This window comes from Schumannella luteola (assembly GCF_013408685.1).
In the GTDB taxonomy this organism is placed as follows: domain Bacteria; phylum Actinomycetota; class Actinomycetes; order Actinomycetales; family Microbacteriaceae; genus Schumannella; species Schumannella luteola.
In genome coordinates this window covers 1,708,320-1,765,990 of the sequence record NZ_JACBZY010000001.1, presented here as the reverse complement: position 1 = coordinate 1,765,990, position 57,671 = coordinate 1,708,320, and the positions used below count along the sequence as shown (strand labels likewise).

The 57,671-nt window shown below is 71.3% G+C and carries 41 protein-coding genes, 1 tRNA gene and 1 pseudogene (2 of these 43 cut by a window edge); 14 read left to right on the top strand and 29 right to left on the bottom strand.

Annotated elements, in window-relative coordinates; genetic code table 11:
• A protein-coding gene (locus BJ979_RS07765; RefSeq protein ID WP_179566782.1) for a LysR family transcriptional regulator crosses the window boundary here: on the bottom strand, positions 1-680 show its 5' portion. 262 nt of this gene lie to the left of the window's left edge; the window shows 680 of its 942 coding nt (coding positions 1-680); the start codon lies at positions 678-680; its stop codon lies beyond the left edge, outside the window.
• Between the two features lie 71 nt (positions 681-751).
• Between BJ979_RS07765 and BJ979_RS07760 the strand changes: the two genes are divergently transcribed.
• Both BJ979_RS07760 and BJ979_RS07755 read left to right on the top strand, forming a co-directional pair.
• Positions 752-1,738: a DMT family transporter gene (locus BJ979_RS07760; RefSeq protein WP_179566780.1), complete on the top strand. Its 987-nt coding sequence runs from the start codon at positions 752-754 to the stop codon at positions 1,736-1,738.
• Positions 1,739-1,786: 48 nt separating this feature from the next.
• Positions 1,787-2,986, top strand: coding sequence for a DnaJ domain-containing protein (locus BJ979_RS07755; protein ID WP_179566778.1), 1,200 nt, complete (start codon positions 1,787-1,789; stop codon positions 2,984-2,986).
• A gap of 55 nt (positions 2,987-3,041) precedes the next feature.
• Here BJ979_RS07755 and BJ979_RS07750 read toward each other — a convergent pair whose 3' ends face one another.
• Positions 3,042-4,040 carry a thiamine-phosphate kinase gene (locus BJ979_RS07750; RefSeq protein WP_179566776.1) on the bottom strand — a complete coding sequence of 333 codons (999 nt, stop codon included), beginning with the start codon at positions 4,038-4,040 and terminating at the stop codon, positions 3,042-3,044.
• Between the two features lie 102 nt (positions 4,041-4,142).
• Here BJ979_RS07750 and BJ979_RS07745 point away from each other — a divergent pair, with 102 nt between their 5' ends.
• On the top strand, positions 4,143-4,655 hold the full coding sequence (locus tag BJ979_RS07745; protein ID WP_179566774.1) for a DUF3515 family protein: 513 nt from the start codon (positions 4,143-4,145) through the stop codon (positions 4,653-4,655).
• A 106-nt stretch (positions 4,656-4,761) separates the two neighbouring features.
• Here BJ979_RS07745 and BJ979_RS07740 read toward each other — a convergent pair whose 3' ends face one another.
• Both BJ979_RS07740 and BJ979_RS07735 read right to left on the bottom strand, forming a co-directional pair.
• Positions 4,762-5,844, bottom strand: a complete 1,083-nt coding sequence (locus BJ979_RS07740) for a D-alanine--D-alanine ligase family protein (RefSeq protein ID WP_179566772.1) — start codon at positions 5,842-5,844, stop codon at positions 4,762-4,764.
• Positions 5,753-6,856 (bottom strand): annotated as a pseudogene (locus tag BJ979_RS07735) (NAD(P)H-dependent glycerol-3-phosphate dehydrogenase); the annotation flags it as partial. The gene BJ979_RS07740 and the pseudogene BJ979_RS07735, both read right to left, overlap by 92 nt.
• Before the next feature lie 60 nt (positions 6,857-6,916).
• On the opposite strand from BJ979_RS07735, the gene BJ979_RS07730 reads away from it, so the two are divergent.
• On the top strand, positions 6,917-7,735 hold the full coding sequence (locus BJ979_RS07730; RefSeq protein ID WP_179566768.1) for an EI24 domain-containing protein: 819 nt from the start codon (positions 6,917-6,919) through the stop codon (positions 7,733-7,735).
• Between the two features lie 11 nt (positions 7,736-7,746).
• Here the strand turns inward: BJ979_RS07730 and BJ979_RS07725 are convergent, their stop codons facing one another.
• The 5 genes from BJ979_RS07725 to BJ979_RS07705 all read right to left on the bottom strand — a co-directional run bounded on the left by BJ979_RS07725 (position 7,747) and on the right by BJ979_RS07705 (position 12,875).
• Positions 7,747-8,505: a lysophospholipid acyltransferase family protein gene (locus BJ979_RS07725; protein WP_343046635.1), complete on the bottom strand. Its 759-nt coding sequence runs from the start codon at positions 8,503-8,505 to the stop codon at positions 7,747-7,749.
• A 37-nt stretch (positions 8,506-8,542) separates the two neighbouring features.
• Entirely contained in the window at positions 8,543-9,922 is a 1,380-nt protein-coding gene (gene murA, locus BJ979_RS07720; protein ID WP_179566766.1) for a UDP-N-acetylglucosamine 1-carboxyvinyltransferase, read from the bottom strand.
• Positions 9,923-9,936: 14 nt separating this feature from the next.
• Positions 9,937-10,533, bottom strand: a complete 597-nt coding sequence (gene leuD, locus BJ979_RS07715) for a 3-isopropylmalate dehydratase small subunit (protein ID WP_179566765.1) — start codon at positions 10,531-10,533, stop codon at positions 9,937-9,939.
• Positions 10,533-12,056, bottom strand: coding sequence for a 3-isopropylmalate dehydratase large subunit (gene leuC / locus BJ979_RS07710; protein WP_179566764.1), 1,524 nt, complete (start codon positions 12,054-12,056; stop codon positions 10,533-10,535). Before leuC ends, leuD begins: the two co-directional genes overlap by 1 nt.
• 174 nt (positions 12,057-12,230) lie before the next feature.
• Positions 12,231-12,875, bottom strand: a complete 645-nt coding sequence (locus BJ979_RS07705; protein ID WP_179566763.1) for an FHA domain-containing protein — start codon at positions 12,873-12,875, stop codon at positions 12,231-12,233.
• A gap of 138 nt (positions 12,876-13,013) precedes the next feature.
• On the opposite strand from BJ979_RS07705, the gene BJ979_RS07700 reads away from it, so the two are divergent.
• The 5 genes from BJ979_RS07700 (at position 13,014) to BJ979_RS07680 (ending at position 20,751) form a co-directional block, all read left to right on the top strand.
• Positions 13,014-17,675, top strand: a complete 4,662-nt coding sequence (locus BJ979_RS07700) for a type VII secretion EssC family protein (protein ID WP_179566762.1) — start codon at positions 13,014-13,016, stop codon at positions 17,673-17,675.
• Positions 17,676-17,799: 124 nt separating this feature from the next.
• Positions 17,800-18,153, top strand: a complete 354-nt coding sequence (locus BJ979_RS07695; RefSeq protein ID WP_179566761.1) for a hypothetical protein — start codon at positions 17,800-17,802, stop codon at positions 18,151-18,153.
• Positions 18,154-18,178: 25 nt separating this feature from the next.
• Entirely contained in the window at positions 18,179-19,453 is a 1,275-nt protein-coding gene (locus tag BJ979_RS07690; RefSeq protein ID WP_179566760.1) for a putative T7SS-secreted protein, read from the top strand.
• Positions 19,454-19,483: 30 nt separating this feature from the next.
• Positions 19,484-20,122: a hypothetical protein gene (locus BJ979_RS07685; RefSeq protein ID WP_179566759.1), complete on the top strand. Its 639-nt coding sequence runs from the start codon at positions 19,484-19,486 to the stop codon at positions 20,120-20,122.
• Positions 20,119-20,751, top strand: a complete 633-nt coding sequence (locus BJ979_RS07680; protein ID WP_179566757.1) for a hypothetical protein — start codon at positions 20,119-20,121, stop codon at positions 20,749-20,751. The genes BJ979_RS07685 and BJ979_RS07680 overlap by 4 nt, the downstream gene beginning before the upstream one ends.
• A 12-nt stretch (positions 20,752-20,763) precedes the next feature.
• Here BJ979_RS07680 and BJ979_RS07675 read toward each other — a convergent pair whose 3' ends face one another.
• The 12 genes from BJ979_RS07675 to BJ979_RS07620 all read right to left on the bottom strand — a co-directional run bounded on the left by BJ979_RS07675 (position 20,764) and on the right by BJ979_RS07620 (position 43,796).
• Positions 20,764-21,543: a hypothetical protein gene (locus BJ979_RS07675; protein WP_179566755.1), complete on the bottom strand. Its 780-nt coding sequence runs from the start codon at positions 21,541-21,543 to the stop codon at positions 20,764-20,766.
• 180 nt (positions 21,544-21,723) lie between these two features.
• Complete coding sequence (locus BJ979_RS07670) at positions 21,724-22,020, bottom strand: WXG100 family type VII secretion target (protein ID WP_179566753.1); 297 nt, start codon at positions 22,018-22,020, stop codon at positions 21,724-21,726.
• 126 nt (positions 22,021-22,146) lie between these two features.
• On the bottom strand, positions 22,147-24,555 hold the full coding sequence (locus tag BJ979_RS07665; RefSeq protein ID WP_179566751.1) for a transglutaminase TgpA family protein: 2,409 nt from the start codon (positions 24,553-24,555) through the stop codon (positions 22,147-22,149).
• The gene (locus BJ979_RS07660; protein WP_179566749.1) at positions 24,552-25,934 is read right to left on the bottom strand and encodes a DUF58 domain-containing protein; all 1,383 of its coding nucleotides are present in this window, start codon (positions 25,932-25,934) and stop codon (positions 24,552-24,554) included. The genes BJ979_RS07665 and BJ979_RS07660 overlap by 4 nt, the downstream gene beginning before the upstream one ends.
• A complete protein-coding gene (locus BJ979_RS07655) occupies positions 25,931-26,899 on the bottom strand; it encodes an AAA family ATPase (protein WP_179566747.1) in 969 nt (322 codons plus the stop codon). The genes BJ979_RS07660 and BJ979_RS07655 overlap by 4 nt, the downstream gene beginning before the upstream one ends.
• Positions 26,900-26,918: 19 nt before the next feature.
• A complete protein-coding gene (locus tag BJ979_RS07650; protein WP_179566745.1) occupies positions 26,919-32,489 on the bottom strand; it encodes an Ig-like domain-containing protein in 5,571 nt (1,856 codons plus the stop codon).
• A gap of 79 nt (positions 32,490-32,568) precedes the next feature.
• A complete protein-coding gene (locus BJ979_RS07645) occupies positions 32,569-33,285 on the bottom strand; it encodes an FHA domain-containing protein (RefSeq protein WP_179566743.1) in 717 nt (238 codons plus the stop codon).
• Positions 33,282-34,910 carry a serine/threonine-protein kinase gene (locus tag BJ979_RS07640; protein WP_343046634.1) on the bottom strand — a complete coding sequence of 543 codons (1,629 nt, stop codon included), beginning with the start codon at positions 34,908-34,910 and terminating at the stop codon, positions 33,282-33,284. The genes BJ979_RS07645 and BJ979_RS07640 overlap by 4 nt, the downstream gene beginning before the upstream one ends.
• Before the next feature lie 47 nt (positions 34,911-34,957).
• Entirely contained in the window at positions 34,958-36,493 is a 1,536-nt protein-coding gene (locus tag BJ979_RS18125) for an FHA domain-containing protein (protein WP_179566740.1), read from the bottom strand.
• Between the two features lie 55 nt (positions 36,494-36,548).
• Positions 36,549-37,385, bottom strand: coding sequence for a PP2C family protein-serine/threonine phosphatase (locus tag BJ979_RS07630; RefSeq protein WP_179566739.1), 837 nt, complete (start codon positions 37,383-37,385; stop codon positions 36,549-36,551).
• A gap of 80 nt (positions 37,386-37,465) precedes the next feature.
• On the bottom strand, positions 37,466-42,691 hold the full coding sequence (locus BJ979_RS07625; RefSeq protein ID WP_179566738.1) for an Ig-like domain-containing protein: 5,226 nt from the start codon (positions 42,689-42,691) through the stop codon (positions 37,466-37,468).
• A 97-nt stretch (positions 42,692-42,788) separates the two neighbouring features.
• Positions 42,789-43,796 (bottom strand): TerC/Alx family metal homeostasis membrane protein, encoded by a 1,008-nt coding sequence (locus BJ979_RS07620; RefSeq protein ID WP_179566737.1) that lies wholly within the window; start codon positions 43,794-43,796, stop codon positions 42,789-42,791.
• A gap of 231 nt (positions 43,797-44,027) precedes the next feature.
• On the opposite strand from BJ979_RS07620, the gene BJ979_RS07615 reads away from it, so the two are divergent.
• Entirely contained in the window at positions 44,028-44,810 is a 783-nt protein-coding gene (locus tag BJ979_RS07615; protein ID WP_179566731.1) for a TIGR00645 family protein, read from the top strand.
• A 140-nt stretch (positions 44,811-44,950) separates the two neighbouring features.
• On the opposite strand, the gene BJ979_RS07610 is transcribed toward BJ979_RS07615, so the two are convergent.
• Positions 44,951-45,026 (bottom strand) — tRNA-Glu (locus BJ979_RS07610).
• 227 nt (positions 45,027-45,253) lie between these two features.
• On the opposite strand from BJ979_RS07610, the gene BJ979_RS07605 reads away from it, so the two are divergent.
• Complete coding sequence (locus BJ979_RS07605) at positions 45,254-46,045, top strand: alpha/beta fold hydrolase (RefSeq protein ID WP_179566729.1); 792 nt, start codon at positions 45,254-45,256, stop codon at positions 46,043-46,045.
• Positions 46,046-46,105: 60 nt separating this feature from the next.
• On the opposite strand, the gene BJ979_RS07600 is transcribed toward BJ979_RS07605, so the two are convergent.
• From BJ979_RS07600 to BJ979_RS07585, 4 genes are read right to left on the bottom strand one after another with little or no spacing between them, the layout of a single operon-like run.
• On the bottom strand, positions 46,106-47,164 hold the full coding sequence (locus tag BJ979_RS07600; RefSeq protein WP_218853463.1) for a LacI family DNA-binding transcriptional regulator: 1,059 nt from the start codon (positions 47,162-47,164) through the stop codon (positions 46,106-46,108).
• 38 nt (positions 47,165-47,202) lie between these two features.
• On the bottom strand, positions 47,203-48,114 hold the full coding sequence (locus BJ979_RS07595) for a carbohydrate ABC transporter permease (RefSeq protein WP_179566728.1): 912 nt from the start codon (positions 48,112-48,114) through the stop codon (positions 47,203-47,205).
• Positions 48,111-49,052: a carbohydrate ABC transporter permease gene (locus BJ979_RS07590; protein ID WP_179566727.1), complete on the bottom strand. Its 942-nt coding sequence runs from the start codon at positions 49,050-49,052 to the stop codon at positions 48,111-48,113. Before BJ979_RS07590 ends, BJ979_RS07595 begins: the two co-directional genes overlap by 4 nt.
• Before the next feature lie 57 nt (positions 49,053-49,109).
• On the bottom strand, positions 49,110-50,450 hold the full coding sequence (locus tag BJ979_RS07585; RefSeq protein ID WP_179566726.1) for an ABC transporter substrate-binding protein: 1,341 nt from the start codon (positions 50,448-50,450) through the stop codon (positions 49,110-49,112).
• Positions 50,451-50,641: 191 nt separating this feature from the next.
• Here BJ979_RS07585 and BJ979_RS07580 point away from each other — a divergent pair, with 191 nt between their 5' ends.
• Genes BJ979_RS07580 through BJ979_RS07570 form a run of 3 tightly spaced genes read left to right on the top strand, consistent with a single transcriptional unit; the run spans position 50,642 to position 56,366 of the window.
• Positions 50,642-52,585: an MGH1-like glycoside hydrolase domain-containing protein gene (locus BJ979_RS07580; protein WP_179566725.1), complete on the top strand. Its 1,944-nt coding sequence runs from the start codon at positions 50,642-50,644 to the stop codon at positions 52,583-52,585.
• Positions 52,582-54,522: an MGH1-like glycoside hydrolase domain-containing protein gene (locus BJ979_RS18120; RefSeq protein ID WP_179566724.1), complete on the top strand. Its 1,941-nt coding sequence runs from the start codon at positions 52,582-52,584 to the stop codon at positions 54,520-54,522. The genes BJ979_RS07580 and BJ979_RS18120 overlap by 4 nt, the downstream gene beginning before the upstream one ends.
• Positions 54,519-56,366: a glycoside hydrolase family 35 protein gene (locus tag BJ979_RS07570; RefSeq protein ID WP_179566723.1), complete on the top strand. Its 1,848-nt coding sequence runs from the start codon at positions 54,519-54,521 to the stop codon at positions 56,364-56,366. Before BJ979_RS18120 ends, BJ979_RS07570 begins: the two co-directional genes overlap by 4 nt.
• A gap of 64 nt (positions 56,367-56,430) precedes the next feature.
• Here the strand turns inward: BJ979_RS07570 and BJ979_RS07565 are convergent, their stop codons facing one another.
• From BJ979_RS07565 to BJ979_RS07555, 3 genes are all read right to left on the bottom strand, one after another.
• A complete protein-coding gene (locus BJ979_RS07565) occupies positions 56,431-56,943 on the bottom strand; it encodes a GNAT family N-acetyltransferase (protein ID WP_179566721.1) in 513 nt (170 codons plus the stop codon).
• Entirely contained in the window at positions 56,940-57,212 is a 273-nt protein-coding gene (locus tag BJ979_RS07560) for a type II toxin-antitoxin system TacA family antitoxin (RefSeq protein WP_179566720.1), read from the bottom strand. Before BJ979_RS07560 ends, BJ979_RS07565 begins: the two co-directional genes overlap by 4 nt.
• A gap of 75 nt (positions 57,213-57,287) precedes the next feature.
• A protein-coding gene (locus tag BJ979_RS07555) for a diacylglycerol/lipid kinase family protein (protein ID WP_179566718.1) crosses the window boundary here: on the bottom strand, positions 57,288-57,671 show its 3' end. 543 nt of this gene lie beyond the right edge of the window; 384 of the gene's 927 nt are visible here — the last part of the coding sequence; its start codon lies off the right edge, out of view; the stop codon is at positions 57,288-57,290.

Genomic DNA, 57,671 nt, shown 5'->3' with positions numbered 1-57,671 from the left:
TCGATCGGGCGACCGGTCGTCGCCGCGTGCGCCTGCACCAGCAGCGGTTCGAGCGCGAAGCCCTCGTGGGCGGCGAGCCACGTCGCATCCGCCAGGTCGGCGAGCTGGATGCGGTCCAGGCGGGCGAGCGGATGATCCGCCGCGAGCGCGAGGTCGATCGGCTCGATGAGCAGCGGCGTGGCCGTGACGCGCCGTTCCGGCCACGGCGAGGACGCGAGCGGGCGGTGGGCGATCACGATGTCGTGGTCGGCGACGAGGTCCGGGAACTCGTCGATCGACACGTCCTCGTCGCGGCAGTGCACCGTCGGCGCGGCGGGGTCGGACTCGGCGGCGGCGAGGGTCGCGGCGATCAGCTGCGGGAACCAGGCGAGCCCGACGCTGTGGAACGCGGTCACGCTCACGGTCGCGGCGGGCTCGCTGAGGTACTCCTGCACCGTCTCGCGCGCGCGGGCGAGGGCGCCGAGCACGTCGCCGGCTGCATCTGCCAGCCGGTGACCGGCCGGCGTCAGCACCAGCACGCGCCCCTGCTGGCGGGTGAGCGGCACATCGCCGACGGCCCGCTGCAGCGCCGCGAGCTGCTGCGACACCGCCGAGGCCGACAGGTGCATCGCCTGCGCCACGGCCGTGACCGAGCCGCGATCGCGCAGTTCGCGCAGCGTGCGCAGGTGCACGGGATCCATGAAGCAGAACTTACTCGTACCTGACCACAGAGACCGTTGTTCTTCAGGGAGTCGCTGGCCAGGCTCGACCCATGACCTCCTCCCGTCTCGGATCGGCGCTGCGCAGCCAGGCTCCCGACCTGGTGCTGATCGCGATCGCCGTCGTCTGGGGCGGCAGCTATCTGGCCTCGAAGGATCTCGCCGGAGCCTCGACGGCGGCGGCCGTCATGTGTGCCCGCTTCGTGCCCGCCGCGATGCTCATGCTGGCGCTGTGCGCCGCCCGTCGGGGGCGGGGCCTGCGCGCCTCGCTGCGGCCCGGACTCGCCCTCGGCACGCTGCGCACCGCGACGATCGCGCTCGAGACCGTCGGCGTCACCCTGACGAGCGCCGCGAACGCCGGGCTGATCATCGGCCTCTCGGTGCTGTTCACCCCGCTCATCGAGTCGGTCGTGCGCCGCCGACGCATCTCGCGCTCGCTGCTCGGCAGCATCCTGCTCGCGCTCATCGGCGTCGCGCTGCTCGTCGGCGGCAACGGGATCACTCCCCCGAACCTCGGCGACGCGCTGCTGCTCACGGCGGCCGTCACCCGCGCCGCCCTCGGAGTCGCCGAGGCGCAGACGGCCCGGCGGCCCGGCACCGACGTGATCGCGCTCACGACGATCGAGCTGACCGTCGGCGCCGTCATCTTCGCCGCTGTCGGCGCCGGCCCGCTGCTCTCCGCTGCGGGCGGTTTCGGCCCGGCGCAGTGGGCGGTCATCGCGTACCTGATCGGCGGATGCACGATCGGCGCCTTCCTCGGCCAGCTCTGGACGACCCGACGCACCTCGGCGTCACGGGCGGGGATGCTGCTCGCCACCGAGCCGGTCTGGGCGCTCGGCATCGCGGTCGTGCTCGCCGGCGAGCGGATCGGCCCGGTCGGACTGCTCGGCGCCGCGATCCTCATCGCCGCGACCGCCTGGGGGCGGCGCGCGGAGCGAGCCTGGCGGGAGCGGCACGCTGTCGCGGACCCGGCGGAGGCGAGCGACGCCGCCCGCGTGCACCACGACGCCCCAGCCGCGATCCCTCCCGATCTGGGGTGAGACACGGCCGGTCCACCCCGCTTAGCCTTCCCAGGTGCGAGGGGACGCGTGACGCCGGACGAGGCGGAGGATGTTCTCGGGGTGGCGCCGGGAGCGGCCCTCGAGGAGATCGAGCGCGCCTTCCGCAAGGTCGCCCGCGCGACGCATCCCGACCTGCTGACCGCTGACGCCCACCCCGACGAGGTGCGCGACGCCAGCGAGCGCTTCAACCGCGCCCAGGCCGCCCGCGACCTGCTGCGCGACGAGCTGTCGCGCCCCGCCTTCGCGATCCTCAGCGGTCCCTACGCGGCGGCGAGCGCCGGCCGGAGCGGCGGCGGCAGCGCCGACGGCCGCCCCTTCGCCGACCCCGCCGACGATCTCGGAGCCCCGTCGCGCCCCCGCGCATCGCACAGCCCGGCACCGCGCAGCCGCTTCGCCCCGGCCGAGCCCGACGAGGCCCGCGCCGACGTCGATCTGAGCGACCTGCCCGACGACCCGACCGCGACCCTCGCCGACCTCGCCTCCGACCCCGCGCGCTGGGCGCCGCCCCCGCCGGTCGACGAGCGCGAGGAGGTCGAGCTGAGCCCGCTGCCCGACGCGGCGGCCGAGCCGGTGCGTCCGACGGGCGAGAGCTACTGGATGCCGCCGGCCGCGACGACCGAGGCCGCCGGCGCCGACATCCACTCCGACGCATCCCGGGCAGCGACGTCGGCCGACGACCCCGAGTGGGATCACGCCGCCCCGGCCGTGAGCAGCTGGGTGCCGAACGCCGACGAGAAGCTCTCGACAGGCGAGATCCGAGCCCAGCGGATTCGCCACCGACGTCGCCGCGAGCGGCTCACGATCCTGCTCGGCGCGGCGATCGCCGCGATCGGCATCGTCGTCGGCGTGCTGGTCGGCGTGAACCCGCAGCTGTTCCACTCCGACCCGACGCCGGTGACCTTCCCGGCCGCGATCCCGCAGAAGCCGAGCGACGACGCGAGCGCCGCCAGCCTCGCCTTCGAGTCGACGCCGGCCGACACGAGCACGACCGACGACTGCTCGGTGGCCGGTCAGTGCTGGGCGTGGGCGATCTCGAGCCTCGCCCAGTGCACCGACGGCACGATGGTCGCGACCGTCGCCTTCGGCGACGCCTCCGACACGGTGCCCACTCAGCACCGCAAGTACGAGGTCGAGGGGCTCGCCGACCACGCCAGCGGGCGCCTCGTCGTGCAGCGCTGGCCGGGCAGCCCCGACTTCGCCCAGGTCGAGCGGCTCGACTGCGTCTGACCTGCATCGACGCGGCGCCCGCGCTCTCGGTCGACCCCGCCCGTGAGCGGTCAGTTCAGCCGGCGCCGCCCGCCCACTCGGCGTAGGGATCCCATCCGCCGCGCTCCTGGGCGGGGGCTCCGTCGACGGTGACGCCGGGGTCGGCTCCCTCGGCGACCGAGAGCACGCGGCCGATCACCCGGAACGGCGGCGGCACATCGGCAGAGCCGGGAAAGCAGGCGAGCAGGGCGTGATCCTCGCCGCCGTGCAGCACCTCGGCGACGCCGGTGCCCTCGGTCGCGAGATCGATCGTGACGCCCGAGGCCTGGGCGATGCGCCGCGCATCCAGCAGCAGGCCGTCGCTGACGTCGAGCATCGCGGTCGCCCCCGACAGGGCTGCGACGGGACCGGCGTAGATGGGCGGACGCGGGGCGAGCTGAGCCGAGACCTCCGCCGGGAAGCGGCTGCGCAGGTTGCGGGCGCGTCGCGCCTCGGGCACGCCCTCCTTGTCGACGCCGCGAGCGAAGAGCAGCGCCAGACCCTTCGCGGCGAGGCCGAGCTGACCGGCGACCGCGACGACGTCGCCCGGGCGCGCCCCCGACCGCAGCACCGGATCCCCGCCGACGAGGTCGCCGATCGCCGTCACCGCGATGGTGAAGGTCGGCGAGACGCCGAGGTCGCCGCCGACCACGCCGCAGCCGCGGGCGAGCGCGGCGCAGGCCTCGCGCATCCCGTCGGCGAAGGCCTCGAGGTCGGCGACCGGGGTGTCGGCCGGGATCGTCAGGGCGACGACCAGGGCGGTCGGGGTCGCCCCCATCGCGGCTACGTCGGCGAGATTCGTCGCGGCGGCCTTCCAGCCGAGGTCGTAGGGCGTCGACCACGCGGTGCGGAAGTCGGGGCCGTGCACCATCGTGTCGGTCGTGATGACGATGCGGGCGTCGGGTGCCGCGACCACGGCCGCGTCGTCACCGGGTCCGACGAGCGCCGCATCCGCGTGCGGCAGCCGCGGGAAGATGCGCTGCAGCACGGCCGTCTCGCCGATGTCGCGCAGGGTCTCGGCCGGCTCAGCAGTCACCCGACCACGGTAGCGGGCGGGATGCGCGGCTCGGCCCGAGCGGCCGGGCCACGGCGGTCGGCGCGGGGAAGCGCACAGCCGCTGCGCGATATTCTCGACCCGATGCGCACCCGACCCGTCGCGGCCCTTCTGCTGCTCGCGGCATCCCTCACCGCCGCCCTCGCCGGCTGCTCCCCCATCGTCGCGACGACGGCCGCGGCCGACGCGAACGACCCCGGCTGCGCCGAGGTGATCGTACGGCTGCCCGAGACGACCCAGGGCCTCGCGAAGCGCGAGACGAACGCCCAGGCGACCGCCGCCTACGGCGACCCGGCGGATGTGCTGCTGACCTGCGGCGTCAAGGTGCCCGCCGCCTCCGAGCTGCCGTGCGTGCAGACGAAGAACGTGCTGTGGCTGCGTGACGACTCGCAGGCGCCGCTCTACATCTTCACGAGCTTCGGCCGCGAGCCTGCGATCGACGTCGCGATCCGCTCCGACCAGACGAAGGCCTCGGGTCGCGTCGCCCCCGGCCAGGTGCTCTACGACCTGGCGGATGCCGTCTCCGAGACGAAGAAGAACGGCCTCAGCTGCCAGGACGTCGAGGACTCCCTCGGCGTCGACAAGACCGACGGCTGACGCGCCACCCGGGTCGCCGTGAGAGTACGCAGTCTGCGCCCCTCGAGCCGCCGACGGACGCGCAAAGCGCGTACTTTCGCGGAGAAGGACGGGGCGCGGAGCGCCGTCAGCGGACCGCGGTGCGCCCCAGCTCGATGAGCTCGGTGATCAGCTCGGGATAGCTGAGCCCGGTCGCCTGCCAGCAGGCGGGGAACATCGAGATCGGCGTGAATCCGGGCATCGTGTTGATCTCGTTGATGACGAACTCGGTGCCGGTGAAGAAGAAGTCCACGCGCGCGAGGCCCGAGCCGCCGATCGCGTCGAAGGCCCGCGCGGCGATGCGCTGCATCTCAGCCAGCTCCTGCTCGCCCAGCTCGGCCGGGCAGACCAGGTCGATGCCGGGCGCATCCAGGTACTTCGCCTCGAAGTCGTAGAACTCGCGGCCGGTGATGACGATCTCGCCGGCGACGCTCACCCGGGTCGGTCCGCCGTCGCGGCCCGACAGCACGGCGCACTCGAGCTCACGGCCGACGATGCCCGACTCGACGAGCACGCGGCTGTCTTCGCGGAAGGCGGTCTCGAGCGCCGCATCCAGCTCGGCCCAGTCGGTCACCCGGCTGACGCCGACCGAGGAGCCGGCGCGGGCGGGCTTCACGAAGGCGGGCAGGGCGAGACCGTGCATCCGCCGCTCCCACAGCTCGCGGTCGCGCGCCCACTCGGCCTGCGTCACGGTCACCCACGGAGCCACCTCGACGCCGGCCCCCTGCAGCACCGTCTTGGTGAAGTGCTTGTCCATGCCCAGCGCCGAGGCGAGCACGCCGTTGCCGACATAGGGCACGCCGACGAGCTCGAGGGCGCCCTGCAGAGTGCCGTCCTCGCCGAAGGGGCCGTGCAGCAGCGGGAAGGCGACGTCGATCTCGCCGAGCGACTCGATCGTGCCGTCGGGCCGGGTGACGGTCCACTCGCGGGTGGATGCCGATGCCGGCAGGTGCACGCGCGAGCCGTCGTCGGCGACCTCGGGCAGGTCGGCGAGGCGGAAGCGGGAGGCGTCGTCCGGCTGCAGCGTCCAGGCGCCGTCGCGGGTGATGCCGATCGGCACCACCTCGTAGGCGTCGCGGTCGATCGCGCCGAGCACGCCGCCGGCGGTGGCGCAGCTGATCTGATGCTCGCTCGAGCGTCCGCCGAAGATCAGGGCGATTCGGGTGGTCATCTGCTCACTCTTCCGTCGGCGGCTCGGGGCTGTCGTCGGTCGTCAGGTGCGGGGCGATGTCGCGCGGGTCGAGCGTGCCCGCGAGCACCTCGGCGACCTGCGCCACGATGGGCATCTCGACGCCGTGCGCGGCGGCGAGTTCCAGCACCGGACCCACCGACGACAGGCCCTCGGCCGTCTGGTTCATCTGCTTCACCACGTCGGCGAAGGCGTAGCCCTGGCCGAGCAGGCGCCCGGCGGTGTTGTTGCGCGAGAGGGGCGACTCGCAGGTCGCGATGAGGTCGCCCAGGCCGGCGAGCCCGCTCAGGGTCTCGGGGCGGGCGCCGTGCGCCACCGCGAAGTCGGTCATCTCGACCAGACCGCGCGTGATGATCGACGCCTTCGTGTTCTCGCCGTAGCCGACCCCGTCGACGATGCCGATGGCGACCGCGATGAGGTTCTTCAGCACGCCGCCGAACTCGGTGCCGATCACGTCGTTGTTGATGAAGCAACGGAAGTAGCTGTTCGTCGCCGCCGTCGCGACCGCGGCCGCCGTGTCGGGGTTCTCGGAGGCCACGACGGATGCGGTGGGCTGCTCCTTCGCGATCTCGAGCGCCAGGTTCGGGCCCGATACGACCGCGATGCGGCCCGGATCGCATCCGAGCTCCTGCTGGATCACCTCGCTCATGCGGTAGCGGGTGCCCTTCTCGACGCCCTTCATGAGCGAGACGACGGGCACGTCGGCGGGGATGAGGTCGCGCACGATGCGCAGGTTCTCGCGCAGCGACTGGCTCGGCACCGACAGGTAGACCTGCTCGGCGTCGTCGAGCACGTCGTGCAGGTTCGAGCTCGCCCAGAGACGACGCGGCAGGTTGATGCCGCGCAGGTAGTCGCTGTTGCGCCGCGACTGGCTGATCTCGCGCGCCAGCTCGGGGCGGCGTGCCCAGAGGTTCACCTCGGATCCGCCGTCGGCCAGCACCTTGGCGAAGGTGGTTCCCCACGATCCCGCTCCGAGAACAGCTACCTGTCGCATTCCGCCCAGTCTGCCGCATGAGCATCAGCGCGCCCCGCAGGCCCGCCTAGGGTGGGCGCGATGGATGCCCGCCCCGCCGCCCGCGCCTCGGCCCGCGCCGGCGCCTCCGCCGCCCGGCGCTTCCTCGGCGGCGCGGGGCTGGTGCTGCGCGGCTTCGCGCTCTGGCGCACCCGCCCGGCGCTCATGCTGCTCGGCATGGTGCCGCCGCTCATCGTCTTCACGGCCGGCGTCGCGATGCTCGTCGCGGCGGCGTTCGGGCTCGGCCCGCTCGCGACCTGGGCGACGCCCCTCGCCGACGACTGGGATGCGGGCTGGGCCGCCGCGCTGCGCACGGCCCTCGCGGCGGTCGCCTTCGTCGGCCTCGTGGCGCTCGGCGTCCTCGCCTTCACCGGTCTCACGCTCGCCGTCGGCGATCCCTTCTACGAGCGCATCTGGCGCGAGACGGAGACGCTGCTCGGCGATGCTCCGCACGGCGCGGGTCTGGGCTTCGGGCGGGCGCTGCGGGATGCGCTGCTGCTCGTGCTGGCGGCCATCGGGGTCGGCGCGCTCGTCTTCCTGCTCGGTCTCATCCCGGTCGTCGGCGGCGTGCTCGGGCCGGTGGTCGGCACGGTGCTGTCGGGCCGCATCCTCGCCGCGGAGCTCGTGGCCCGCCCGCTCGAGGCGCGCGGCATCGGCCGCCGTGAGAGCCGTGCGGTGCTGCGCGGCTCGCGCGCCGAGCAGCTCGGATTCGGCGTCGCGACGCAGCTGCTCTTCCTGGTGCCGCTCGGCGCGATCGTGACGGTGCCGGCCGCCGTGTCCGGTGCGACGCTGCTCGCCCGCACGGCCCTGGCCCGCGCCGCGGAGACTCCGGAGCCGGTGTCAGGATCGAGCCGACGCTGACGTCGCGCCGCCTACGGCCGCCCGAACTCGCTCTGGCCGTGCTGCGCCGGATCCCAGCGCTCCACGGGCGGGGTCTCGCCGCGCAGCTCGCCCTGCAGCTCGGCGATGCGGTTCATCAGCAGCGTGGTGACCTCGTCGGCGACACGCCCGGTCACCGGCATCCCGGCCCAGGGTGAGAGGTCGAGCGGCTCGCCGACGACGATCTCGACGACCTGCCGCGGCACGATCTTCAGCTTGCCGCCGTAGGGCGGCAGCACCTTCTGCGCACCCCAGTGCGCGACCGGCACGAGCGGGATGCCGGCGCCGAGCGCCGCCCGCACGGCTCCGGTCTTGCCGCGCATCGGCCACAGCTCCGGGTCGCGGGTGAGGGTGCCCTCGGGGTAGACGACGACACCGCCACCGCGCGCGAACAGCTCGGCGGCCTGCCCGAGCGGGTCGCCGCCGCCGCGCGCCGCGCGCTCGACGGGGATCATCCCGATGCCGCGCAGGATGCGCCCGAAGACGGGGATGCGCAGCAGCGAGGCCTTGAGCAGGAAATGCGGGGCACGCCCCATCCGCGCCACCGCCAGGCCGACCGCGATCGGGTCGACCGTCGTGTAGTGGTTCGCCGCGACGACGAAGGCGCCGACCTGCGGCAGGTTCTGCTCGTCGCGGATGTGCAGGCGCAGCACCCGCGAGGCGAGCGGCAGCACGAAGAAGGCGAACGCCCGCCAGCCGCGGTCCCAGTCGGCTCCGCGGCGCGGCAGGTCGACGTTCGTCGAGCGGCTCACCGCAGACCTGCCGTCACCGTCACGTGCGATCCGACGCTCAGTCGAGCTCGAAGTCGGCGCCGAGCGCCGTGAGCTTGTCGATGATGTGCTCGTAGCCGCGGCTGATGAGGCCGAGGTTGCTGATCGTCGAGGTGCCGTCGGCGGCGAGCGCGGCGATCAGGTAGCTGAAGCCGCCGCGCAGGTCGGGCACACGCACGTCGGCGCCGTGCAGCGGCGTCGGTCCGGTGACGACGGCGGCCTGCTCGAGGCGGCGGCGCGGAACGCGGCGGGTGACCGACTCGAGGCCGTCCTGGTGCACGACGATGTCGGCGCCCATGTCGAGCAGCGCATCCGTGAACCCGAAGCGGTTCTCGTACACCGTCTCGTGCACGGTCGAGACGCCCTCGGCCTGGGTGAGCGCGATGATGAGCGGCTGCTGCCAGTCGGTCATGAACCCGGGGTGCACGTCGGTCTCGACCTGCACCGCCTTGAGGGCGCCGCCCGGGTGGTAGAAGCGGATGCCGTCCTCGGCCACGTCGAAGGCGCCGCCGACCTTGCGGAACACGTTGAGGAAGGTGAGCAGCTCGGGCTGCTTCGCGTTCTCGACGAAGATGTCGCCGCCGGTCGCGAGCGCGGCCGAGGCCCAGCTCGCGGTCTCGTTGCGGTCGGAGATCGCGCGGTGGGTGTAGCCCTCGAGGCGGTCGACGCCCTCGATGAAGATCGTGCGGTTCGGCTCGACCCAGATGATCGCGCCCATCTTCTGCAGGATCGCGATGAGATCGAGGATCTCGGGCTCGATCGCCGCGTTCTTCAGCTCGGTGACGCCCTCGGCGCGCACCGCGGTGAGCAGCACCTGCTCGGTCGCGCCGACGCTCGGGTAGGGGAGCTCGATGTGCGCTCCGTGCAGTCCGTCGGGCGCCGTGATCGTGATGCCCTCGTAGCTCTTGTCGACGATCGCACCGAAGGCCCGCAGGGCATCCATGTGGAAGTCGATCGGGCGATCGCCGATGCGGCATCCGCCGAGGTCGGGGATGAGCGCCTCGCCGAGGCGGTGCAGCAGCGGCCCGCAGAACAGGATCGGGATGCGGCTCGAGCCCGCGAGCGCGTCGATCTTGGCGAAGTGCGCCTTCTCGACGTTCTGCGGGTCGAGCACGAGCGTGCCGTCGTCGGGGCTCGTGACGGCGACGCCGTAGGCCTCGAGCATGCGCGTGACGATGTCGACGTCGCTGATCAGGGGCACGTCCTGCAGCACGCTCGGCGTCTCGCCGAGCAGCGCCGCGACCATCGCCTTGGTGGCGAGGTTCTTCGCGCCGCGCACGCGGATGCGCCCCTGCAGGGGCTTTCCGCCGTGCACCGTGATGCGGTCGGCCGTGAGACCGACGCGCTCACCCGACTGGGATGCGTGCTTCGCGAGCGATGCCGCCTGATCAGCTGCCAACGGGATGCGTCCTCCTAGCGAGCGGGGAGGGTGGTCGGGCGCCAGGCGGCGCGCGTGCCCTCGAACTCGGTGATCTTCTGCTCTTCGCGCAGGGTGAGCGCGATGTCGTCGAGGCCCTCCATGAGGCGCCAGCGCGTGTAGTCGTCGATGTCGAACGGGAAGGTGACGTCGCCGACCGAGACGGTGCGCGCCGCGAGGTCGACGGTCGCGTCGACGCCCGGGTTCGCGTCGATCGCGGCCCAGAGCGCTTCGACCTGGTCTTCGGTGACGGTTCCGGTCAGCAGTCCCTGCTTGCCCGAGTTGCCGCGGAAGATGTCGGCGAAGCGCGGGCTGATGACGGCGCGGAAGCCGAAGTCGCGCAGCGCCCAGACGGCGTGCTCGCGGCTCGAGCCGGTGCCGAAGTCGGGGCCGGCGATGAGCACGGTCGCACCCTGGAACTCGGGTCGGTTGATCACGAACTCGGGGTCCTGACGCCAGCCGTGGAACAGCGCGTCGTCGAAGCCGGTCTTGGTGACCCGCTTGAGGAACACGGCGGGGATGATCTGGTCGGTGTCGACGTTCGAGCGCTTGAGCGGAACGGCGGTGCCGGTGATGACGCTGACCTTCTCCATCAGACCGCCACCTCCTCGGTGCTCGGGGCGACGGGGCTGACGGCATCGCCGCCGTCCTGCGCGAGGTCCCACGGCGACGACAGGGTGCCGCGGATGGCGGTCGCCGCGGCGACGAGCGGCGACACCAGGTGGGTGCGGCCGCCCTTGCCCTGCCGGCCCTCGAAGTTGCGGTTCGAGGTCGAGGCGCAGCGCTCCCCCGGCGCGAGCTGGTCGGGATTCATGCCCAGGCACATCGAGCAGCCGGCGAAGCGCCACTCGGCGCCGAAGGCCTCGACGATCTTGTCGATGCCCTCGGCCTCGGCCTCGAGGCGCACCCGAGCCGAACCGGGCACGACCATGACGCGCACGCCATCCGCCTTCTTCTGCCCCTGGATGATCGACGCGAAAGCGCGCAGATCCTCGATGCGGCTGTTCGTGCACGAGCCCATGAAGACGGCATCCACTCGGATGTCCTTCATCGGGGTGCCGGCCTCGAGGTCCATGTACTCCAGCGCGCGCTCGGCGGCGGCGCGGGCGTTCGGCTCGGCGATCTGCGCCGGATCCGGCACGGGCTCGCTCAGCGAGACGCCCTGGCCGGGGTTGGTGCCCCAGGTGACGAAGGGCTCGAGCTCGTTCGCGTCGAGGAAGACCTCGGCGTCGAAGACGGCGTCGTCGTCGGTCTTCAGCGTCTCCCAGTAGGCGACGGCGTCGTCCCAGTCCTGACCCTCGGGCGCGTGGGCGCGGCCCTTGAGGTAGTCGTAGGTGGTCTGGTCGGGCGCGACCATGCCGGCGCGGGCGCCCGCCTCGATCGACATGTTGCAGATCGTCATGCGGCCGTCCATCGACAGCGAGCGGATCGCGCTGCCGCGGTACTCGAGCACGTAGCCCTGCCCGCCGCCGGTGCCGATCTTGGCGATGACGGCGAGGATGATGTCCTTCGCGGTGACGCCGGGGCGCAGCTCGCCCTCGACCGTGATGGCCATGGTCTTGAAGGGCTTGAGCGGCAGCGTCTGCGTGGCCATGACGTGCTCGACCTCGCTCGTGCCGATGCCGAAGGCCATCGCGCCGAAAGCGCCGTGGGTGGAGGTGTGCGAGTCGCCGCAGACGACAGTGATGCCCGGCATGGTCAGGCCGAGCTGCGGGCCGACGACGTGCACGATGCCCTGCTCGACGTCGCCCAGCGAGTGGATGCGCACGCCGAACTCCTCGGCGTTCTTGCGCAGCGTCTCGATCTGGATGCGGCTGGTCGGGTCGGCGATGGGCCGGTCGATCGCGAGGGTCGGGGTGTTGTGGTCTTCGGTCGCGATGGTCAGGTCGGGGCGACGCAGCTGGCGACCGGCCTGACGCAGGCCGTCGAAGGCCTGCGGGCTGGTGACCTCGTGCACGAGGTGCAGGTCGATGTAGATCAGGTCGGGCTCGCCGTTCTCGCCGTCGACGACGACGTGGTCGGCCCAGACCTTCTCGGCGAGGGTGCGGGGGCCGCGGTCCGCGGTGCCCGCGGTCTCGGCGGCGGAGCGCTCAGCCGAGGGGGTTTCGGTGCTCATGGAGATGTCGGTCCTTCTTCGATCGGTGTCGGCCCGCGACGGACTCCGCGACGAGGGAGGCCGGAAAGACTAGGCCTCGTCGCGGCGACGAAGGAGAAGGAGCCGATCGCGCAGCATCGCGCCAGGCTACCACCGCGATCCGGGCGCGCGCCGCGCTCGAGGGCGGGCCGGCGCTCAGCCGCGCGCGACCCGCAGGTGGAAGCTGCCGAGCTCGATCTCGGCCGGGTCTCCGACCTTCACGCCGTCGGCGCCCGCCACCTTCTCGCGCACGCCGGCCGAGGTGACGGCGACTCCGTTGGTCGAGCCGAGGTCGACGAGACGCAGCGTCGCCCCGACGACGATCAGCAGCGCGTGGGTGCTCGACACGGTGCGCTCGGGATCGTGGATGCGCAGCCGCTCCGCTGCCGGCCAGCGCTCCGGCACGACGGGGTTGCGGCCGAGCACGACGCCGGCGGTGGTCACGAGCTGCGCGGTGCCGTCGGGCAGCCGGATGGTCCAGGGCCCGAGCTGGGCGGGGTGCTCGCCGGTCGGCACCTCGGCCTCGCCGGACGGGGTCGAGACGGATCGCGCGGGAGTCTGCGGTGCCGCTGCCGGAGCCGACGCCGACTCAGCCGCTGTAACCGGCGCCGCCGCTCCGCCCATCGGGTTCGACGGCAGCGGGAAGGCGACCCCGGGCGACCGCGGCAGAACCCGGCGCGTGGCCGAGTCGCCGTGCTCCTCGTCGACGCGGCGCTCCGGCTCGGGCTCGACCGGGGCGGCGGGAGCCTCGGGCAGCAGCCCCGGCGGCGGGGTGATGAGGAAGCGCTTCTCGTCGCTCATCCGCATCCCCTTCCGACCGCGCCAGGCTAGCGGATGGGGAGTCATGCCCATCCCCTCGGCGAGGCCCGGCGCCGCCCCACCGAATAGGGTGCCCGTGGGGCGCGCGGGCTGCGCCGCGCCCGCTCACGAGGAGGCCGAGTGCGACTCAAGCTGACCCTGAAGCGCGATACGGGCACGAGCGACGACATCGTCATCACGACGGATGCGGCGGCGACGATCGCCGAGGTGGCGGGCGCCATCCGCCGCGTCGACCCGGCGTCGCCCGGCCCCGCGCCGGCCGGCTCGCTCACGCTCAGCGCGGTGCTGCCGGGGTCGAGCCAGTCGCTCGTGCTGCCGCCCGACGGACCCGTCGGCGAGTCGTGGATCGGATCGGGCGCGACGGTGCAGCTCGTCGACGCCGGCCGCTACTACTCCCCCGCCGGCACCGGGCGCGGCCCGGTGGTCGCCCGCCTCAGCATCCTCAGCGGCCCGCAGGGCGGCCGCACGCTCGACCTGCACGCGGGCACCACCATCGTCGGCCGCGACCGCGCCTGCGACATCGTGATCGACGACCCGCTGGTCTCCAAGCGCCACCTGCGTCTCGAGGCGGATGCGGCGGTCGAGATCGTCGACCTCGGCTCGGCCAACGGCATCGAGGTGGATGGCGGACTCGTCACGCGTCTGCGCGTCGAGACGTCGGAGACGATCACGATCGGCGACACCGCCATCCGCATCGACGTCGACCAGGAAGTGGCCGAGGAGGGTGGCGCCCCGACGGCCGGCCCCGTCTACTTCAACCGCTCGCCCTCGGTCGAGCCGCGCTACCCCGGTCAGGAGTACCCGGGGCCCGAGGTGCCTAAGGAGGGTGACGGGCAGCCGTTCCCCTTCCTCGCGATGATCGCGCCGCTCGCGATGGGCGCTGCGATCTTCGCCCTCAGTCGCGACCCGCGAACGCTGATCTTCGTCGCGCTGTCGCCGCTCATGATGATCAGCAACTTCATCACCCAGGCACTCAACCGCGGGCGCAAGAAGCGCGTCTCGATCGAGAAGTTCGACGGCCACCTCGAGAAGCTGGCCGATACGCTCGACGAGGAGAAGCTCGTCGAGCACGAGCGACGCCACCGCGAGGCGCCGTCGACCCACGAGGTGCTCGACGCCGCGCTGCACCGGCAGACGATGCTCTGGACCCGGCGCCCCGAGCACTGGTCGTTCCTCAACGTGCGCCTCGGCGTCGGGCGGATGCTGTCGCGCAACACGATCCGCGACGACAAGGGCGGCAACGACACCCTGCCCGACTACCAGGAGCGCTTCGACGAGGTCGCGGCCGACAACGCGCACGTCGAGCAGGTGCCCATCGTCGACAACCTGCACGATTCCGGCGCCCTCGGAGTCGCCGGCCCGACGCCGCAGACGATCGCGGCCGCGAACGCGCTGCTCGTGCAGCTCACCGGCCTGCACTCGCCGGCCGAGCTCGCCGTGGCCGCACTGATCACCCCGGCCTGGTCGGGGGGCTTCGACTGGTTGAAGTGGATGCCGCACACCTCGTCGCCGCACAGCCCGATCCAGGGCAGCCACCTCGCCGACAGCCCCTCGAGCGGAACCGCGCTGCTGAGCGCGATCGAGGAGCTCGTGACCCGCCGACTCGCCGCCGCGAAGGGCGACGGCCGCCGCGGCGCGACCAAGGAAGAGCAGATGGCGCTCGACCGCGGGGCCACCGTCGGCGACGACCAGGCGACGCAGGGCACCCGCTCGCCCATCCCGGCGCTCGTGCTGCTCATCAGCGATGACGTCGCCGTGGACCGCGCGCGACTCGTGCAGCTCGCCGAGCAGGCGGCGGATGCCGGGGTGTACCCGATCTGGCTCGCCGAGGATCAGAAGGACCTGCCGGCCGTCTGCCGCACCTTCCTCGCCCTGCCCGAGCCCGGCTCGACCGTGATGGCGCCGAAGCCCGAGGAGAAGACCGAGCGGCCCGCCGTCGGGTCGAAGGCCGCCCGCAAGCTCTCGAAGCAGAAGGCGAAGAAGCGCAAGGCCGAGGCGAAGCGCCGCAAGAAGGGCCTGCCCCCGCTGCCGACCCCCGAGGTCGAGCTGGTCCCGACGCTCGCGACCCCCTCGGTGGGCTTCGTGCGGCTCGGCGACACGATCGAGAACGTGCTGGTCGACTTCGTCGATCCCGTGCAGGCCCTCGACTACGCGCGGCGTCTGGCCGCCGTCATCGACTCCGGCGCCCTCGTCGCGGATGCGAGCGACCTGCCGCGCTCGATCTCGCTCATCACCCTGCTCGGCCACGAGCTGGTCGAGACGAGCGAGTCGGTCATCGACCGCTGGAAGCAGAACGAGTCGATCCACGACCGCACCCCCGGCATCGAGCCGAAGCGCCGCCGCGCCGGAAAGCTGCGCGCGATCGTCGGCAGCGCCGGCGTGGATGCGATGCACCTCGACCTGCGCACGCAGGGCCCGCACGCGCTCGTCGGCGGCACGACCGGCGCCGGCAAGAGCGAGTTCCTGCAGGGCTGGGTGCTCGGCATGGCCGCGGAGTACAGCCCCGACCGCGTCACCTTCCTCTTCGTCGACTACAAGGGCGGATCGGCCTTCGCCGACTGCGTGACGCTGCCGCACTGCGTCGGCCTCGTGACCGACCTGAGCCCGCACCTCGTGCGCCGCGCCCTCACCAGCCTGCGCGCCGAGCTGCACCACCGCGAGCACCTGCTCAACCGCAAGAAGGCCAAGGACCTGCTCGAGCTCGAGAAGCGCGGCGACCCCGACAGCCCGCCGGCGCTCGTGCTCGTGATCGACGAGTTCGCCGCCCTCGCCGGCGAGGTGCCCGAGTTCGTCGACGGCGTCGTCGACATCGCCCAGCGCGGCCGCTCGCTCGGCATCCACCTGATCATGGCCACGCAGCGCCCGGCCGGCGTGATCAAAGACAATCTGCGCGCCAACACGAACATGCGCGTCGCTCTCCGCATGGCCGACGAGTCGGACAGCCAGGATGTGGTCGGCATCAAGGAGGCCGCGCACTTCGATCCGGGCATCCCCGGCCGCGGCGTCGCGAAGACCGGGCCGGGCCGCCTCGCCCAGTTCCAGTCGGCCTACGCGGGCGGCTGGACGAGCCGAGAGCCGGAGGTCGCCGACGTGCTCGTCGCCGAGCTGCGGTTCGGCGGCGAGGTCCGCTGGGAGGAGCCGCGCTCCGACGCCCCCGCCGAGGAGAAGGATCTCGGGCCGACCGATCAGCAGCGCCTGGTCACCTCGATCATCCGCGCCGCCGCTGGAGCGCAGATCCCCGCGCCCCGACGTCCGTGGCTCGACGAGCTCGCGCTCGCCTACGACCTCGGCCGGCTGCGCCAGCGCACGGATGCCGAGCTGCTGCTCGGCGTCACCGACGTGCCCCAGCAGCAGCGGCAGATGCCGGTCTACTTCCTGCCCGACGTCGACGGCCACCTCTCGATCCTCGGCACCGGCGGCACCGGCAAGTCGGCCGTGCTGCGCACCCTCGCCGGCGCAGCGGCGATAACCCCGCGCGGCGGCCCCGTGCAGGTCTACGGCCTCGACTTCGGCGCCGGCAGCCTGCGCATGCTCGAGCAGCTGCCGCACGTCGGCGCGGTCATCAACGGCGACGACACCGAGCGCGTCATCCGGCTGTTCCGGCGGATGCGGGAGGAGCTCGACAGCCGCGCCGCCCGCTTCGCCGAGGCGAACGCCTCGAGCGTGACCGAGTACCGGGCCCTGACGGGGCGCACGCAGGAGCCGCGCATCCTGCTGCTCATCGACGGCTTCCCGAACTTCCGCGAGGACTTCGAGATCCCCGCGGGACGCTCGCAGTGGTACTCCGTGTTCGAGGACATCCTCAGCGACGGGCGCCAGCTCGGCATGCACGTCGCGCTCACCGCCGACCGCCCTGGCGCCGTGCCCACGGCCGTCGGATCGAACATCCAGCGCCGGGTCATCCTGCGCCTCGCCGACGACAGCTACGGCATGGTCGACGCGCCCAGCGACGTGCTCAGCGCCGCCTCGCCTCCCGGCCGCGCCATCGTCGACGGCCTCGAGACGCAGATCGCCATCCTCGGCGGCAGCCGCGTCGTCGCCGAGCAGTCCACGGCGACCCGGCTGCTGGGCGAGGCGATGCGCCGCGCCGGCGTGCCCGAGGCCCCGCGCGTCGGCTCGCTGCCCAAGGAGTACGCGCAGTCGACGCTGCCCGACGGGGTCGCCGGCCAGCCGGTCATCGGCCTCAGCGACGTCGACCTCGGACCATGGGGCTTCGAGCCGGTCGGCACCCTGCTTCTCGCCGGTCCGCCTGCGAGCGGGCGCAGCACGGCGCTCGAGACGATCGCCACGGCGATCGGGCGGGCGCAGCCGGAGACGCGGCTCTACTACCTCGGCAACGCGCGCTCGAACGTCGGGAGATCCCGCGAGTGGGCCGGCTCGGCGACGACGCCCGAGTCGGCGGCCGAGCTGGCGAAGGACCTCACCGCCGCCATCACCGACCCCGACACCGAAGGCCGCATCGCGATCGTCATCGAGAGCATCGGCGACTTCCTGCAGACGCCGGCCGACTCGGCGATCGTCGAGCTCATCCGCGCCGTCAAGCGCAGCGACCACTTCCTGCTGGCCGAGAACGAGACCTCCGGATGGAGTTCCTCGTGGCCGCTGCTCGGCGAGGTTAAGAACGGCCGCAGGGGCCTGCTGCTGCAGCCCGAGGCGGTCGAGGGCGACATCCTGCTCAAGACCCCGCTGCCGCGCATGAACCGTGCCGAGTTCCCGCCAGGTCGCGGCGTGCTCATCGCGAAGGGGAAGGCCGTGCGCATCCAGCTCCCGCTCGTCGGCTGACGTCGGCTGACGTCGGAGACCGGCCCGGCCTCGAATGGGCAGGCCTCCCCATTCGGTGCCGCGATCCGCTCACCTATCGTGATCCGTGTCGACGTGACCGCGCGTCGGGGGAAGAGGAAGAGACGTGCCCGATCTGAAGATGGATCTCGGTCTGCTCGAGCAGCTCCGGAATGACCTCGACGCGGTCATCGCCGAGTTCGAGGGCGCCGACGACTTCAGCGACGACGTCGCCGAGGCGACCGGGCACGACGACCTCGGCGGCCACGTGCGCGACTTCGCGCACAAGTGGAACGACAAGCGCAAGAAGATGACCGAGAACATCAAGGCGCTGCGCGAGCAGCTCTCGGCCATCACCGACGGCTTCACGAAGGTCGACAAGGAGCTCGCCAAGGCGCTGCGCGACGCGGCGGACTCCGGCGACACGAGCTTCCCTCCCCCGGGCCAGAACAACCCCGGCCACAACCCGACGGCCTACTGAGCGCGAGCAGGAGAGCACGAGAACGATGGCTGACCACGAATACGACAAGCTCAAGGGCGAGCCGACCCTCGTCAAGTCGAAGGCGACCCACTACCTGAACATCGCCGACGCGATCCAGCGCTCGGTCACCTCGCTGAAATCGGTGCAGAGCAAGGCCGACATGACGAGCAAGGCCGTGGATGCGGTGCGCGAGTCGGCCGGCGACGTCGCCGATGACATCGACAAGGCGCACGACCGGTACCACAACACCGCGACCGCGCTCGTGACCTACGCGGGCAAGCTCGACACCGCCCAGAGCGACGCCGAGACCGCGATCACGAAGATCAACGAGAAGCAGGGCGCCGCCGACGCCGCGCACAAGCGCCTGACGACGGCCAGTGACGCGATCGACGACGCCGCCGACGAAGACAAGGCCGACGCGACGAAGGCGGCCCAGGGCTACAGCCAGCTGTCGATGATCGCCGACTCCGAGCTGCGCTCGGCGCAGGACGCCTGGCGCTCGGCGCGCGACGACAAGGACGCCGCCGCCCGCGTCGCGATCACCGCGATCGTCGAGGTCGTCGAGGGCAAGCTCAAGCACGGTCTCGAGGACAGCTTCTGGGACGACTGGGGCGACATCATCAAGAAGATCTGCGAGGTGGCCGGCATCCTGTCGATCTTCCTCGGCTGGGTACCCGGACTCGGTCAGTTCCTCATGATCCTCGGCGCGATCGGCGCGCTCATCACCCTCGTCGAATCGGTCGTCAAGGCCCTCAACGGCGGAAGCTGGATGGATGTCGCGTTCGCCGCGGTCGGCGTGGTGCTGTCGGTCTTCGGCGGCAACATCGGCAAGTACCTCGGCAAGCTCGTGAAGGCGAAGGGCCTCACGATCGCGATGAAGGCGCCGCGCCGCGAGTTCAAGGCGCTGACCGGCATCAGCAAGGGCAAGAAGGGCTCGGAGCTCGCCGACGTGCAGCACCTGCTCGGCCAGCCCGGCAAGCTGCCGAGCGCGATGAAGGACATCTTCGGAACCAACCCGTTCAAGGTGAAGACCTGGGACATCAAGCAGGCGTTCCACGACTTCCGCCGCAACCCGCTCGGCGTCCAGGGCTTCGACAACCCCCAGTTCGCCAGCAGCGTCGCCAACCAGATCAAGGGCTACCAGGTCGCTCTCAACGTCTGGAACTACCGCGGCATCGCCGGCAAGGTCGAGTCGCTCGGCAACAATCCGCTCGACACGCACGACTCGTCGCCGATCAGCCTCAAGCCGGATTCGATCCTCAAGGATCTCGCGCACGGCCGACCGCCGGTTCACTTCTAGCCCTCCGACCCCGAAGTTAGGCTGACGATCATGCCCACCGACCAGCGCTCTCACGAGATCGCCGATCTGCGCATCGGCATCCCGCAGGACTTCTACGCCGTGCGCCTCGACGAGGCGCAGCTCGACTCCGCGTCGTGGGCGAACACCGTCATCGCCGAGGCGTCGGAGGACTCCCCCGGTGCCGCACTGGGGCCCGGTCTGGCCGACGAGCTGGCCGATCTGCGCCGCCGCCTGCTCGGACAGCTCAATCCCTGGCAGGTCGCGGCCGTGCACCTGCGCGCCGCTCCCGACCTGATCGTCGCCGGGTACCTGACGTTCCAGATCCTCGACATCGACGAGGGCCAGGACGCGGCGTGGTTCGCCGCGGAGGCGCAGCGGTTGAGCGAGGCCGCCGACCAGACCGAGGTGCGCTCCCTCCTCTTCGAGAGCTGGGTCGGCGACCTGCCCGCAGGTCCGTTCGCGGGCGTGCACCAGGTCTTCGAGCAGCTCGGCGACGAGCGCGACGGCTGGGTCGAGGGGCGCACCGTGTTCGGCGTCTTCCCGCCGAACGCGACGCAGATGGTGCAGATCATCGTCACCGTCGAAGACCTCGCCGCGTTCCCCGACATGCCCGCCGACACCCAGCGCATCGCCGAGACGCTCGAGGTGGATCTGGAGCCCATCGCATGACCCGTCAGCTGCAGTACTCCGAAGCCGATATGACCATGGTGCTACCGGGCACGTGGGCGAGCTTCTCGCTCGCCGACGACCCGGAGAACGAGGCGAAGCTCGTCGGCGATCTGGTGAAGCGCCAGGTCGGCACCAATGACCGCCTGGCCCGGGTGCGGCGCGATGCCCGCGAGCAGCTGAAGGGCGTGCTCTCGGGGGCCCGTCGCGCCGGCGCCTTCCGGGTCGGCCTGTCGCTCGAGATCCTGCCGGGCGTGCCGTTCCCCGCCGCGATGATCCTGCGCATGATCGACTGGCCGATCGCCGCGCAGCCGGAGCAGACGCTCGGCGAGCGGCTCACGGCCGCCTATCCCCGGGTCGCGCACCTCGACCTCGCGTGCGGGCCCGTCGCGCGCCGCGGCGAGTTCCGCGACGTCGCCGTGGGTTCGGAGGCGACGACCGATCTCAAGCTCGAGTACTGGGTCGCGCGGCCCGACGGCGAGAAGCTCGTGCACATCGACGTCGATCTGCCGACCGCCGCCGACCGCGAGCTCTACACGGAGCTCGTCGACGCGATCGTCGACTCGATCCGCTGGTTCCCGGCGCCGGGCACGGCAGAGCAGCCTGCCCCGACGTCGCCCGACGCGAGCTGACCGCCCGGTCGCTCAGCGCTTGACGACGCCGGCATCACCGGTGGTACCGGCGTCGGCGTCGCGTCCGCCGAGCACCGAGTGCCGCCAGCTGAGACCCACCAGCACGAGCGCGGCCACGCCGAGCACGACGCTCACGCCCACCCAGATCGGCTCGGAGCCGGCAGGCACCGGCCACGCCATCCAGCCGACCGTGACGAGATAGGCGACGCCCCAGACGCCGCTCGAGAGCACGGTGCGGAATCCCGGCGTGAAGCAGCTCACGACGAGGACCGACCAGAACGCGCTCCAGCGCGTCTGACGCACCGGCAGCAGCGAGAGAGCCACGCCCCCGCCGATGCCCGAGAAGCGACGCAGCGGGCCCCGCTCGTGCGTCAGGAGCGTCCCTCCGAGGCGGACGGGACCGATCGCATCCGCATCCCAGCGGGTCATCGACAGTCGCTCGCCGCGGTACGCGGGTCGCAGGGAGCGCACGACGTAGGTGAGCGACAGGATCGCGAGACCACCCGCTGCGAGAGGGATCACGAGCAGCAGGAAGCCGATCATGATCGCGCCGAGGCCCATGCCGATGACGAAGGCGATCGTCTCGCCGACGTCGACGCCGAGGACCCGCAGGCCCGGGGCGGAACTCAGCGGCGGCTCGATCATCGACGGCAGCAGCGTGTAGAGCATCACGCCGAGAGCGGCGAGCGCGGCCCAGGCGAGCGCGGCGCCGAGGTAGCCGAACGGTCTCAGGGCCAGCGCAGTCGGCGTGGGCGGACGAGCGGGCTCGCGGTGGTCGGTGCGGCGGGCCATCGGATCATGCTCTCACGCTGCGGGCAGACGGAACCGGGCCCCCGTCTCGCGACGCATCGGATCTGCTGACGACCCGGAATGGGTCGATCCGATGCGCCGCCGGACGGAGGCCCGGTGACAGACGAGAGGCGCGGCCGGATCCCCCGATCCGCCGCGCCCCGTCGCGATGAGGCGGCTGACTCAGCCGCCGATGCCCTTGGCGAGCTCGCTGTCGACGTTCTGCAGCGCCTCGGCGGCCTTGGTGAGGAACTGCGACATCCCGTCGAGTCCGCTCACGGCGTCGGTGGTGCCCTTCGTGAACTGCTCGTACGAGGTGTGGAACGCGCCCGAGGCCGAATCGGTCACGAAGCCGCCGTTGACGAGTCCGTTGACCAGGGTCTGCAGCTCGGTGAGCTTCGCGGTGATGTCGTCCTTGCCGGCGATGAGGCGGTGGGCGGCATCGTTCATGTCGCTGTAGGTGACGTTGACGTTAGCCATGGGGCCGATCACTCCTTAGTTGGATCCTGAGGCCATCCCTCTCAGGTGACCGAATGCATTCAATGTATGTCGATGGGGGCTCGAGAAAAATGGGCACCGGTCCCCATCGGGGTCGGCACGGGGCGCTCAGAGCTCGGGTGCGTCGGGTGCGGAGGGGCGACGGGCGGCCGTCGCGGCGGCCGACAGCCGGCCCGCCCAGCGGCGAACGGCGCCGACGCGGTAGCGGCTGAGGATGCGCCTGGTGCGTCCCGCCGCGGTGCCGGCGCCGTCGACGACGCCGAGCGCGTCGTGCCACGCGGCATCCACCCGCTCGGGATCGACATCCTGACCGGCGAACACCGCACGATCGGTGCGCTCGGCCAGCAGCGTCACCCCGGCGCCCTGCTCGCCGAGGCTCGGCGCGAGCCCCGAGGCCACGAGCGGACGAGTGACGCGGGTGGGCGGGTCGTAGCCGAGCTCACTGAGCCGATCGACCATCTCGTCCCAGGCGCCCGCGACGGAGCGGTCGCCGCCCGGACTGCGACGGCGCCGCATCCGCCGGCGCTTGAGGAACGTCACCACCAGCATCGGCAGGAACACGATCGCCAGCGGGATGAGGATGCTCAGCGCGAGCGGGATCACCCAGCCGGGCAGCTGGAACAGGCTGTCGTCGTCTTTGTCGGAGTCGTCGATCTCGACCGGGGTGATCAGGTCGTCCTGGTCGTTCTCGGTGCGCGGAGGCTGCCGCACCTGCGGCTGCGGCTCGGTCTTCGGCTTCGGCGTCTGGTCCTGCGGCACGTCGGTGTCGTCGGGCGTCGGGTAGAACGGCAGCCAGCCGACGCCCTGGAAGGCGACCTCGACCCAGGCGGTGACGTTCTCGCCGGTCACGGTCGCCGTGCCGCCGTCTTTCGGCACGCTCGGCTTGAAGCCCATCACGACGCGCGTCGGCATGTTGAGGCTGCGGGTCATGAGCGCCATCAGCGAGGCGTACTGCTCCTCGTCGCCGACCATGTGCTGCGCCGTGATCATCTCGGCCATGCGGTCGCTGCCCTGCCCGGCCCGCGACGGCGCCTGGTCGGAGGCGGTGCCGTGACTGAGGAAGCCGGTGGTCGACAGGTCATCGGCGATCGCCTGCACCTGGTCGATCGGCGACTTCTTCTCGGCGACCAGCTCGCTCGCCTTCGCGGCCACGACGTCGGGGATGTTGCGCACCGGCGGCAGGGCCATGGATGCCGTGGGCACGTCGGCGAGGGCCTTCTGGTCGGGCAGCTTCTGGCTGACGGCGGCGACCCGGTACTCGTCGCCCTTCTTCAGCCCGGTCGTGATGACGGCCGTGCCCGTGGCGGCGTTGTAGCGCACATCCTCGCCCGTGCCGCCCTGCACGCCGTCGACGTCGAGCGAGGTCGCGTAGCCGGAGTCGGGCAGCCAGACGTCGGAGTAGCCGTCGACCGTCACGTCGAGGGTGCGCTTCGCGCCGGCCGTGGCGAAGGGCGCCTTCGGGATCGTGCGGCCGACCAGCCGGAAGCTGCCGGAGCCCTGCACGTCGACGTCGGCGCCCGCGACGCCCCAGACGACGCCGTCGTAGGTGTCCATGGTGGCGAGGCGCAGCAGGTCGCCGTCGCGCAGGCCGTTCACCGTGAACAGCTTCGTGTCGTCGAGGTCTTTCGTGTACTTGCGGAAGCCGGCCAGCGGCGCCGGGTAGTCGAGCGGCTCGAAGGGCGGCTGGATCTGCTCGCGCAGCACGAAGCGGTTCGCCGAGGCGGGGGCGAGCAGGGTGCCGCCGACCACGCCGACGATGACCGCGGCGACGACGACGATCGCGGTGCCGGTGATCTTGCGGCGCAGCAGCGGACTGCCGCTGCCGACGTTGAGGCGCCCGCCCTCGCGACGACGCCATCCCAGCCAGATCAGCGCGATCGCGGCGAAGGCGACGCCGCGCACGGCCGCGAAGTAGGGCTCGTCGGTTCCGAGCAGCACGCCCGTGACATAGAGCACGGCCGGGCCGATGAGCAGCAGGGATGCGCGGCCGACCGTGCGGCGGCGCTCCGCCAGCCAGCGGGTCGCCAGAGTCACCGCGACGAGCGCGATCAGCCAGGTGCTCACGTAGGGCACGGCGTTGACGTAGTACGGCAGGCTGACCGGCGCGCGCAGCGTGATCAGGTCGGCCCAGCCGAAGACGGCTCCGACGGCGAGACCGGAGAGGGTCTGCAGCGTGGGCAGCACGTGCAGCAGCGCCTGCTCGGGGATCGCCAGCGCGCTGCCGAGCAGGAAGTAGGCGACGACCGCGATCGCGACGGTCGTGAGGGCGCCGAAGCGGTAGCGCGCGCTGAGGATCGCGACGCCCCCGCCGACGAGCAGCCCGCCGACGCCGGCGAGCAGGTAGCCGAGGTCGGTGAACGCCGTGCCGAGTCCGACGAGGCCGATCAGGGTGAGCGTGGCGATGACGCCGACGTCGGCCCAGGTGCGCAGGCTGATCGCGCGCGAGGCCGGGCGGGCATCGCGGGCGCCGTCGGGCTGCGTCGGGATCGACGTGACGGTCTCGGCGGCGGCGCTCACGACATCCTCCGCACGATCTTCTGCAGGTCGGCGAGCTCGCCGACCGTGCCGACGCGGAGTCCGCTGATCGAGGCGAGGCGCGGCGTCGCACCCACCTCGGTGCGGAAGCCGACGGTCTGGGTGTCGAGGCCGAAGAGCCGCTCGATCGCCCGGAAGTCGGTGAGCGGCATGAGCGAGCCGGCCACGATCATCGCGACGCTCGGCGGCGGCAGTCGCAGCGTGGCCTGCCGGGCGAACTCGCGCGGGCTCGCATAGGGGCTCGCGATCGGCTCGAGGCGGCAGCTGTCATCGAGCATCGCCGTGAGGGTCACGGTGCGCAGCTGCTGCTTCTCGCTGACGACGCTCACGCGGGTGCCATCGCGGATGACCTGCTGCGCGAGCGAGGCCATGACCGAGACGGCGAGCTCGTACTCGGCCTCGTCGACGTACCAGCGGCGGTCGGAGCTGAACACGATCGTGAGCTGCGAGCGCCGCGTCTCCTCGAACTGCCGCACCATGAGCTGACCGGTGCGCGCCGAGGTGCGCCAGTGCACGTAGCGGCGGTCGTCACCGGGCTCGTAGGCCCGCAGCGCGTGGAACGAGATGTCGTTGTTCGTGATCGTCTTGGTCGTCTCGCCCTCGAGGTCGCGCACGAGGCCGGCGGCGCTCGGCGCGAGACGGGCGGTGAGCGGATGCACGAACAGCTCGACCGGCTCGGTCCAGCGCACGGTGCGGCGCAGCAGCCCGAGCTGATCGCCGCGCACCGAGACGGCCGGACCGGCCACGATGACGGCGCGGCGGTTGGTCGGAACGGCGAACAGCTCCTCGTGCTCGGCCTCCGGTGCGAGCGGCGGGATGACGAACTCGGCGAGCCCGGCGCCGACCGGCAGCTCGATGCGCGCCGGGGTGCTGCGCTTCGCCTTCGTGTTGGCGACGAGCATCCGGCCGAGAGCGCGGTCGCCCGCGACGACACGGCGCGGGGTGAGCTCGATGAGCACCCGGAAGCTCGCGCGCCCGAAGACGAAGCCGATCGCGACGAGCAGGCCGGCGAGCAGCGTGACCGCGAGGTAGACGAACTCCTGCCAGCCGAGCACGAACCCGGCCACGCCGAACACGACGGCGGCGAGCAGCACGAGCCATCCCATCGCGCTGACGATCGCCAGACGGGGCCGCAGCACGCCCCAGAGCCGCGACGCGAGCAGCGTGACGACCTGCGCGATCCCCGCCGCGCGACGGCCGACCGCGGGCAGCCAGCGCAGCCAGACCGGCCACGCGCGCCGCGCACGACGGCGTGCCCGCGACCGGGCTGCCTCGGCGTCGGCCGACGACAGCTCCGCGCCGGCCGGCTCGGGGCCGGTCGGCTGCGGCGCTCCCGCCGGCGGCTCGAGGGTCGTCGTCATGCCGCGCGGTACGCGGGCGGCTCGACCTCGACGAGGATGCGGTTGACGATGTCGTGCGCCGAGACGCCGACGAACTCCGACTCCGGGTCGACGATGATGCGGTGCGCGAGCACCGGCACGGCCAGTTCGCGCACGTCATCGGGGGTGACGTAGCCCCGGCCGCGCGACAGCGCCCACGTCTTCGCGGCCCGGGCGAGCGCGAGGGCGCCACGCATGCTGACGCCGAGCACGACATCCTTGTGGCCGCGGGTGCCGGTGACGATCTGCTGCAGGTACTGCATGACGGCCGGGTCGACGAAGACCTCGCTGGTGAGCTGGGCCATGCTCGCGACCGAGCCGGAGGCGATGATCGGCGAGACGAGCGAGGCGCGGGCGCGGTTCGACGACTCCATGAGCAGCGACACGGCGGTCGCGTCGTCGGGGTAGCCGAGCGACGTCTTGATGAGGAAGCGGTCGAGCTGCGCCTCGGGCAGCGAGTAGGTGCCGGCCTGCTCGACGGGGTTCTGCGTCGCGATCACCATGAACGGCGCGCCGACCGAGTGGCCGACGCCGTCGACCGTGACGACGCCCTCCTCCATCACCTCGAGCAGCGCCGACTGCGTCTTCGGGCTCGCGCGGTTGATCTCGTCGGCCAGCACGACCGAGGCGAAGATCGGGCCCTTGTGGAACTCGAACACGCCCTTGCCCTGGTCGTAGATCGTGACGCCCGTCACATCCGACGGCAGCAGGTCGGGGGTGAACTGGATGCGCGAGTTCGAGCCGTCGATCGTGTTGGCGATCGATTTGGCGAGCACGGTCTTGCCGGTGCCGGGGAAGTCCTCGAGCAGCACGTGCCCCTCGCTCAGCAGCGCGGTCACGACCAGGCGGATGACCTCCTTCTTGCCGACGATCGCGAGGTCGACGTTGTCGACGAGCTTCGTGAACGCGTCGGCGAACCAGGTCGCCTGTTCTTCGCTGACGGGCATCATGCTCCTGTTCGAGGTATTACGGGGTGCGGCCGGTGGGAGAGAGACCATCCCACCCATGGAATTCCGGCGTGGTGTAGTTCTTTGCGCCGCCCCCGACGGCGCGGAACGCCACCTGGACATTGTCGCCGTTGCGCTGGCCGAGACCATTCTGCAGGGTCACCGAGCCGCTGGCCCCGAGCGTGAACCGTCCGACGTAGAAGCTGCCGGATCCGCCGTTGAGCACGGTGACCACGTCATAGGTGCCCGGCGAGAGATTCGAGAAGTCGGCGCTGACGTAGTGGCAGCCCGAGCAGTAGGGGGCGCTCGCGCCCTTGACGACCTTGCCGGTGGGGTCGTTGTCCTTCGGCGTCACCGAGTCCGACGCGATGGGCCCGGTAGCGCTGCCGGCGACCGCGCGCACTCGCACGGTGTACTGGGTGCCGAAGTCACCGTCGAAGGCGTAGCCGGACGAACGCGTCGTCCAGTTGCCCCCATTGACCGAGACCTCGTAGCTCGGTGTCGTGCCGTTGGAATCCGCCGCGTTCCAGGTCACGGTGATGCGCTTGCTGCCGTCGCCGCCGGTCTTCGCACTGACGTTCTTTGGCGCCCCGGGCTTGGGGGTGTCGGCATTCGATGCGGCGCTCGCGTCGCTCGTGCCGCCAGGGCCGACCGCCCGCACCGTGAAGGTGTAGGCCTTGCCGACGGCGACATTGGCAGCGGCGCTCGTGACCGTGCCGGCGACCTCGCCGCTCGGACCGCCCGCGACCGCCCACTGGTACTTCTGGACGTCGCGACCGTTGCCGTTCGCCGCAGCCCAGGTCATCGTGAGCTTGCCATCGCCACTGTCGGAAGCGGTGAGCTTGAGCCCTGTCGGAGCGAAGGGGCGCCCGTAGGGCACCGCGGCCGCGCTGGGACTCGACGGCGTCGAGACGCCGAGCACGTTCTCGGCGGTCACGGTGAAGCTGTAGCTCGTGCCGTTCGCGAGGCCGTCGATCGTCGTGCCCGACTGATCGGCGCCGACGGTCTTCGACCCGCTCGTGCCCCACTTGACCGTGTAGTTCGAGATCGGCTCGCCGTTGGTCGCCGGCGTCCGCCAGGCGATGGCGACCTGCTTGTCGCCCTCGCTGACGATCTGCGGCGCCGCCATCTGATCCGGCCGGTCCCGCACGTTGACGAGCAGTCGGCCGCTGACGTCGCGGCTGGCGTCATCGGTCGCATCCCGCACCGTGTAGGTCACGCTGACGATGCCGATGAAGCTCGGTCCGGCCGACACCGACACCGCTCCGCCGGGACTGCTCGTCGCCGACGCGCCCGTCGAGGGATCGTCGACCGTCGCGCCCGTGATCGTGAGCGGCTTGCCCTGATCGCGGAAGGGGTTGTAGTCGTTGGCGAGCACATCCACGCTGACCGACTTGCCGCGCTGCGACTTCACCTCGTCGGTGATCGCCTGCGCCCGCGGCCGGGTCGAGGGCACGGTCACGACATGGATCGTCGCCGGGACCGTGTAGTCGAGGTATTTCAGGTCGAAGGTCAGATCCATCGTCGTGCCGACCTTGGTGCCCTGATCGGCGCTGACCTGCAGGTTCGCGCCGCTCAGCGAGGCGTTCAAGCGCGGCACGACCCCCTTCAGCCCCGAGTACTGCACCTGCGAGATGACACTGCGGTTGGGATGCGCGGTCGAGGCCCGCAGATCGACGGTGGTCGCCGCCTCGCCGGCCTCGATCGGCAGCGTGAAGGAGGTGAAGCGCGGCGCCTCGTCGCTGTGGTCGTCTTTGCCGACGACGATCGGCAGGGTGATCAGCGCCGTGTGCCCGGTCTTGTCGTCTTTCGAGTCGCCGTCGGTCACCTGGAAGACGAGCGCGGTCGCGCCGCGGAAGTCCTTCTCGGCGCCGAAGCGGATCGTCTTCTTGTCGACGACGAGCGCCGTGCCGTCGCTGTGGTTGGCGCTGACGAGCGACGCATCCGTGAGGATCGCCGGACGACCCGAGGGGACGATGAGGATGTCGTCGAGCTTCCACTCCTGCTCGCCGTTCTGCGGCACCACCTGCGGCACCGGGAGCTTCGGGTCGAGGTACGGCGGCGGGGCGTAGCCCGAGTCGGTCTTGGCCGGCACGACGATGAAGGCGGTGGCCGTGAGCTGATCGTCGTCCGGATCGGTGACGGTGTACGCGACGGCGGTGCGGCGATCCTGCGGAGTCAGCTCGATCTTCTGCGAGCGGCCCTGCACCGATCCCAGGCCGGCGGACGGTCCGCTGAGAGCGACCTCCAGGTCGCGGTCGAGCCCGTTCGGGTTGTCGATGAGCTTGCCGACGTCGACCGTCACGCTCGACTTCTTGCCCATGTCGGCGGGCTGCACGTAGAAGTCGGCGGCGGTCGGCAGCTGGATGGGCGCGTCCCGCGACACCTTGACGATGATGAAGGCCTGGTTCTCGCCGCCGTTGCCGTTCGAGACGCGGTAGCGCACGTTGAAGGCGCCCGGCTTGTCGGGGGCCTTGATGACGACCTTGCGCTCCTTCGCATCGACCTTGGCGGTCAGGCCCTTGTCGACCTCGGTGAGCTTCGGATCGAGGGTGAGCGTGTAGCCGTTCGGGTCGGAGTCGTTGGCGAGCGGCTGCACCGACACGGTCTTGCCCGGGCGCACCTCGACCTGGTCGTCGACCGCGTTCGGCTGCAGAGCGGTGTCGGCGCGCGGGATGACGGCGATCCGGATCTCGCCGACGGAGGTCTTGCCGAGCGTGTCGGCGACGGCGTAGCGGAAGGTGTCGGTGCCCGCGCCGGTGGCGTAGGCCTCGTAGACGAAGTGGTCGCTCGCATCCGCGGTGATGCGGCCGAGCTGGGGCGCGCTCGTGTAGCCCTGCAGTGTGACGGAGTCGCCATCGGGGTCGATGCCGTCGAGCGGAACGTCGATGCGCACCTGGGCGCCGGCGAACACGCGGGCGGTGAGCGGGCTCGGCTCGGGGGCGCGGTCGTTCTTGTCGTCGCGCGGCTGCACGTTGAACACGACGTTCGCGGTGGCGCTCTCGCCGTACTGGTCGCGCACCCGGTACGTGACCGTGTACGAGCCGGCCTCCTTCGGCGCCTGGTAGCGCACCGTGTCGCCCTGCACGAAGGCGAGCCCCTTGCCGGCGCCGCGCACATCCGTCAGCTGCGGGTCGAGCTTCATCGCCGCCCCGTCGGGGTGCCGGTCGTTCTTCAGCACGTGCACGGTGGAGATGTCGCCGGCGCGCACCGTCACCTGGTCGTCGACGGCGATCGGGGGCTGGCGGGTGACCGTGGCCGAGACCGGCACGACGGTGACGCCCGCGACCGCGGTGTTGAGGCCGTCGGAGACGACGTAGGTGAACTGGGTCTGCTCGGTCAGCGCGGCCGAGGCGCTCACCCGCACGACCGTGCTGTTGAGCAGCTCGACCTTGACCGCCGGGTCGGTCGCCGAGGTGTCGATCGTCTGCACGGCGAGCACGTCGCCGCTCGGCGAGACGTCGTTGTCGAGCACGCTGACGGTCGTCGTCTGACCCTCGCGCAGATAGGCGACATCCTTCACCGGCACCGGCGGCGGCGCGTCGTTCGGCTTCTTCTGGAAGTCGACGCGCACCAGTCCGACCGAGGTCTGCGCCCCGGCGCCCAGCGCGTACTCGAAGTAGACGGCGCCGACCTGGTTGGAGGTGACGTCGATCGTGCCCTTGTCGAGGTTCGGAGTGACGGTCGCGCCGGCGGGCTGGTCCTGCACGCCGAGCAGGCGCAGCGGCGCGCCCGAGGGGCTGAGGTCGTTCTCGAGCGGGTGGATGACGGCGGTCTCGCCCGCGAAGGTCTCGGCGAAGTCGGGGGTGCCGACCGGCTTCTGCGATCCGGCCGGCTCGACCTTGACCTTCATCGTGCCGTCGGTCGTGGCGCGGCCGTCGCTGACCGTGAAGGCGATCTCCTTCTCGCCGACCTCGCCCGAGGTGTGCGTGAAGGTGATGGTGCCGTCGGGCGTGAAGCGCACCTGGTCGGCGCTCGACGGGCTCGCCGCGATCAGCTGCAGCTCGTCGCCGTCGGGGTCGATCCAGTTGAGCAGCACGTTGTAGTCGACGCTCTGGCCCGTCTCGACGGTCGTCGACGAGAGGCGGTTCTCGTTCGGCGCCGTGTTCTGCTCCTGCGGCACGACCCGGATGTCGCCGGTGGTCTCGGCGGTGCCGTTCTCGCGTCCATCGCTCGCGGTGTAGCGGAACGAGGCCGTGCCGACGGCGTTCGCGGAGGGGGTGTACTGCAGCGCACGGCCGCCGTCGATGAGGTCGAGCCGGCCGATCTCCTGCGGGATCTGCGTGAAGTCGGTGATGACGAGCACGTCGCCGTCGGGATCGGTGTCGTTGTCGAGCACGGGCAGCACGGTCGTGCGCCCGGCCCGCACGCCGAAGCTGTCGGGGTTGAGCACCGGCGGGCGGTTGACCTCGGTGCGCTCGGCGAGGGTGTCCTCGAACGACTGGACGGTCGACTTCTCGTCACTCTCCTCGTCGCTCTCCTCCTGCTGGGGCGGGGTGACCTCATCCCAGTTGTTCACGATGCGCAGCGTCTTGTTGAGCAGCCAGGCGTTGCCGTCGTCGAGGTTGTTGAGCGCGATCACGTGCTGGTTCACGCGGAACTCGAGCCGGTCGCCGGCCGTGTTCTGCTCGATCGTCGCGAGCTGCGGCTTCTGCCCGTCGCAGGCCAGCAGGTAGCGCTGCTGCTCGGCCCAGGCGCCGTGGGCGCAGCCGTCGAGCCAGACCGGGGCGGCGACGCCGGCGTCGCTCTTCCCGGCAGGGATGTCGGCCTTCACCTCGTCGACGGCGCCGCCCGACAGCGGCACCTTCAGCAGCCGATCGGAGGCGGCGACGAGTGCGTAGTCGTGCTTCGCGCTCGACTGCTGAAGGCGCATCCCCTCGACCGGGAGCTTCGTGCGCGTGCCGTTCGCGAAGACGACCGTGTTCGCCTTCGTGTCGAGCAGCACGGCGGTGTCGCCGACGAGGGCGAGCTGGTGCTCGGCGGGCACGTCGAGTCCGGCGGTCTCGGGCAGCGAGCCCGGCGTCGGGATGGTGACCAGCTGGTTCTTCTTCGGCGACGTCGCAACGACCGCGCCCTCCGGCGTCACCGCGACGTGCGCTCCGGCGCCGAGCACGATGTCGGGATCCTTGGTGGTCGGGTCGAAGGCGAGCTGGTTGCGCACCGAGACCGCCCAGAGCGCGCCGTCTTTCGGGTCGAGGATGCCGAGGGTCGTGCCGCCGAGCGCCACCTCGGCCTTCTTCGGCAGCTCGGCCTTCTGCTGCAGGCTCGCGTAGGCGGGGTCGATGCGCTCGATCGAGTGCGCCGACTCGTTGGTCATGAAGATCTGACGGCCGTTCTGCAGCACGTCGATCGACTGGCTGGTGCCCTGCACCGAGGCGTCGAGCTCTTCGATCTGCCGGTTGAGGCGGCCGCCGAGCTGATCCTGCGCGTTCGTGACCCAGACGTCGCGGCTGTCGAGGTCGACGTCGCTGACCGGGAATCCCTGGTGCAGGATCGCCGCCGTCAGCGGCACCCCCGCCGCCAGCGCGATGACCGTGCCGGAGGCGATCGCCTTCCGTCCACGGCTCCAGCCGGTCAGAAAGCGCAGCATGTCACCCCGTCACGCGACGAAAAGTCGCCTCAGATCGCGGCCACGGTAACACGGGGGTTCCACCGCCCTGAAATGGGGACTAGTCCCCATCCGCCCCCTTGACGGAGTCCTTCGGCAGGTCGAGCAGGTACAGATCCTCGACCGAGACGAGGTGGCTCGCGATGGCGTATTCGACCAGACGCGCACGGCGGTTGGTGGCGAGCTTGCCCGCTCCCCCGCGCAGCCCCTGCACGCCGATCTTGTCGAGCTTGTCGCACACGTTGTCGAGCTTGCGGTTGAAGGTCGTCATCGACCAGCCGAGCCGCTGGGCGGCATTCGCCGAGGTCGGGATGTCACCGCGCCCCGGCACGGTCTGGCGCAGCAGGCCTTCGGCGAGCGACAGGATGAGCTGCCGCTGGCTGGTCGTCAGGGTCACGGGCGCGATCGTGGTGCTGGTGCCCTGCGAGGCCGCCGCCGTGGAGGTGTTGAAGTAGTCCTCGTCGGTGTGGATCGTGAAGTCGTAGGTCGTCGATCCGGCGCTGAACATGATGTGCATCGTCTGGAACACGATCGGCAGCTTGGCGCCCGGCGCGAGCCACGCCTGCACCTGGCCGGTCCCATCGCTCACGGTGGCCGACAGCAGCGAGCCGACGTTGCCGAGCCACCACAGCCCGAAGTCCTCGTAGATGCGCAGGAAGTGCCGGTGCAGGTAGGGGTTGTCGTCGATCGTGAGGTCGGCATCCCGCCCGACCGTGAAGTCGTTCGGGTGCTCGACGCGGTACTGCTCGCCGATGAAGTCGATCGTGACGGGTTTCATGACGGGTAGCAGGCCTCCGTGGGCTGCGAGGTGCGCCCGTTCGCGACGGTGATGATCTGCACGCAGACGCGCGTGCCCGGGGTGACGCCGGTGCGCAGCACGACCGGATCGGCGATGCCGGTGCGTGCGTCGGGCTGCTCCGAGGGCGCCCACTGGTACGCCGAGGCGTCGTCGACGGGCGCGAAGGTGAAGGTGACGCTCGTGCCGTCGGCGCTCGGCTCGGCCGAGAGCAGCTTCGGGGCCGCGACGACGTTGCCGCCGAGGGCGCTGCCGCCGCTCGGCTTCGGCGAGGCGGTGGGGTCGGGTTCGGCCTTCGGCAGGCCGACGACCACCAGCGCGACGACGACCGCCGCGGCGACGATCACGGCGGCGGGGATGGCGATGATCGCGGCGAGCGGGATGCGGCGCCGCGGCGCGGCGGCGCCCGCGGCACCCGTGGCCGGGTCGGCGACCGGAGCCGACGCCGCGTGCGCGGGCTGCGCGTCGACGACCGGACCGCGTTGGCGCACGATCGTGCCCTCGACGTCGGCGGCCGGTGGCGCCGTAGGCCCGTGCGCGGCCGTGCTCGGGAAGCCCTGCTGCTGCGTCGGATCGGAGACCGGAGCCGCCGGCGGCTGGCCGATCGGCGTCGACGGCGGCGCGAGCGGGGCCGGCGCCACGACCGGCTGGGCCGCGACCGTCGCGACGCCGCGCACCCGCGTCTCGTCGGCATCCGGATTCGGGGCGACCGCCTGCTCGGCGACGACGCGCGGCACCTCGATCGTGGTCGGCGCGTAGCCGAGCTCGAGCTCGACGCGCTGCAGCGCCCGCGCGAACTCGATGGCCGTCTGGTAGCGCTCGGTGCGCCGCACGGCCATGCCCTTCTGCAGCACGGCGACGAGCGACACGGGCAGATCGTCGCGCCCCATCGGGGTGATCAGGCCGCGCTCGATGCGTCCGATCAGGTCGAGGGTGCCGTTCGGGCGTCCGCTCACCTCGAACGGCGTGCGGCCCGACAGCAGGGTCCAGATCGTCGCCGCGAGCGAGAACACGTCGCTGCGCACATCCGGCTGCGGGTCGTCGAGGAACATCTCCGGCGGCGACCACGGCACGCTCATCCCCACCGACTGGCTGCCCGTGCCGGTGCCCGTGCTCTCCGCGCCGGCGAGCATCGCGCCGGTCGTCGTCGTGTGCACCGGCAGCTCCTCGAGCGTCGACGCGATGCCGAAGTCGGTGAGCGCGGGCCAGCCGTAGTCGTTGGTCAGCACGTTCGCCGGCTTGATGTCGCGGTGCAGGATGCCCGCCGCGTGCGCCGTCGCGATCGCGCTCGAGAGCCGCACGCCGGTGCGCAGCGCATCCACCACACTGAATCGCTCGGCCTTGTAGCGATCGCTCAGGCTCGGCCCGGCGCAGTACTCCATGACGAAGTACGGCTTGTCGCCCTCGGCGACGGCGGCACCGTAGATGGTGACGATGTAGGGATGCGCCGAGAGCTGCGCCATCACGTTCGCCTCGTCGACGAACGCGCGCTGCGACGCCGCCGTGAGCTCCTCGCTGAGCAGCACCTTGACCGCGACCTGACGCCGCGGGAGGTGCTGCTGGTAGAGGAACACGTCCGAGAAGCCGCCCGAACCGAGCAGCTTCACGAACTCGAACCCCGGGAGGTTCGGCGGAGTCGAGGCGGGGCGACGCACTAGGCGGACTGCTCCAGGGTGATCACGCTGCCGCCGCCGAGGTCGATCAGGGTGCCGGCGATGACCGCGACGGGCTCGTCGCCGCGCAGCAGCTGCGGGGGCTTGCCCGGCAGCACGACCGAGGTGCCGTTGCGCGAGTTGAGGTCGGTGACGACGACCGTGTCACCCTCGATCTGGAAGCGCACGTGCGTGCGCGAGATGTCGGGATCGCCGGCGAGCGTGACGAGCCGCGGCAGCTCGCCGCCGGTGACGCGGCCGGCCGGGGCGCGCCCGACGAGGGTCTCGCGGGTCAGCTGCTCGCGGATGCCGCTCGGCAGCACCAGCCAGAACTGCGGCCCCGCGGGCGCCGCGGCGATCTCGCTCTCGGCGGGGCGCTCGTGGCCGGGAGTGCCGAAGCTCAGCACCGTCTGGCCGTCGTGCTCGCCCTCGAAGCCCGGATCGAAGGCAGGGGCGACGGGCGCGGCCGGGGCTGCGGCGGCCGCCGCGGCCTCCTCCTCGCCCTCCTCCGGCGGACGCACGGCGGCGTCCTCGATCGGCCGCACGATCGTGGCCTCGAAGAGGTGGTCGTAGTCGCTGCCCTCGGCATCGGCATCGGACTCGGGCGCCGCGGGCTCCTCGGCGGGAGCGGCCGGGTCGACAGCGGACTCGTCGGCGAGAGCGTCGTCGCTCGAGGGGATGATCGTCTGCTCGACGAGCGTGTCGGGCTCGGCGGGGAGGTCAGCGGGCTCCGGCTCGGCGGCGGCCTCGGCGTCGTCCTCGGGCTCCGTCGCCTCGAGCCCCGTCGCCTCGGCGTCGACCGGCTCCTCGGGAGCGTCAGCGGGCTCGGCCGCGTCAGCGGGCTCGGCCGCGTCAGCGGCGTCGGCATCGTCGGCCTCCGCGTCCGACCCAGCGGCGTCATCCACGACCCCGGCGGCATCGGCGAGGTCGATCTCGGCGACCGGCGGCGCCGCGGCGACGAGCGGGGCGACCGCGACCGGGATGACGTCGGCGGCGATACCGCCGGACGCCGCCGCACCGGAGGCGGAGTCGTCGTCGACCGCACCGGCGCCGCCCTCGGCGACCGGCGCCGTCCCGGCGGCGATCGGCGAGCTCGCCGTCGACGACACCGAGACCCGGCTCGCCCAGACCGCACCGTGACCGAGCGGCAGGGCGGTTCCCGACGACACGGCCGAGGTCGTGACGACCGCCTCCTCGAAGCCGTCGACCAGACGCTCGACCCAGGTCGCGACGCCCGATCCGCCGATCTCGACGGGCTGACCCTGCGCCGATCCCGACACCGTGATCTCGCCGCGCACGATGACCCGCGCCGGCCCCTCGCCGTCCGGGTGCTCGAGCAGCGCGAACGACGGCGTCGCGGCGAGTCCGCGCGAGGTGAGCGCCTCGATCACGCGCCGCGCCGGCTCGGTTCCGGCCAGCTCGCCGAGCAGCGCGGCGGGCTCGAGCGCGGCGTCGGCGCGCACCACGAGCAGCAGGCGGTCGGCGGCGAGCGCGGCCCACTCGCCGGGGGTGCCGGGAGTAACGGAGTAGATGGTCACAGCAGGCTCCTCAGGTGGCGGTGGGGCGCGGGGGGCGCCGTCGGGTCGGCGCAGCTCACAGCGAGCCCCGCGGATGCGTGTCGTCGAACTCGAAGACGTGGTCGCGCCGTTCGGTGCTCAGCGCGGAGGCCTCGGCGAGCTCGCCCGACTCGACCACGATCGCGGTCACGTTGTCGCGGCCGCCGGCGTCGAGCGCCGCCTGCACGATGCTGTCGGCGAGGTCGCGGTCGGGGTCGCCGTGGCCCGACAGCAGCTTCTCGATGTCGAACAGCCCGAGCTCCTTCGTGACCCCGTCGGAGCAGATCAGGTAGGTCGCCGCGCCCGAGTAGGGCAGCAGCCAGGCGTCGATCTCGACCTCGTCGGCGGCGCCGAGCGCGCGGGTGATCGTGTTGCGCTCGGGGTGCCGCTCGGCTTCGAGCTGGGTGATCTCGCCGGCGTCGACGAGCTCCTGCACGACGGAGTGGTCGATCGTGAGCTGCGTCAGCGTGCGACCGCTCCAGCGGTAGACGCGCGAATCGCCGACGTTGATGACCATCCAGAGCAGCTCGCCCGATTCGGCCCGCACGACGGCGAGGCCGGTGAGCGTCGTGCCCGAGAGGGCGCCGGTGATCGGATCGCGCAGGGCGCAGACGGCGGTGTTCGCCGAGCGCACCGCCTCGAGCAGCTCGGCGGGCGACACCGGCTCGGATCCGGGCAGCAGCGCCTCGAGCGTGTCGATCGCGGTACGGCTGGCGCGATCCCCGCGCTCGTGGCCGCCCATCCCGTCGGCGACGAAGTAGAGCGGGAAGCGCGCGAGCGCCAGATCCTCGTTCACGCTGCGCACCCGGCCCACGTCGCTGCGCGCGCTGGAGAGCGGGCGCGCGGCGGAGGGGTCGAAGTCGTCGTCGGTCATGATCGCTGGTCCAGTATCCACGAGCGAGGCTCCGGTATCCACGCGAGCGGGGTCGGGCCGCCCGTGGATCCCGCCGCCGCTCAGCAGTTGTGCCCGCTGCGGTACGCGGCCGGGTAGTCGGTGTCGTCCTGCAGGATCATCAGCTGCTCGCCGTAGCCGGTGATCGTCGACAGCGCGTACTGCTTGCCGTTCTGCTGACCGCGGCACTGGAACTGGATGCGCGTTCCCGCGGCGATCGAGACGCAGTCGTTGTTGTAGGCGTTGAAGTTGGCCACGTGGATGCCGCAGGTCGTTCGCGTCGTCGCGTTCGGCAGCGGTGGGGGCGGCGGCTCGTTCTGCACGACGGTCGGGGCGCCCGACGCGGCCCAGTCGCTGCACTTGTCTCCGGTGTTGCAGGCGCGAACCTGACCCGAGTAGCTGCCGGCGCCTTGTCCGCCACGGCTGCCGCTGGTGCCACCCGTCGTTCCGCCCGATCCGTTGATCTGCCACTCGTAGCGCACCGTGCCGCCGCCGCTCGACGAGCTCGCTCCCCACTTGATCGAGACCGTGGAGGGTGCGTATCCGCTGTTCGACATCGTCACGCCCGTCGGAACGGCGGGCACGCCATACGGGGTCACTCCGACGCTGGCAGTCGAGGCCGAGCTGTCCGTCGCGATCGACGACCCCGGGACGACGGCGTGCGCGACGACGGTGAAGCTGTAGGACGTGCCGTTCTGCAGCCCGGTGAACACGCACTGCGCTCCGGCGGCGCAGTCTCGGCTCTGACCGGCGCTGCTGCGCACCGTGTAGCCGGTGATCGCGGTGCCGTTGGTCTGCAGACTGCCCTGGTGCACGACGGTGGCGCTGCCGTCATCCGCGGTCGCGGTCGGGCGCGCCGGCGCCTCGGGCCGATCCCAGATCGTCGCCGTCGCGCGCCCGGTGACCTGGCGGGTGCTGTCGTCGGTCGCATCCTGCACCGTGTAGACCACGACCGCGTCGCCGATGAAGCTCGCGCCCGCCGTGATCGTGACGGTGGATGCGGTGTGCGTCACCCGCGCGCCCGAGTTCGGGTTCTCGAGCTTCGCGTCGACGACCGTCAGAGGCTCGTCGGCGAAGGGATTCGTGTCATTCGACGTGACGGCGATCGTCGCCGACTTGCCGCGGGCGACGAAGTCGTGGTCGTCGATCGTGCGCGGCAACGGCAGCGTCGACGACACGACCGTGGCGAGCACGCTCCCCTTCACCCGGAAGTCGTCGTAGACGAGGGTGAACGTGATGCGCGCGATGCTGCCGATCTTCGCCTTGCGGGGTGCGGTCAGCTGCAGCACCGATCCGCCGAGGCTCGGCTGCACCTGGGCGGTGCCGCCGGCGAGATCGGTGAACGTCGTGTCCTGCACGACCTGCGGGTTCTCGTGCGCGGTCGCCGTGTGCAGGTCGAAGTCGAGCGTCGTGCCCGCCTCGACCCTCAGACTCGGCGAGCTGAACGTCGGCGCCTTGTCCTTGAAGCCGGGGTCGCCGACCGTGATCGACAGGCTCAGCGTCGTCGTGTTCCCCTTCGGGTCGGCCGCGCTCGCGCCGTCGGTCACCTCGAAGCTCAGCGTGGCCGGGCCGCGATAGCCCTTCTCCGGCGTGAAGCGCAGCGTCGCGGCGTCGACGTAGGGCGAGGCGCCGCTGCTGCGGGTCGCCGAGACGTTCTTCGCCCCGGTCAGCACGGGGTCGCGACCGGAGGGGCAGACGACCAGATCCGTCACCTTGTAGGTCTTCGTCTCATCCACCCGCACGATCTGCTTCGCCAGATCGGGGCGGATCTTGCACGGCAGATCGAAGCCGGCCTTCGGCGCCGGCGGCACGATGAGGAAGGCGGTCGCGGTGAGGTCGTCGATCGCGTTCGTCAGCGTGTAGGCGATCGCGGTGCGCTTGGCGCCCGCCTTCACCCGCACGGTGCCGTCGTCGAGCACGGTCGCAGCCGCGCGGTTGGGGCCGGTCGCGGCGACCGCGAGGTCCTTGAGAGCTCCCCCGGGGTTCGTGGCGCCCGCCCGGGCGTCGACGACGAGCGTGCCGTCGTCGCCGAGATCCTTCTGGTCGATCACGTGGTCGACCGCCGTGGGCGGCTGCAGCGGGGCGTCCTTCGTCACCGTGACGGCGAGGGTGGCGGTGTCGACGCCGCCGTGCCCGTTGATGATCGTGTAGCCGACGACGAAGGCCTGCTCCTTCTCGGGCGCCGTCACCTGCACCTGGCCCGAGACCACCTCGGCCTCCACGCCGGCCGGCACCGTGAGCTTGTCGCTCACGGTCAGCGTGTAGCCGTTCGGGTCGGAGTCGTTCGCGAGCACCGGCACCGTCGCGGTGCGCCCGGGGCGCATGGCCGTCTCGTCGTTGACCGCGACCGGCTGCATCGCCTGAGTCGGCCGGGGCAGCACGCCGATCTTGATCGTGCCGGTCGCGCTGACGCCGTAGCTGTCGACGACCTCGTAGGTGAAGAAATCGGTGCCCGGCTTGTCGGGGAACGCCGTGTAGGTGAATGCGCTCGCGTCGTGCTTGATGAGCCCGTTGGCCGGCGCGACCGGGAAGCCGACGAGCTGCGTCGAGTCGCCGTCGGGGTCGATGCCGTCGAGCGGAACCTGGATGGTGACGTCCGATCCGGCGAAGACGCGCGCGACGATCGGCTGCGGCACCGGGGCGCGGTCGCCCTTAGCCGAGTCGGCCGTGACCGTGAAGGTCACCCGCGCGGTCGCCTCCTGTCCGTAGTCGTCGCCGACCGTGTAGACGACCGAGTAGGTGCCCGGAGCATCGGGAGCCTGGAAGCGTACGCGCCCGCCCGAGACGAAGGCGAGACCCTCGGTCGGCGGCTCGACGAGGTCGGGACGCAAGCGCAGGGGCACGCCGTCGGGGTGGCTGTCGTTCGCCAGCACATCCACGCTCGCGACATCGCCGGCGCGCACCGTCGCCTGATCGTCGACGGCGATCGGCGCCTGGTGGTTCACGAGCGGCTGCACCGGCAGCACCGCGACCGTCGCGGTCGAGCTGCCCAGCCCGTCGGAGATCGTGTAGCGGAACTCGGCCGGCGTCTTCAGCACCTGACTCGAGGTGACCCGCAGCTCGGTGTTCGACACGATCTCGACGCTGAGGAACGACTGGTCGTCGGGGATCTCGACGCTCTGCACGCCGATCACGCGACCGCTCGGCGACACGTCGTTGTTCAGGGGCTTGAGCGTGCCGGTCTCCGCGCCGCGCAGGTAGACGGTGTCCTTGACCGCGATCGGCGGCAGCGGCTTCTCGGGCGCCTCGCGCACATCCACCCGGATGAGTCCGATCGAGGTGACCGGGCCCGCGGCGAGCGTGTACTGCAGGTAGTAGGCGCCGGGGCCCGGCGAGGTGACGTCGATCGTGCCCAGGTCGGTGTTCGCGCCCGCCTGGATGCCGTCGGTCAGCGGCTCGATCGACACCAGCTTGAGCGGGGCGCCGCTCGGCGAGGAGTCGTTCTCGAGCGGCGCGAACGACGACCGCTCGCCGACGAAGGTCTGGTAGAAGTCGGGCGTGCCGACCGGCTTGAGCTGCCCGGCCGGCTTCACGTCGATGGTCAGGGTGCCGGATGCGGTGGCCGCGCCATCCGACACGGTGAAGTCGACCTGCTTCTCGCCCGCCTGCTGCGAGGTGTTGCGGAAGGTGACGGTGCCGTCGGCGGAGAATCGCACCGCATCCCCGCCGCGCGCCTGCGCGTTGTCGAGGAAGAGCCCGTCGCCGTCGGGGTCGATCCAGTCGGCGAGCACGTTGTAGCCGATGCTCTGCCCCTGCTCGACCGCGACCGAGGCCTGGCGCTGCGCGACCGGCGGGTTGTTCACCTCGGGCGGCACGATCTGCACCTGCACGTTCGCCTGCGCGACGCCGCCGGGCCGGCCGTCGTCGACGGTGTACCGGAACGAGAAGGCGCCGCTCGCGCCCTCGTTCGGCGTGAACTGCAGCGCGCGCGATCCGTCGATCTCGTCGAGCGTGCCGAGTGCCGCCCAGCCGTCGGTCACGTTCGTGATCGTCAGCACGTCGCCGTCGGGATCGGTGTCGTTGTCGAGCACCGGCAGGATCGTCGTCGATCCCGGTCGCACCCCGAAGGCGTCGTCGCGGGCGATCGGCGGACGGTTGACGTCGGTGCGCTCGGCCAGGGTGTCCTCGAACGACTGGGTCGCGCTCTTCTCGTCGCCCTCGGGGGCGTCGGTGTCGTCGGGCGGCGTGACCTCATCCCAGTTGTCGACCAGGCGCAGGGTCTGCTTCGGCACCCACACGTCGCCCGAGTTCGTGTCGTTGAGCACGATCACGTCGCGATTGACGCGGAACACGAGCTGCGCCGAGCGGGACGCGTCGGGGATGTCGAAGTCCTGCGCCGCCTGACCGTCGCAGGCGAGCAGGTAGCTTCCCGCCCTGGCCCAGGCGCCGTGCACGCAGCCCGCGAGACGCACGGGCGCGGCGATCCGATTCGCGTCGGTCGTGGCGGTCGAACGGGGCGTGCCGATCGTGGTCGGCTTCGCGTCGCCGTCGAGCGGCACGCTGAGCAGCCGGTCGGAGGTCGCCACGAGGGCGGCATCCGCTTCGGCGCTCGCCTGCTGCAGCTTCAGCGGCGTGCCGCTGAGCTTCACGCTCGAGCCGTCAGCCCGGATCACCCGCTTGCCGCCCGCATCCAGCACGACCGGCACGTCGCCGACCGCGCTGATCTGCACCTCCGCGTCGCCGCCGAGCTTCGGGATCTTCGTCGACACGGGCGCCGAGCCGGGCGTCACCGTATAGAGGAGTCCCTTCACGGGGCTGACTGCGAACACCGTCCCGTTCTCGGCCACGACCGCGGCGGCGCCCTGACCGAGCTTCAGCAGCGGACGGTCCTTCGCCGCGTCGAAGGAGAGATTCGCCTGCGTGCCGACGGTCCAGAGGGCGCCGTCATCGGGACGCAGGATGCCGAGCACGTTCGTGCCGTACGAGACCTGCGCACCCTTCGGCACCGTCACCTCGTCGCCGAACTCGAGGTAGGCGGGGTCGACCTTCGAGAGCGTGCCTCCCGAGCGGTCGTGGATGAACGCCGTCTCCCCGTCCTGGAGCACGTCCAGATCGCCCGAGGCGGCGTTCACCGCGCCGGTCAGCTCGTCGATCTGCCGGTTCAGACGACCGCCGAGCGCCTTCTCGGAATTGGTGACCCAGACATCCTTCGTCGTCAGGTCGACGTCGCTGAGCGGGTAGCCGGGATGCGCGACCGCGAGAGCGAGCAAGGCACCGCCGACGACGGCGATCGCGGCGCCCGAGGCGAGCGCCTTCGGGCGTGCCGCGAGCCGACTCAGCGCTCCCACGCCCGCCTCCGCTCCGGCCCGACGCGCGCGGAGCCGGGGTCAGTCTAAGTCGAGGGATCCTGCGACCGGTTCCCCGGTCGCCTGCCCGCCCGCCCGCTCAGGAGTCGAGCTGCTTCTCGACCGGCGCGCGCCGCGCATCCATCCGCAGCTTGATCACACTCGCGACCACCGCGACCGCCATCGACGCGACGATCACGCCGAGGGAGACGAAGGTCGGGATCTCGGGCGCCCACTCGATGCCGTGCCCGCCGTTGATGAACGGCAGCTCGTTCTTGTACATGGCGTGGAAGACGAGCTTCACGCCGATGAAGGCGAGGATGAACGCGATGCCGTACTTCAGGTAGACGAGCTTCTCGACGAGGTCGCCGAGCAGGAAGTAGAGCTGACGCAGACCCATCAGCGCGAAGACGTTCGCGGTGAACACGATGAACGGGCTCTGCGTGATGCCGAAGATCGCGGGGATCGAGTCGAGCGCGAACACGAGGTCGGTCGTGCCGAGCGCGATCAGCACGATCAGCACCGGCGTGAAGAAGCGGCGGCCGTCGACGGTCGTGCGCAGCTTCGCCCCCTCGAACTCGTCGGTGATCGCGATGCGTCGACGCAGGAAGCGGATGAGACGGCTCTCGTTCTGCGCCTCGTCGTCGTGGTTCGTGAACGCCTGGTTCGCGGCCGTGTAGAGCAGGAACGCGCCGAAGATGTAGAACACCCAGCTGAAGTTCTCGATCACCGCGGCGCCGATCACGATGAAGATGCCGCGCAGCACGAGCGCGATGATGATGCCCACCATCAGCAGCTCCTGCTGGTACTTCCTCGGCACCTTGAACTGGGCCATGATCAGCAGGAACACGAACAGGTTGTCGATCGACAGGCTGTACTCGGTCAGCCAGCCGGCCACGAACTGGCCCGCGTGCTCCGCATCCCCCAGCACGAGCATGAGCCCGGCGAAGATGAGCGCGAGCAGCACGTAGAAGCCGATCCACAGCGCCGACTCGCGGGTCGACGGCACGTGCGGGCGCTTGAACGCGATGATCACGTCGGCCGCGAGGATCAGCAGCAGCACGACGTAGGTGCCGATCTCGAACGCGAAGGGCAGGGCGAGGGTCATTCAGACTCCGGAGGGGTTTCGGTCGGTGCCGGGGTACGGCAGAGGGCCGAAAGTCTCTCCCCGCCGCGCCCGCCCGCGACGGCCCTGCGGCTGTCGATGGTGGATGTGCGGCGTCCGGTCCCGGGGCGACGTCGTCGGCGCCCGTCCTGACGGAAACGGATTAGCGGGATACTCCCTCTCGCGCCGCCTAGTCTAGTGGCCTCGCCGACCCAGCCAGGAGACCAGATCCCCGTGACTTCGCCGCGCCCCACCGACAACCCGTCGTACTCCGTCCCGCCCGCCGCCCGCGGCCGCGGCGCCACGGCAATCGGGTACTTCATCTTCTTCAGCCGCTGGCTGCAGGCCCCGCTCTATATCGGCCTGATCATCGCCCAGCTCATCTACGTCGTCGTGTTCATGGTGGAGCTGTGGCATCTCGCCGAGCAGGTGATCGTCGATCCCCTGCACATCTCCGAGGCGAAGATCATGCTCGGCGTGCTCGGCCTCATCGACGTCGTGATGATCGCGAACCTGCTCATCATGGTGATCATCGGCGGCTACGAGACCTTCGTCTCGCGCATCGACCTCGACGGGCACCCCGATCAGCCGGAGTGGCTGTCGCACGTCAACGCGAACGTGCTCAAGGTCAAGCTCGCGATGGCGATCATCGGCATCTCGTCGATCCACCTGCTCAAGACCTTCATCGAGGTCGGCGACCTGGGCGCGAAGGGCTCGACGACCCAGCCCGGTGACGTGACCGGCGAGACCTACACGAGCGAGGGCGTCTTCTGGCAGGTGATGATCCACCTGACCTTCATCGTGTCGGCGGTCGCGCTGGCGCTCATCGACAAGTGGTCGCTGAAGCACTCGGTGCCGGCCGCCGGCGGCGGCACGATCTCGGTGCCCGGACCGGCGCCGGTCGCCGGCGCCGCCGCGGGGGCCGCCACCGGCGCCGTCCTCGGAGGCCCGGCCGGAGCCGCGCTCGGCGGAGCAGCCGGCGCCGCCGAGTCGAGCCCGGAGCGCCCCACGCACTGAGCACGGCGCTCGACATCACGCAGAAGGCCCCGCCCCGGATCGTTCCGGGCGGGGCCTTCGTCGCATCCTGGACGACCAGGGATGACGCCCGGACAAAGAAGAAAGCTCCCGGTTCTGATGAACCGAGAGCTTCTTATTGCTGGTGACCCCAGCGGGATTCGAACCCGCGTTACCGCCGTGAGAGGGCGGCGTACTAGGCCACTATACGATGGGGCCGTCACGACAACTGGATGAGTATGACACAGCCGCCGACGGGCTTCCAAATCGAGCGGGCCGGTCGGTGCGCTTCGGCGTGTCGCGCGGCGTTCAGGCCCGGTTTTCCAGGGATTCGCGCGTCGTTCGCGAGGTCTGCTCGACCGCGTCGACGTGCGCCGCCGGTACATCCTCGCCCCGGTTTCGCGACCGCTCTTCCCCCTGTCGGCGGTCGGTGCTGTCATGGGCTCATGAGCGACGACGACACGACCACGGTCATCTCGGCTGACGGCACCCCGATCGCGGTGCGCACGCACGGCGAGGGCCTCCCCGTGATCGTCGTCAACGGCGCCCTGTCGCGGGGCGCTGACGGCGAGGAGGTCGCCGCCGAGATCGCCCGCCGCGGCTTCCAGGTCGCGACCTTCGATCGCCGGTCGCGGGGCGACAGCGGCGACACCTCTCCGTACTCCCCCGAGCGCGAGGTCGAAGACCTGGTCGCGGTCATCGATCACCTCGGCGGCCGGGCGTCCGTCGTCGGCCACTCGTCCGGCGCGATCCTCGCGCTCGTCGCCGCCTCGCTCGGCGCTCCGATCGCCCAGCTCGTGCTCTCGGAGCCGCCGTTCCTCTTCGAGAACCCCTTCGCCGCCGACCTGCCCGACCGGCTGCAGGCGCACGTGGATGCCGACGAGCGCGACGAGGCGGTCGCCCTGTTCCAGCGCGAGGGAGTCGGCCTGCCCGACGAGGCGATCGAGCAGTTCCGCCAGACGCCGCTGTGGCCCTCGCTGCTTCCGCTCGCCCAGTCGACCGTCTACGACGCGACGATCACCCGCGACTTCGCGATCCCGACGCCGACGATGCTCGCCGTCGGCATCCCGACCACGATCCTGCGCGGCGAGCAGACCTTCCCGATCCTCATCGCCGCCGCCGATCGTCTCGCGACCCTGCTGCCCGAGCACCGCCTCGTGATCGAGCCGCGCATGCAGCACCACCGGCTCAACCCCGAGGCTGCCGCCGACCTCGTCGCCGCGCTGCACGCGAGCTAGACCCGGAACCCACTGTTTCTGGGTCTGACGTGTCCCCGTTCGTCGAACGGGCCGGAAGTCTCAGGCGCGGGCCGGCGGGGCCGTCGAACCGCGCAGGCGCAGCTCCGGGTCGATGAGGATCTCCTCGGTGCCGACGGCGCGCTTCGAGATGAGTGCGGTGACGATGCGGCCCACGTTCTCGGCGATGCGGTCGGTCTGCTGGCGCACCGTCGTGAGCGGCGGGGCCGTGAAGTCGAGCATGGGCGAGTCGTCGTAGCCGATGATCGACAGGTCCTGCGGCACCCGCAGTCCTGCGCGTTCGGCAGCGCGGTAGCCACCCAGCGCCATCTCGTCGCTCGAGGCGACGATGCCGGTCACGCCCTGCGCGATGAGCGCGGCGGTCGCCTGCTGGCCGTCTTCGACGTTGAAGTGCTTGCGCACCACGAAGTCGTCGGCGTCGTCGATGCCGCGGCGCTCCATCGCCTGGATGAAGCCGTCGACGCGGCGGTCGGCCGGGATGTTGTCGACCGGCCCGGCCAGCATCCCGATGCGGCGGTGCCCGAGGTCGTGCAGGTGCCCGACCGCGAGCTCGGCCGCGCGCCAGTCGTCGGTCGAGACGACCGGCGCATCCGTGTCGGGGAAGCCGCCGTTGATGCTCACGTAGGGGGTTCCGCGCGACTCGATCAGCTGAACGACGCGGTGGTCGGCTTTGGTCAGGGTGTTGCTGGCCGAGAGGAAGACGATCGCGGCGACACCCGAGTCGATGAGCGCCTCGACGTAGTCGCGCTCCTGCGGCGTGCCCGGATACACCTGGCAGATGATCGACTTCAGGCCGTGCGGGCTGAGCTCGTTCTCGATGCGATCGGCCTGCAGCGCGAAGATCGGGTTGCGCAGGTTGGGCGTGATCATGAGCACGAGCTCGTTGTCCATCGGCCGCTCGTAGCCGACCTGCCGCAGCGCATCCTCGACGGCTGCTCGCGTCGCCGCCGAGACGCCGTACTTGCGGTTGAGCACGCGGCTGACCGTGGCCTCGCTGACCTCGGCGAGCTGGGCGATGTGCGCCAGGCTCGTCGAGCCGACGGGCGTGCGGGAGCCCTTCCGTCGCGGGGCCGGCTCGGCGCCCGCCTGCTGCATCACCATCGCGTTCCCGTCTTCTCTCGCAGAAACCTACACATCCGCTACTGCTTGACCGATCCGCCGAGCAGGCCGGCCACGAAGTGACGCTGCAGGAACAGGAACATCGCCAGCACCGGCAGGATCGAGATGAACGTGCCGGTGAGCAGCTGGCCGTAGTCGGTGGTGCCGATGCCGCGCAGGGTCGCGAGCGCGACGGGCAGGGTGTACGACTCCGGGTTGCGCTGGATGATCAGCGGATAGACGAAGTCGTTCCAGCGCGCGAGGAACAGGAAGATCGCCAGCGCCGCGAGCGAGGGCCGCATGATCGGCAGCACCAGCCGGAAGAAGATGCGGAACTCCCCCGCGCCGTCGATGCGGCCCGCCTGCAGCAGCTCGTCGGGAACCGCCTGCATCGCCTGCCGCATGAGGAAGATGCCGAAAGGCATCGCCAGATCCGGGAGGATCAGCGCCTGGTACGAGTCGAGCCAGCCGAGCTGCACCATGATCTTGAACAGCGGCACGAGCGTGACCTGGCCGGGCAGCGCCAGCGAGGCGATCAGCAGCCCGAACATCAGGTCGCGGCCGCGGAAGGTGAACTTCGCGAAGGCGTAGCCGGCGGCGCTGCAGATGATCAGCCCGAAGAAGGTGAACAGCAGCGACACGACGACGGAGTTGCGGATCGCATCCCCGAACTTCACCGAGTCGAGCAGGCCCTTCAGGTTGTTCCAGAACTCCGGCCCGGGCAGCAGCGCCGGCGGCGAGCTGAAGATGTCGGATGTCGTGTGCGTCGTCGCGACGAACAGCCAGATGAAGGGCGCGATCATCACGACGGCGCCGAGCGCGATCACGGTGGTGAGCACGATGCTGAGCGCACGGTCTCCGGGCGAGGTCGGCTTGCGGCGGGCGGCGAGAGCGCGCAGCCGCTCCTTCGCAGCGGCCTGCGCCGTCGCGGTGCTCGTGACTGCGGCGCTCATGACGCCCTCCGTCGCAGCACGAGGAGCTGCACGACCGACAGCACCGCCACGATCGCGGTGAGCACGTAGCCGATCGCCGAGGCGTAGCCGAAGTCGAAGTACTTGAAGGCGTTGTTGTAGAGGTACATGCCGATCGTGAGGGTCGCGTTGTCGGGGCCGCCGCCGGTGAGCACGTAGGGCTCGTCGAAGAGCTGCAGGGTGCCGATGGTCGACAGGATCACCGTGAGCACGAGCGCGGGGCGCAGCCCGGGCAGCGTCACGTTCCAGAACTGCTGGCGGCGGTTCGCGCCATCCATCGCCGCCGCCTCGTAGAGCTCTTCGGGGATCGACTGCAGCTGCGCCAGGTAGATGACGGCGTTGTTGCCGGTGTAGTGCCAGGTGAGCGCGAGGATGATCGACACCTTCGCCCAGTTCGGGTCGGCCAGCCACGGCACCCGCGGCAGCCCCACCGAGGTGAGCAGGAAGTTCAGGAAGCCGTCGTTGTAGCTGAGCAGCGCCGAGAAGAGGATGCCGTAGGCGACGAGCCCCATGACGATCGGCACGAAGTAGGCCACGCGCAGGAACGCGCGGGCCTTGAGCAGCTTCGAGTTGAAGGCGACGGCGAGCAGCACGGCGATGACGAGCATCACCGGCACCTGGATCACCAGGATCTGCACCGTGTTGAGCAGCGCGCGCCCGAACAGCGGGTCGGAGAACACGCGGGCGAAGTTGTCGAAGCCGACGAAGGTGTCGACGCCGCCCTTGTTGCTCGTGAAGCTCAGCACGAGCGCGTAGAGCACCGGGTAGGCCTTGAAGCCGAGGAACAGCAGGATCACCGGCAGCAGGAACAGGTACGGGATGTGCCGCCCGCGCAGGGTGCGTCGACGGCGGGGCGCCGGCGCGGCGGCCGGGGCTCGCGTCGCGGCGGCACTGCCGGACGTGGTGGTGAGTGTGGTCATGTCTTCTCGGATGCCAGGGTGCGGATGCGAGCCGGAGCCCGCATCCGCACCGACGGTTCAGCCCTTCGCGATCTTGCGGCCGGTCTGCCCGGCGAGCAGCTCGGCGGCGTCGGAGAGCGCCTTCTTCGGGTCGGCGCCGCTGACCAGCACCTGGGTCTGCGCGTCGTCATAGGCCTTGAGAGCCTTCGCGTAGTCCTTCGTGTAATAGTCCGGCGGCGTCTTCTGGTTCAGCGCGGTCATCACCAGGTCGTTGGTGTTGATGCCGAAGTAGTCGTTGTCGGCCTTGAAGGCGTCGGTCTCCCACATCGGCTTGAAGCTCGGGAACAGGTGGCCGCCGTCGTAGACGAGCTGCTGCCCTTCGAGCGTCGCCATCGAGAACTCGACGAAGTCGTAGGCGAGCTGCTGGTTCTTGCTGGCCTTCGTGACGGCGAGGTAGGTGCCGCCCGCGGAGGCGGCGGTGAGCCCGCCGGCTTCGGTCGCCGGGGGCGTGCGCACGGCCCACTTGCCCTGCATGTCGGGGGCGTCGTTCGCGAAGGTGCTGACCGCCCACGAGGCGAGCGGCAGAAGCGCGACCGGGGTCTCGCCCTTCGCCTGCGAGGTGGTGCCCTGGCTCTGCGGCACGTCGGCGATGAGTCCGGCGTCGTTGGCCTTCTTCATGAACTCGAGCGCATCCACGCTGCCCTTGCTGGTGAAGTCGATGTCGCCCTTCTTGTCGAAGAAGAACGACTCGCTCTGCCGGGCGAGCATCTGCCAGAAGTTCGCGGCGTCGGCCTGGGTGGCGGCCTTGTCGACCGCGAAGAGGTCGGCGCCCGTGGCGGCCTTGATCTTCTTGCCCGCGTCGAGCATCTGGTCCCAGGTCTCGACCGAGGCCGGGTCGACGCCCGCCTGCTGGAACAGGTCGGTGCGGTAGAAGATCAGGCTGGTGTTGACCTCGAAGGGGATGCCGTACTGGTGCCCGTCGGCCTTCTGCGCACCGCCCCAGAGTCCGGTCGGGAAGTTCTTCTCGAGCTTGTCGGCGCCGAGCGGGGTGAGGTCGGCGAAGCCGTCGGGGAAGGTCTCGAGGTAGTTGCTCATGTAGTCGGCGCCGACGTCGATCACGTCGGGGAGGCCGCTGCCGCCGGCGGCCATGCCGGTGGTGACCTTGTCCCAGATGGCGGGGTTGCCGACGTCCTGCACCTTGACGGTGACGCCGGCGTGCTTCTTCTCGAAGGCGGGCACGGCCGCCTTCATGCCCTTGACCGGGTCGCCCCAGCCCCAGACGGTGATGGTCTTCGAGCCGGCGTCGTCGCCGGAGGAGGTCGAGCAGCCGGCGAGGGTGCCGGCGGCGAGCGCCGCGCCGAGGGCCAGCGCGCCCGCACGGGCGGCCCAGCGCCTCGGTCGGGAGAAGTGGGAGGTCATTGCTATCGAGATCCTCTCTGATCGGATTGCAGCACCGGTGGGGAGTCGGTCTTCGGCGAGTATCGCCGTTCGGCTTGCAATCTTGCAACCGAAGTTTGCAAACTGTAACCGAGCGATTCGCGACCTGGCAAGCGACGACAGTTCGAGCCGGCGTCACGACCGCACGCATCACACGAAGGAGTGCCCCACCGATGCAGCAGACCGCCAAGCCGACCCGGCTCCCCGCGACCAGCGCGATCCTCACCCCCCGGGATGAGCGCACCTGGACCGCCACCGCCCCCGAGGGCGAGCCCGGCATCGAGCTGCGTTCGAGCGGCGGGTCGGTCGTGCTGCTCGACGGCCGCGACGAGCTCTTCGTGCTGCCCGGCGACGACTCCGGTCGCACTCTGAGCGGCCGCGGCACGGCCTGGCTGCTGCCCGGCGACGCCCTCGGCGAGGAGCCCGCCTGGCTGCTGCAGGCGACGGGCGGCGACAGCGACAGCGCCGGTGCCGGTGCCGCGATCGAGGCGACTCCCGACGCCGACGGCTGGGTCATGCGCATCGCCGCCCGCGAGGCCCACCTCATCCGCCATCGCGCCCGCCCGCACGCCGATGTGACCGGAGCGCGCTTCGCCCTCGACATCCCCGGCGGCGAGCTGCTCGCGGATGCCGCTGCCGGCTTCTACTGGGACACGATGGTGCCCTGCATCGTCGAGCGCACGGTCGCCGCCGACTACCCCGACGCCGCCGGCTACGTGATCAGCACGCTCGCCGACAAGTACCTCGGCACCTACCCCGACGTCGACCACGAGTTCCAGATCAAGGGCCGCCTCGCCTGGGGCGACCGCGCCGACCTGCACGTCGTGCGCCGCATGATCGAGCTGCAGCTGCGCATGATGCGCGAAGACCCGACCGGCCTCTGGCGCGACCCCTGCGCCGTGCAGCCCGACGGAGACCGCGAGTACCACGTGCGCCGCAACAGTGCCGACGGGCGCGAGAACGCGGAGATGTTCCTCGCCACCGGCAACATCGCCGTGATCGAGTCGGTGTGGATGTACATCGCCCGCACCCGCGACCTCGACTGGCTGGCCGCGCACATCCACGAGCTCGAGGGCGCGACCTCGCTCGTCGAGAGCTGCCTCGACCCGCTCGGCCGACTCTGGAGCGACGTCTACTACGAAGACCAGGTCATCAAAGACGGCCGCGAGACCATGTCGGCGTCGCTCGCGATCCGCTCCTTCGAGCTGCTCGCCGAGCTCGAGCAGCTGCTCGGCCGCGGCGAGCGCAGCGACCACTACCGCGCGCGGGCGGCCGAGCTGACGAGCGCGCTCGTCGCGCCGCTGCCGGTCGGCTACTGGGACGAGGATGCCGGGCGCTTCACCGACTGGGTCGATCGCTCGGGCGTCGTGCACGACCACATCCACCTGCTCGCCAACGTGCTGCCCGCCCTCTTCGGCCAGGCGGATGCGGCGCAGACCCGCGCCGTCGCCGAGCTGGTCGAGCGCGAGCGGCCCGAGTTCCAGCGCTTCCCGACGTTCCTGTCGGCGCGGGTGCAGGACTACACCGCGAGCGAGATCGGCGACGGCGGCCCCTACGACCTCTGCGCCGCGGGGCGGTACTGGAGCTGGGATGCGGCCTACTGGTCATGGCGCGGCGACGGCGCGACCCTGCGGAAGCAGCTCGACACGGTCGCCCGGCAGGGACGCGACGACGCCTGGATCATGGGCGAGCGCTACGACATGAACCACGTCTACTACGTCGACGGCACGCCCTGGCACGGTGCCGCGCACTACTACGAGTACCCCTGCGTCTTCGCGTGGGTGCTCGTCAACGAGTACCTCGGTGTCCGACCGGCGCTCGACGCCGACCTGATCGTCGCGCCGCGCGTGAGCGACCACGGCACGATCACCCTCGAGCAGGACGCCTACCGGCTGAGCTGGACGCTGAGCGACGCCGGCTTCGAGCTGCGCAATCTGGCGGATGCGACGCGGAGCTTCCGGGTCGATCTGTCGGCGATCGCGGGCGCGAGCGCGAGTGCGGGCGCTGGCGTTGGCGGCGGCGTTCAGAGCGTCGGCGCGCTCGCCACGGCCGAGACGCGCGTCGAGCTCGCCGCCGGGGCCTCCGTGCTGCTGCCGCTGCCGGGCGCCGCCGCGTGAGCGCCGCACAGCCGGCGCCCTCGTCGCCGACGTCCGCGCTGTCGAGCGCCGCGCTGCCCGTCGACATCACGGGCACGCCGTTCAGCATCCGCGGTTCCTTCTTCGCCGTGTCGGCCTTCGACGACGACATGACGCCGGGCGTCTACCTGCGTACCGTGCGCGGCGGCGTGCGCAACCGCGAGATCCTGCGGCTGCGGGTCGGGGATGATCTGCTGCCGAGTGTCGAGGTCAGCGCCGGTCGGCTGATGCTGCGCGAGCGCGGCGCGGAGGGGCCGGGCAGACCCGCCGCACCGGCTGCCTGCCCGGCGTCGCCGACGCCCGCATCCGGCGTTCGCGCCGAGGTCGAGCTGACCTTCTCCGGTCGCGGACGCACCCTGATCCGCGTGCTCAGCGGAACCCTCACGATCGACTTCGCCGTGCGCGACCGCTACGACGTCGTGCTGGCCGAGAGCGAGCGCGCCTGGCGCTTCGTCGACAGCGGCGCCGTGCGCAACTACCGCCTCGAACTGCTGTCGGGGGCGGCCCGCTTCGCGAGCGGCTGGGATGTCGAGCACAGCACCGACGGACGACTCGAGGTCTCAGCTGTCGACGGCCCCGCCCTGCTCGCGATCGACGAGTTCGGCAGCGCGCCCGCGGCGAGCGCGTCGGTCTCGCCCGGGGTCGCGAACGCGGGGGGCCACTCGGCCCTCCTCTCCTTCGACGACGCCGTCGCCTCCGCCGAGGCCGACTTCGACCGCTGGTGGAAGCGGCACGGCGCTCCCGCGGCCCACGACCCGCGCTTCGAGCCGACCGCGCGGCTCGCCGCCTACGTCACCTGGTCGGCACTCGTGCCGGCGGGTGGCGCGCTGCGCCGCGAGTCGATGCTCATGTCGAAGAACCGGATGGCGCACATCTGGAGCTGGGACCACTGCTTCAACGCGATGGCCCTGCGCCGCGACCCGACAGCCGCGCTCGACCAGCTGCTGACGATCTTCGACCACCAGGACGAGCACGGCGGCCTGCCCGACCACATCGACGACGCCGGCGTGCAGTTCAACTTCGCGAAGCCGCCCATCCACGGCTGGACCGTCACCTGGCTCATGGATCACGACGCCGTCAGCGACGGCCAGCTGGCCGCGATCGAGGCGCCGCTGCGGCGCTGGACGACGTGGTGGCGCGAGCAGCGCGACTACCGCGGCGACGGCATCCCCTCCTACAACCACGGCAACGACTCCGGCTGGGACAACTCGACCGTCTTCGGCGAGGGCGTGCCGGTGCAGAGCCCCGATCTGCTCGCCTTCCTGGCGCTGCAGGAGTCGGCGCTCGGGCGGATCGCCGAGCGGCTCGGCCGACCGGATGACGCGGCGCACTGGCGAGGTCGCGCGGCGTCGACCGTCGCGCAGCTCGTGGACGGCTTCTGGACGGGCGAGCGGTTCGCCGCGCGGCACACGCTGAGCGGCGATCGCATCCCCTCGCAGAGTCTGCTCACGCTCATGCCGCTCGCCCTCGGCGAGCTGCTGCCTCCGGACGTGTTCGCGGCGGCGGTCGCGACTCTCGTCGAGGGCGGCTACCTGACCGCGGTCGGCCCGGCGACCGAGCCGCCGTCGAGCCCCGACTACGACCCCGACGGCTACTGGCGCGGGCCAGTCTGGGCGCCGACGACGCTGCTGCTCGTCGACGGACTGCGCCGCGGCGGACGCACGGACCTCGCCGAGCGCATCGCGCGCGACTTCGCGGCCGCGTGCGCCGCCGAGGGCATGGCCGAGAACTTCGACGCGCTGAGCGGAGCCGGGCTGCGGGATCGATCGATGACGTGGACTGCCTCGGTGCTGCTCGTGCTGCTCGACACGCTCGGAGCGCCGGAGGGCGTGACCGGGGATGCTGCCGCCGCGAGCTCGACCGTCACAGCGGCGCCCGGTGCCGACACCGCCGCCGCGGGCGCGGGAGCCCGCGCATGAGCCGCGTCGAGATCGGCGAGCGCGACTTCCTGCTCGACGGGCGCCCCCACCGCATCCTGTCGGGGGCGCTGCACTACTGGCGCATCCACCCCGACCGCTGGCGCGACCGCATCCGCGCCGCCCGGCTGCTCGGGCTCAACACCATCGAGACGTACATCGCCTGGAATCAGCACTCGCCCGAGCCGGGCGTCTGGCTCGACGGGGGCGCGCTCGATCTGGCGCGGTTCCTCGACGAGATCGCGGCCGAGGGGATGCAGGCGATCGTGCGCCCGGGGCCCTACATCTGCGCCGAGCTCGACGGCGGCGGACTCCCCGCCTGGCTCTTCACCGACCCCGAGGTCGGGGTGCGGCGCCACGAGCCGAGGTTCCTCGCCGCCGTCGGCGACTACCTCGCCCGGTCGCTCGCGATCGTCGCGCCGCGGCAGGTCGACACCGGCGGTCCGGTCGTGCTCGTGCAGGTCGAGAACGAGTACGGCGCCTACGGCGACGACGCCGACTACCTGGATGAGCTGACCCGGCTGACCCGCGCGGCCGGCATCACCGTGCCGCTCACCACGGTCGACCAGCCGCAGCCGCACATGCTCGAGCACGGCTCCCGCCCCGGGCTGCACCGCACCGCCTCCTTCGGATCGCGTTCGCCCGAGCGGCTCGCGACGCTGCGCGAGCACCAGCCGACCGGGCCGCTGATGTGCATGGAGTACTGGGACGGCTGGTTCGACTCCTGGGGTCAGCCGCACCACACGACCTCCGCCGAGGAGGCCGCCCGCGACCTGGATGCGCTGCTCGCGACGGGCGCCTCGGTGAACCTGTACATGCTGCACGGCGGCACGAACTTCGGGCTCACGAGCGGGGCGAACGACAAGGGTCTCTTCCAGCCGATCGCGACGAGCTACGACTACGACGCGCCGCTCGACGAGGCGGGGCGGCCGACCGCGAAGTACTGGGCGTTCCGCGAGGTGCTGGGGCGCTACACGACGTTGCCCGACGAGGTGCCGCCGGTCGCGGCCGAGCCGGCCACCGCGGTCATCCCGCTCACGCCGTCGCGCTCGCTGCTCGACGCCGCCGCGTCGGTTCCGGCCGTCGCCGCGACCGGCTCGCTGCCGACGATGTCGCAGGTGACGGTGGATGCGGCCTTCCTGCTGCACGAGACGAGCATCCGCACCGCCGCCGCGTCGGTGCTCACGGTCGGCGAGGTGCGCGACCGCGTGCACGTGATCGTCGACGACGTCGTCGTCGGGGTGCTCGCGCGCGACCACCACCAGCGCGCCCTGACCGTGCCGCCCATCCGCACCCGCCTGCAGCTGCTGGTCGAGAACCAGGGCCGCGTGAACTACGGCCCGCGCATCGGCGAAGACAAGGGCGTGATCGGCGGCGCCGCCCTCGGCGGCGAGGAGCTGCTCGGCTGGACGACGCGTGTGCTCGATGAGCGGGCGCTGCGCGAGCTCGGGGGCGCGGATGGAGTGGGCCGGGCAGGCGGGTCAGACGCGCCAGGCAGATCAGGCGAGTCAGACGGATCCGCTGACCCGGACGCGGCGAGCGCCGCCCTCCGCCCGCTGGCAGGCCCGTCCTTCGCGCACGGCACCGTCGAGCTCGAAGCAGCCCCGGCAGATGCCTCTCGTTCCGATCACTTCCTCGACACGAGCACCCTCGGCAAGGGCATCATCTGGGTCAACGGATTCTGCCTCGGCCGCTACTGGTCGCGCGGGCCGCAGCGCACCCTGGTCGTGCCCGGCCCGCTGCTCCGCTCCGGCCGCAACGACATCCTCGTGCTCGAGCTCGACGCGGCCCCCGCCGCGCAGCTGCGCTTCGTCGCCGACGTCGACCTCGGCTGGGTCGACGCCTGAGGCTCGGGCCACTCGGTCGGCTCGCCGGAGCGTCGGACGTCGAGCGAGAAGTCCGAAGCTCCGGTCAGAGCGCGGCGACCGTCGCCTCGGCGTCCGCGACGAGCAGGTACATGGCGCGCTTCGACGCCGGCGGCATCAGCTCGAAACCGAACTTGCGATAGAAGCTCTCGGCGGAATCGTCGAGGGCATCGACCAGAAACGCGCAGGCGCCGATGATGCGCGACGCCTCGAGCCCCTTGAGCACCGCGTCCTGCAGCAGGGAGGCGCCGAGCCCTCGACCAGCGAATCGCCGATCGACCGCGAGCCGACCGATGAGGATGATCGGCATCGGCGACGGCATGTTCCGCTTGACTCGACCGGCCGCGTCCTCGAGGGCGAGCGATCCGGCCGACAGACAGTAGTACCCGGCGACGTCGCCAGACTCCTGATCGACCGTGACGAAGGTGCGCGACGCGCCCGTAGCCTCGTTCGTGATCGCCCTGCTGCAGAGCCATTCGTCGAGCGACAGCTGGCCGCAGTCGAACGCGACGAAGTGATCATCCGCGGCGATCGCGCGCGGCGCACTGAATGAGCTCACTCGGCGAAGACGCTCGGGCGGCGAAGCAGGTCAGCGAGTCCACTCACGGGCTTCGCCGGACTGTCGAGGATCGCGTTGAACGCATCCCACGACTCCTGCGAGACATGAAGCTCGCGCTCGACGCGAATGACCTCTTCCGCCTCACGCACCAGGACCGTCACGGAGAAGTCCGTGACCGATCGGCCGGACAGCGCCGCGGCCTGCTCGATCTCCGACTTCTGCTCCCCCGTGAGCCGGAGTTCGAGCCGTTCGGATTTCGTCGCTGCCATAGCTGTCGAGCGTACGGCAATCTTCCGTACGATACACGCGCCCGCGGTTCGCCCCCGTCGTGCGGAGATGCGCGCTCACGCCAGCACGCGCAGCGCGCCCGGCACCACCTCGACGTCGATGGGGAGCGGGGCGACGCGCTCGCCGTCGGCGTAGGCCACGACATCCGCCTCGATGCGCACGCGATTCGCCGGGTAGATCGCGACGCGCTTGTCGCGCACGTGGGTGCCCTTGAAGACCGAGGGGAAGAGCTTGAGGAAGCCGATGCGGGTCAGCGGCTGCACGACCGCGACATCCAGCACGCCGTCGTCGACCTGTGCGTCGGGGGTCAGCTTCATGCCGCCGCCGAGCGAGATCGCGTTGCCGACGGCGACGAGGCTCGCGGCGGTCTCGAGCGGGCGTCCGTCGATCTCGAGGCGGTAGCGGATCGGCTTCAGCTTGAGCAGCTCGATCAGCATCGC

Excerpts from the sequence above, each read along its gene's own strand:
- BJ979_RS07760 (WP_179566780.1), top strand. The coding sequence starts at position 752 with ATGACCTCCTCCCGTCTCGGATCGGCGCTGCGCAGCCAGGCTCCCGAC.
- BJ979_RS07745 (WP_179566774.1), top strand. The coding sequence starts at position 4,143 with ATGCGCACCCGACCCGTCGCGGCCCTTCTGCTGCTCGCGGCATCCCTC.
- BJ979_RS07740 (WP_179566772.1), bottom strand. The coding sequence starts at position 5,844 with ATGACCACCCGAATCGCCCTGATCTTCGGCGGACGCTCGAGCGAGCAT.
- BJ979_RS07730 (WP_179566768.1), top strand. The coding sequence starts at position 6,917 with ATGGATGCCCGCCCCGCCGCCCGCGCCTCGGCCCGCGCCGGCGCCTCC.
- leuD (WP_179566765.1), bottom strand. The coding sequence starts at position 10,533 with ATGGAGAAGGTCAGCGTCATCACCGGCACCGCCGTTCCGCTCAAGCGC.
- leuC (WP_179566764.1), bottom strand. The coding sequence starts at position 12,056 with ATGAGCACCGAAACCCCCTCGGCTGAGCGCTCCGCCGCCGAGACCGCG.
- BJ979_RS07705 (WP_179566763.1), bottom strand. The coding sequence starts at position 12,875 with ATGAGCGACGAGAAGCGCTTCCTCATCACCCCGCCGCCGGGGCTGCTG.
- BJ979_RS07690 (WP_179566760.1), top strand. The coding sequence starts at position 18,179 with ATGGCTGACCACGAATACGACAAGCTCAAGGGCGAGCCGACCCTCGTC.
- BJ979_RS07685 (WP_179566759.1), top strand. The coding sequence starts at position 19,484 with ATGCCCACCGACCAGCGCTCTCACGAGATCGCCGATCTGCGCATCGGC.
- BJ979_RS07680 (WP_179566757.1), top strand. The coding sequence starts at position 20,119 with ATGACCCGTCAGCTGCAGTACTCCGAAGCCGATATGACCATGGTGCTA.
- BJ979_RS07675 (WP_179566755.1), bottom strand. The coding sequence starts at position 21,543 with ATGGCCCGCCGCACCGACCACCGCGAGCCCGCTCGTCCGCCCACGCCG.
- BJ979_RS07670 (WP_179566753.1), bottom strand. The coding sequence starts at position 22,020 with ATGGCTAACGTCAACGTCACCTACAGCGACATGAACGATGCCGCCCAC.
- BJ979_RS07660 (WP_179566749.1), bottom strand. The coding sequence starts at position 25,934 with ATGACGACGACCCTCGAGCCGCCGGCGGGAGCGCCGCAGCCGACCGGC.
- BJ979_RS07655 (WP_179566747.1), bottom strand. The coding sequence starts at position 26,899 with ATGCCCGTCAGCGAAGAACAGGCGACCTGGTTCGCCGACGCGTTCACG.
- BJ979_RS07650 (WP_179566745.1), bottom strand. The coding sequence starts at position 32,489 with ATGCTGCGCTTTCTGACCGGCTGGAGCCGTGGACGGAAGGCGATCGCC.
- BJ979_RS07645 (WP_179566743.1), bottom strand. The coding sequence starts at position 33,285 with ATGAAACCCGTCACGATCGACTTCATCGGCGAGCAGTACCGCGTCGAG.
- BJ979_RS07630 (WP_179566739.1), bottom strand. The coding sequence starts at position 37,385 with ATGACCGACGACGACTTCGACCCCTCCGCCGCGCGCCCGCTCTCCAGC.
- BJ979_RS07620 (WP_179566737.1), bottom strand. The coding sequence starts at position 43,796 with ATGACCCTCGCCCTGCCCTTCGCGTTCGAGATCGGCACCTACGTCGTG.
- BJ979_RS07605 (WP_179566729.1), top strand. The coding sequence starts at position 45,254 with ATGAGCGACGACGACACGACCACGGTCATCTCGGCTGACGGCACCCCG.
- BJ979_RS07600 (WP_218853463.1), bottom strand. The coding sequence starts at position 47,164 with ATGGTGATGCAGCAGGCGGGCGCCGAGCCGGCCCCGCGACGGAAGGGC.
- BJ979_RS07595 (WP_179566728.1), bottom strand. The coding sequence starts at position 48,114 with ATGAGCGCCGCAGTCACGAGCACCGCGACGGCGCAGGCCGCTGCGAAG.
- BJ979_RS07590 (WP_179566727.1), bottom strand. The coding sequence starts at position 49,052 with ATGACCACACTCACCACCACGTCCGGCAGTGCCGCCGCGACGCGAGCC.
- BJ979_RS07585 (WP_179566726.1), bottom strand. The coding sequence starts at position 50,450 with ATGACCTCCCACTTCTCCCGACCGAGGCGCTGGGCCGCCCGTGCGGGC.
- BJ979_RS07580 (WP_179566725.1), top strand. The coding sequence starts at position 50,642 with ATGCAGCAGACCGCCAAGCCGACCCGGCTCCCCGCGACCAGCGCGATC.
- BJ979_RS07570 (WP_179566723.1), top strand. The coding sequence starts at position 54,519 with ATGAGCCGCGTCGAGATCGGCGAGCGCGACTTCCTGCTCGACGGGCGC.
- BJ979_RS07560 (WP_179566720.1), bottom strand. The coding sequence starts at position 57,212 with ATGGCAGCGACGAAATCCGAACGGCTCGAACTCCGGCTCACGGGGGAG.